The 55,197-nt window shown below is 67.3% G+C and carries 57 protein-coding genes (2 of these 57 cut by a window edge); 27 read left to right on the top strand and 30 right to left on the bottom strand.

Annotated elements, in window-relative coordinates; genetic code table 11:
- Positions 1–523, bottom strand: the 5' portion of a protein-coding gene (locus AC1HIL_RS35535; protein WP_479668901.1) for an ATP-binding protein. Its footprint begins 1,715 nt before the window's first position; only the first 523 of its 2,238 coding nucleotides appear in the window; it begins with the start codon at positions 521–523; the stop codon falls past the left edge of the window.
- 317 nt (positions 524–840) lie between these two features.
- Here AC1HIL_RS35535 and AC1HIL_RS35530 point away from each other — a divergent pair, with 317 nt between their 5' ends.
- From AC1HIL_RS35530 to AC1HIL_RS35510, 5 genes are all read left to right on the top strand, one after another.
- Positions 841–2,427: an acyl-CoA carboxylase subunit beta gene (locus tag AC1HIL_RS35530; protein WP_479669648.1), complete on the top strand. Its 1,587-nt coding sequence runs from the start codon at positions 841–843 to the stop codon at positions 2,425–2,427.
- Between the two features lie 90 nt (positions 2,428–2,517).
- On the top strand, positions 2,518–3,684 hold the full coding sequence (locus AC1HIL_RS35525; protein WP_208508208.1) for an acyl-CoA dehydrogenase family protein: 1,167 nt from the start codon (positions 2,518–2,520) through the stop codon (positions 3,682–3,684).
- A gap of 15 nt (positions 3,685–3,699) precedes the next feature.
- Positions 3,700–5,778 carry an acetyl/propionyl/methylcrotonyl-CoA carboxylase subunit alpha gene (locus AC1HIL_RS35520; RefSeq protein WP_479668902.1) on the top strand — a complete coding sequence of 693 codons (2,079 nt, stop codon included), beginning with the start codon at positions 3,700–3,702 and terminating at the stop codon, positions 5,776–5,778.
- Complete coding sequence (locus AC1HIL_RS35515; RefSeq protein WP_479668903.1) at positions 5,771–7,612, top strand: acyclic terpene utilization AtuA family protein; 1,842 nt, start codon at positions 5,771–5,773, stop codon at positions 7,610–7,612. The genes AC1HIL_RS35520 and AC1HIL_RS35515 overlap by 8 nt, the downstream gene beginning before the upstream one ends.
- A gap of 56 nt (positions 7,613–7,668) precedes the next feature.
- The gene (locus tag AC1HIL_RS35510) at positions 7,669–8,712 is read left to right on the top strand and encodes a Bug family tripartite tricarboxylate transporter substrate binding protein (protein WP_208508211.1); all 1,044 of its coding nucleotides are present in this window, start codon (positions 7,669–7,671) and stop codon (positions 8,710–8,712) included.
- A gap of 11 nt (positions 8,713–8,723) precedes the next feature.
- Here the strand turns inward: AC1HIL_RS35510 and AC1HIL_RS35505 are convergent, their stop codons facing one another.
- Positions 8,724–9,578 (bottom strand): LysR substrate-binding domain-containing protein, encoded by an 855-nt coding sequence (locus AC1HIL_RS35505; protein WP_479668904.1) that lies wholly within the window; start codon positions 9,576–9,578, stop codon positions 8,724–8,726.
- A 71-nt stretch (positions 9,579–9,649) separates the two neighbouring features.
- On the opposite strand from AC1HIL_RS35505, the gene AC1HIL_RS35500 reads away from it, so the two are divergent.
- From AC1HIL_RS35500 to AC1HIL_RS35480, 5 genes are all read left to right on the top strand, one after another.
- A complete protein-coding gene (locus tag AC1HIL_RS35500) occupies positions 9,650–10,549 on the top strand; it encodes an enoyl-CoA hydratase/isomerase family protein (protein ID WP_444813538.1) in 900 nt (299 codons plus the stop codon).
- Between the two features lie 40 nt (positions 10,550–10,589).
- A complete protein-coding gene (locus AC1HIL_RS35495) occupies positions 10,590–11,774 on the top strand; it encodes a CaiB/BaiF CoA transferase family protein (protein WP_479668905.1) in 1,185 nt (394 codons plus the stop codon).
- Positions 11,771–13,018, top strand: a complete 1,248-nt coding sequence (locus AC1HIL_RS35490) for a CaiB/BaiF CoA transferase family protein (protein WP_479668906.1) — start codon at positions 11,771–11,773, stop codon at positions 13,016–13,018. The genes AC1HIL_RS35495 and AC1HIL_RS35490 overlap by 4 nt, the downstream gene beginning before the upstream one ends.
- Positions 13,019–13,079: 61 nt before the next feature.
- The gene (locus tag AC1HIL_RS35485) at positions 13,080–14,249 is read left to right on the top strand and encodes an acyl-CoA dehydrogenase family protein (RefSeq protein ID WP_431513524.1); all 1,170 of its coding nucleotides are present in this window, start codon (positions 13,080–13,082) and stop codon (positions 14,247–14,249) included.
- 121 nt (positions 14,250–14,370) lie between these two features.
- A complete protein-coding gene (locus tag AC1HIL_RS35480; RefSeq protein WP_479668907.1) occupies positions 14,371–14,976 on the top strand; it encodes a class I SAM-dependent methyltransferase in 606 nt (201 codons plus the stop codon).
- 16 nt (positions 14,977–14,992) lie between these two features.
- Here the strand turns inward: AC1HIL_RS35480 and AC1HIL_RS35475 are convergent, their stop codons facing one another.
- Positions 14,993–15,787 (bottom strand): AraC family transcriptional regulator, encoded by a 795-nt coding sequence (locus tag AC1HIL_RS35475; RefSeq protein WP_479668908.1) that lies wholly within the window; start codon positions 15,785–15,787, stop codon positions 14,993–14,995.
- Between the two features lie 145 nt (positions 15,788–15,932).
- Here AC1HIL_RS35475 and AC1HIL_RS35470 point away from each other — a divergent pair, with 145 nt between their 5' ends.
- The 3 genes from AC1HIL_RS35470 to AC1HIL_RS35460 all read left to right on the top strand — a co-directional run bounded on the left by AC1HIL_RS35470 (position 15,933) and on the right by AC1HIL_RS35460 (position 20,448).
- Entirely contained in the window at positions 15,933–17,168 is a 1,236-nt protein-coding gene (locus AC1HIL_RS35470; protein ID WP_479668909.1) for an MFS transporter, read from the top strand.
- Between the two features lie 18 nt (positions 17,169–17,186).
- The gene (locus AC1HIL_RS35465) at positions 17,187–18,815 is read left to right on the top strand and encodes a thiamine pyrophosphate-binding protein (protein ID WP_479668910.1); all 1,629 of its coding nucleotides are present in this window, start codon (positions 17,187–17,189) and stop codon (positions 18,813–18,815) included.
- Positions 18,816–18,984: 169 nt separating this feature from the next.
- The gene (locus AC1HIL_RS35460; protein ID WP_479668911.1) at positions 18,985–20,448 is read left to right on the top strand and encodes a tannase/feruloyl esterase family alpha/beta hydrolase; all 1,464 of its coding nucleotides are present in this window, start codon (positions 18,985–18,987) and stop codon (positions 20,446–20,448) included.
- A gap of 1,747 nt (positions 20,449–22,195) precedes the next feature.
- Here the strand turns inward: AC1HIL_RS35460 and AC1HIL_RS35455 are convergent.
- The 23 genes from AC1HIL_RS35455 to AC1HIL_RS35345 form a co-directional block, all read right to left on the bottom strand.
- On the bottom strand, positions 22,196–22,582 hold the full coding sequence (locus AC1HIL_RS35455) for a hypothetical protein (RefSeq protein WP_479668912.1): 387 nt from the start codon (positions 22,580–22,582) through the stop codon (positions 22,196–22,198).
- 418 nt (positions 22,583–23,000) lie between these two features.
- Positions 23,001–23,840: a hypothetical protein gene (locus tag AC1HIL_RS35450; protein WP_479668913.1), complete on the bottom strand. Its 840-nt coding sequence runs from the start codon at positions 23,838–23,840 to the stop codon at positions 23,001–23,003.
- Between the two features lie 146 nt (positions 23,841–23,986).
- Positions 23,987–24,601, bottom strand: a complete 615-nt coding sequence (locus tag AC1HIL_RS35445) for a hypothetical protein (protein ID WP_479668914.1) — start codon at positions 24,599–24,601, stop codon at positions 23,987–23,989.
- Between the two features lie 55 nt (positions 24,602–24,656).
- A complete protein-coding gene (locus tag AC1HIL_RS35440; protein WP_479668915.1) occupies positions 24,657–24,914 on the bottom strand; it encodes a hypothetical protein in 258 nt (85 codons plus the stop codon).
- A gap of 67 nt (positions 24,915–24,981) precedes the next feature.
- Positions 24,982–25,314 carry a peptidyl-tRNA hydrolase gene (locus AC1HIL_RS35435; protein WP_479668916.1) on the bottom strand — a complete coding sequence of 111 codons (333 nt, stop codon included), beginning with the start codon at positions 25,312–25,314 and terminating at the stop codon, positions 24,982–24,984.
- A gap of 631 nt (positions 25,315–25,945) precedes the next feature.
- Positions 25,946–26,377 (bottom strand): hypothetical protein, encoded by a 432-nt coding sequence (locus AC1HIL_RS35430; protein ID WP_479668917.1) that lies wholly within the window; start codon positions 26,375–26,377, stop codon positions 25,946–25,948.
- A gap of 32 nt (positions 26,378–26,409) precedes the next feature.
- Positions 26,410–26,862 (bottom strand): toxin-antitoxin system YwqK family antitoxin, encoded by a 453-nt coding sequence (locus AC1HIL_RS35425; protein WP_479668918.1) that lies wholly within the window; start codon positions 26,860–26,862, stop codon positions 26,410–26,412.
- A gap of 37 nt (positions 26,863–26,899) precedes the next feature.
- Positions 26,900–27,283 (bottom strand): hypothetical protein, encoded by a 384-nt coding sequence (locus AC1HIL_RS35420; RefSeq protein WP_479668919.1) that lies wholly within the window; start codon positions 27,281–27,283, stop codon positions 26,900–26,902.
- 49 nt (positions 27,284–27,332) lie between these two features.
- Positions 27,333–27,665: a hypothetical protein gene (locus AC1HIL_RS35415; protein ID WP_261206124.1), complete on the bottom strand. Its 333-nt coding sequence runs from the start codon at positions 27,663–27,665 to the stop codon at positions 27,333–27,335.
- Between the two features lie 105 nt (positions 27,666–27,770).
- Positions 27,771–28,238, bottom strand: coding sequence for a hypothetical protein (locus AC1HIL_RS35410; protein ID WP_479668920.1), 468 nt, complete (start codon positions 28,236–28,238; stop codon positions 27,771–27,773).
- Between the two features lie 120 nt (positions 28,239–28,358).
- Positions 28,359–28,721: a hypothetical protein gene (locus AC1HIL_RS35405; protein WP_479668921.1), complete on the bottom strand. Its 363-nt coding sequence runs from the start codon at positions 28,719–28,721 to the stop codon at positions 28,359–28,361.
- Positions 28,722–28,737: 16 nt separating this feature from the next.
- Positions 28,738–29,085: a hypothetical protein gene (locus AC1HIL_RS35400; RefSeq protein ID WP_479668922.1), complete on the bottom strand. Its 348-nt coding sequence runs from the start codon at positions 29,083–29,085 to the stop codon at positions 28,738–28,740.
- Between the two features lie 72 nt (positions 29,086–29,157).
- Positions 29,158–29,868, bottom strand: coding sequence for a 4-carboxy-4-hydroxy-2-oxoadipate aldolase/oxaloacetate decarboxylase (locus AC1HIL_RS35395; protein ID WP_209545831.1), 711 nt, complete (start codon positions 29,866–29,868; stop codon positions 29,158–29,160).
- A gap of 13 nt (positions 29,869–29,881) precedes the next feature.
- Complete coding sequence (locus AC1HIL_RS35390; protein WP_479668923.1) at positions 29,882–30,775, bottom strand: TauD/TfdA dioxygenase family protein; 894 nt, start codon at positions 30,773–30,775, stop codon at positions 29,882–29,884.
- Positions 30,776–30,834: 59 nt separating this feature from the next.
- Positions 30,835–31,803 (bottom strand): Bug family tripartite tricarboxylate transporter substrate binding protein, encoded by a 969-nt coding sequence (locus tag AC1HIL_RS35385; RefSeq protein ID WP_479668924.1) that lies wholly within the window; start codon positions 31,801–31,803, stop codon positions 30,835–30,837.
- 11 nt (positions 31,804–31,814) lie between these two features.
- Positions 31,815–33,065: an alpha-hydroxy acid oxidase gene (locus AC1HIL_RS35380; protein ID WP_479668926.1), complete on the bottom strand. Its 1,251-nt coding sequence runs from the start codon at positions 33,063–33,065 to the stop codon at positions 31,815–31,817.
- Between the two features lie 115 nt (positions 33,066–33,180).
- The gene (locus AC1HIL_RS35375) at positions 33,181–34,020 is read right to left on the bottom strand and encodes an IclR family transcriptional regulator (protein ID WP_479668927.1); all 840 of its coding nucleotides are present in this window, start codon (positions 34,018–34,020) and stop codon (positions 33,181–33,183) included.
- Positions 34,021–34,107: 87 nt separating this feature from the next.
- Positions 34,108–35,106, bottom strand: coding sequence for an HpcH/HpaI aldolase/citrate lyase family protein (locus tag AC1HIL_RS35370; protein ID WP_479668928.1), 999 nt, complete (start codon positions 35,104–35,106; stop codon positions 34,108–34,110).
- 31 nt (positions 35,107–35,137) lie between these two features.
- Entirely contained in the window at positions 35,138–36,346 is a 1,209-nt protein-coding gene (locus AC1HIL_RS35365; protein ID WP_479668929.1) for a CaiB/BaiF CoA transferase family protein, read from the bottom strand.
- Position 36,347: 1 nt separating this feature from the next.
- Complete coding sequence (locus AC1HIL_RS35360) at positions 36,348–37,346, bottom strand: HpcH/HpaI aldolase/citrate lyase family protein (RefSeq protein ID WP_479668930.1); 999 nt, start codon at positions 37,344–37,346, stop codon at positions 36,348–36,350.
- 45 nt (positions 37,347–37,391) lie between these two features.
- Positions 37,392–38,378, bottom strand: coding sequence for a Bug family tripartite tricarboxylate transporter substrate binding protein (locus tag AC1HIL_RS35355; protein ID WP_479668931.1), 987 nt, complete (start codon positions 38,376–38,378; stop codon positions 37,392–37,394).
- Positions 38,379–38,452: 74 nt separating this feature from the next.
- Positions 38,453–38,959: a flavin reductase family protein gene (locus AC1HIL_RS35350; protein WP_057589724.1), complete on the bottom strand. Its 507-nt coding sequence runs from the start codon at positions 38,957–38,959 to the stop codon at positions 38,453–38,455.
- 15 nt (positions 38,960–38,974) lie between these two features.
- Positions 38,975–40,339 (bottom strand): LLM class flavin-dependent oxidoreductase, encoded by a 1,365-nt coding sequence (locus AC1HIL_RS35345; RefSeq protein WP_479668933.1) that lies wholly within the window; start codon positions 40,337–40,339, stop codon positions 38,975–38,977.
- 130 nt (positions 40,340–40,469) lie between these two features.
- Between AC1HIL_RS35345 and AC1HIL_RS35340 the strand changes: the two genes are divergently transcribed.
- The 6 genes from AC1HIL_RS35340 (at position 40,470) to AC1HIL_RS35315 (ending at position 46,978) form a co-directional block, all read left to right on the top strand.
- Positions 40,470–41,357: a LysR family transcriptional regulator gene (locus AC1HIL_RS35340; RefSeq protein ID WP_479668934.1), complete on the top strand. Its 888-nt coding sequence runs from the start codon at positions 40,470–40,472 to the stop codon at positions 41,355–41,357.
- Between the two features lie 112 nt (positions 41,358–41,469).
- Complete coding sequence (locus tag AC1HIL_RS35335) at positions 41,470–42,669, top strand: PQQ-dependent sugar dehydrogenase (protein WP_479668935.1); 1,200 nt, start codon at positions 41,470–41,472, stop codon at positions 42,667–42,669.
- Between the two features lie 44 nt (positions 42,670–42,713).
- The gene (locus tag AC1HIL_RS35330; RefSeq protein ID WP_208514190.1) at positions 42,714–43,433 is read left to right on the top strand and encodes a response regulator transcription factor; all 720 of its coding nucleotides are present in this window, start codon (positions 42,714–42,716) and stop codon (positions 43,431–43,433) included.
- Positions 43,430–44,797, top strand: a complete 1,368-nt coding sequence (locus tag AC1HIL_RS35325) for a sensor histidine kinase (RefSeq protein WP_479668936.1) — start codon at positions 43,430–43,432, stop codon at positions 44,795–44,797. Before AC1HIL_RS35330 ends, AC1HIL_RS35325 begins: the two co-directional genes overlap by 4 nt.
- Before the next feature lie 140 nt (positions 44,798–44,937).
- A complete protein-coding gene (locus tag AC1HIL_RS35320; RefSeq protein WP_479668937.1) occupies positions 44,938–45,426 on the top strand; it encodes a tripartite tricarboxylate transporter TctB family protein in 489 nt (162 codons plus the stop codon).
- A 40-nt stretch (positions 45,427–45,466) separates the two neighbouring features.
- Positions 45,467–46,978, top strand: coding sequence for a tripartite tricarboxylate transporter permease (locus AC1HIL_RS35315; protein ID WP_093352978.1), 1,512 nt, complete (start codon positions 45,467–45,469; stop codon positions 46,976–46,978).
- Between the two features lie 42 nt (positions 46,979–47,020).
- Here AC1HIL_RS35315 and AC1HIL_RS35310 read toward each other — a convergent pair whose 3' ends face one another.
- A complete protein-coding gene (locus AC1HIL_RS35310; RefSeq protein WP_479668938.1) occupies positions 47,021–47,440 on the bottom strand; it encodes a hypothetical protein in 420 nt (139 codons plus the stop codon).
- Between the two features lie 109 nt (positions 47,441–47,549).
- Complete coding sequence (locus AC1HIL_RS35305) at positions 47,550–47,888, bottom strand: RidA family protein (RefSeq protein ID WP_479669649.1); 339 nt, start codon at positions 47,886–47,888, stop codon at positions 47,550–47,552.
- A 190-nt stretch (positions 47,889–48,078) separates the two neighbouring features.
- Here AC1HIL_RS35305 and AC1HIL_RS35300 point away from each other — a divergent pair, with 190 nt between their 5' ends.
- Both AC1HIL_RS35300 and AC1HIL_RS35295 read left to right on the top strand, forming a co-directional pair.
- Positions 48,079–48,354 carry a type II toxin-antitoxin system TacA family antitoxin gene (locus AC1HIL_RS35300; protein WP_479668939.1) on the top strand — a complete coding sequence of 92 codons (276 nt, stop codon included), beginning with the start codon at positions 48,079–48,081 and terminating at the stop codon, positions 48,352–48,354.
- Positions 48,351–48,845 (top strand): GNAT family N-acetyltransferase, encoded by a 495-nt coding sequence (locus tag AC1HIL_RS35295; RefSeq protein ID WP_479668940.1) that lies wholly within the window; start codon positions 48,351–48,353, stop codon positions 48,843–48,845. Before AC1HIL_RS35300 ends, AC1HIL_RS35295 begins: the two co-directional genes overlap by 4 nt.
- Before the next feature lie 28 nt (positions 48,846–48,873).
- Here AC1HIL_RS35295 and AC1HIL_RS35290 read toward each other — a convergent pair whose 3' ends face one another.
- On the bottom strand, positions 48,874–49,995 hold the full coding sequence (locus AC1HIL_RS35290) for a branched-chain amino acid ABC transporter substrate-binding protein (protein ID WP_479668941.1): 1,122 nt from the start codon (positions 49,993–49,995) through the stop codon (positions 48,874–48,876).
- A gap of 200 nt (positions 49,996–50,195) precedes the next feature.
- On the opposite strand from AC1HIL_RS35290, the gene AC1HIL_RS35285 reads away from it, so the two are divergent.
- The 3 genes from AC1HIL_RS35285 (at position 50,196) to AC1HIL_RS35275 (ending at position 52,933) form a co-directional block, all read left to right on the top strand.
- A complete protein-coding gene (locus AC1HIL_RS35285) occupies positions 50,196–50,783 on the top strand; it encodes a TetR/AcrR family transcriptional regulator (protein ID WP_057589865.1) in 588 nt (195 codons plus the stop codon).
- Positions 50,784–50,892: 109 nt separating this feature from the next.
- Positions 50,893–51,879 carry an AraC family transcriptional regulator gene (locus AC1HIL_RS35280; RefSeq protein ID WP_479668942.1) on the top strand — a complete coding sequence of 329 codons (987 nt, stop codon included), beginning with the start codon at positions 50,893–50,895 and terminating at the stop codon, positions 51,877–51,879.
- A 19-nt stretch (positions 51,880–51,898) separates the two neighbouring features.
- Positions 51,899–52,933, top strand: a complete 1,035-nt coding sequence (locus AC1HIL_RS35275; RefSeq protein ID WP_479668943.1) for an SDR family oxidoreductase — start codon at positions 51,899–51,901, stop codon at positions 52,931–52,933.
- Between the two features lie 13 nt (positions 52,934–52,946).
- Here AC1HIL_RS35275 and AC1HIL_RS35270 read toward each other — a convergent pair whose 3' ends face one another.
- The gene (locus AC1HIL_RS35270; RefSeq protein WP_261216256.1) at positions 52,947–53,345 is read right to left on the bottom strand and encodes a helix-turn-helix domain-containing protein; all 399 of its coding nucleotides are present in this window, start codon (positions 53,343–53,345) and stop codon (positions 52,947–52,949) included.
- 83 nt (positions 53,346–53,428) lie between these two features.
- On the opposite strand from AC1HIL_RS35270, the gene AC1HIL_RS35265 reads away from it, so the two are divergent.
- From AC1HIL_RS35265 to AC1HIL_RS35255, 3 genes are all read left to right on the top strand, one after another.
- The gene (locus tag AC1HIL_RS35265) at positions 53,429–54,175 is read left to right on the top strand and encodes an alpha/beta fold hydrolase (RefSeq protein WP_479668944.1); all 747 of its coding nucleotides are present in this window, start codon (positions 53,429–53,431) and stop codon (positions 54,173–54,175) included.
- Between the two features lie 111 nt (positions 54,176–54,286).
- Entirely contained in the window at positions 54,287–54,763 is a 477-nt protein-coding gene (locus tag AC1HIL_RS35260) for a MaoC/PaaZ C-terminal domain-containing protein (RefSeq protein WP_479668945.1), read from the top strand.
- Positions 54,760–55,197: the 5' portion of an enoyl-CoA hydratase/isomerase family protein gene (locus tag AC1HIL_RS35255; RefSeq protein ID WP_479668946.1), read on the top strand. It continues 345 nt past the right edge of the window; only the first 438 of its 783 coding nucleotides appear in the window; it begins with the start codon at positions 54,760–54,762; the stop codon falls past the right edge of the window. Before AC1HIL_RS35260 ends, AC1HIL_RS35255 begins: the two co-directional genes overlap by 4 nt.

The following is a 55,197-nucleotide window of genomic DNA, read 5'->3' as shown; positions in this document are numbered from 1 at the left end:
TCACGCGGTCGAAACCCGTGAGCTGCCGCACGGCTTCCACCGAGAGATTGAGCAGTCCGTCGATCGAGCCCTGGCGCTTGAGCCGGTCCATCGCGCGGTGCGCCTTGAGCGCGAAGTCCGACACCGCGTCCGCCGTGGCGTCGCGGGCCTCGAACTCGGCCACCAGCTCGTAGCCGACGCGGTGCAGGATCAGGTCGAAGCGGCGCTCGCCGAGTCTGACCTCGAAGTTGATCGGCGAGCCCTCGCCGGTATCGACCGCGACGCCGTTGGCCTCGTGCAGTGCCTCGTGCACCAGCGCGTCGCCCATGAAGTGGCTGGCCGACAGGCGTTCGCCCAGGGCGGGTGCCGTGTCGCCCAACAGCGCACGGGCATTGGCGCTGACGCGCGTCAGCGTGAGGGTCGAGGCATCGAACGCGAACAGTGCGCCATGGTGCTGCACCAGGCCCGGGATGTGGATGGGCTCGCTGTCGCAGTTCGCCAGGGTGACGGGCTGCGTCGGTGTGGGATGGGGCGGCCGTTCCAAGTGGCGGTGAGCGCTTCGCGCGTTGTGTGAGGGTGAGAAAGTCACGGGTCGCGCCGGGTGCGCGAAGGTGGAACAGGGCATTCTGCCTGACCTGCCGACGGGGCTTCGGCAGGCGGGCGCACAGGGGCCAAACATAAGCTTCTCTTATCGAATCCCGGGCAAGTTCTAACTGGAAATGTCCTGGCAAGGCGCCCATCATCGAGTTCCAGAGAGACATGACTTGCCGCCTCGACGCGAGCGATGCGCCCAGCGCTTCACAGGACAAGATGAACCCAGAGAACAACGACCAAGAGACGAGCCCGCGCACTTCGGCTGCGATGCCTACGGCCGGCGAGCGCAACCGCGAGCACATGCTCGCGATTTTGAACCAGGTGCGGGCGCTCGAACAGCGGGCGGTCGACAAATCCGCGAGATCGGCCGAGGCGTTTCACGCGCGAGGCAAGCTGCTGCCCAGGGAGCGGCTGGCCCACCTGCTGGACGCGGACCGTCCTTTTTTCGAGCTGATGACGCTGTGCGGCTACTGCGGGATCGAGGACCCGGACCCGGCCACCAGCGTGCCGGGGTCCGCCCTCATCGTCGGCATCGGTCACATCGAAGGCGTGCGTTGCATGGTGGCGGTGAACGACGCGGGCATCAGCGCTGGCGCGATGCAGGCGCTGACGGGCCAGAAGCTGATACGGGCGCAGGAGATCGCCCTCGCCCAGAAGCTGCCCTTCGTGCAACTGGTGGAGAGCGCAGGCGGCAACCTGCGCAAGTACCGGGTCGAGCGCTTCGTGGTCGGGGGCGGCATGTTCTACAACCTGGCGCGGCTGTCGGCGGCCGGCGTTCCCGTGGTGTCGCTGATCCACGGTTCCTCCGCCGCCGGCGGTGCCTATCTGCCCGGCCTGTCCGATCACGTGATCATGGTGCGCGGACAGGCCCATGCCTATCTCGCCGGTCCGTCGCTGTTGCGGGCGGCCACCGGCGAGGAAGCCAGCGACGAGGAGCTCGGCGGCGCCGACATGCATGCCGGCGTGTCCGGCCTCGCGGACCATGTGGCCGACAACGACCTGGACGGCATCGCGCGTCTTCGCGACGTGGTCGACACGATCGGCTGGCGAGACGCGCCCGAGAGCCGGCGCTGGGACGAGCCGCTGGACGCCGCCGAAGACCTTTTGGGCCTCATGCCAGCCGACACCCGCACCCCGATCGACATGCGCAGCGTGATCGCGCGCATCGTCGACGGCTCCCGGTTCAAGGAATTCAAGGCGATGTACGGCGCACACACTGTTTGCGGCCACGCCCATATCGAGGGGCACCCGGTCGGCATCCTGACGAACAACGGGCCGCTCGACTGCGACGGTTCCACCAAGGCGGCCCAGTTCATCCAGCTTTGCGTGCAGCTGGGCCGGCCCCTGGTCTTCCTGCAGAACATCACGGGCTTCATGGTCGGCCGCGAGCATGAGCAGGCGGGGATGATCAAGCACGGAGCGAAGCTGATCCAGGCGCTGTCCAATGCGACGGTGCCTCGTCTGACGGTGCTGTGCGGCTCGTCCTTTGGCGCGGGCAACTACGGCATGTGCGGGCGCGCTTTCCGTCCCGACTTTCTCTTTTCGTGGCCGACCGCACGCACCGCGGTCATGGGCGGCGAGCAGGCGGCGATGACGATGCGCCTGGTCGCCGAGAACGCCGCCCGCCGCCATGGGCGCGCCATCGACGAACAGGCCCTCGAGGCGGAAAGCCGGGACATCGTCGCGACCTTCGATCGCCAGTCGAGCGCGATCCATACCAGCAGCCTGCTGCTTGACGACGGAATCATCGATCCGCGGCACACGCGCTCCTGGCTGGGCATGGCCTTGGCCACGTCCGCGCAGGCGAGGCAGCGCGCGGTGCAACCGATGCAGTTCGGCGTCGCCCGCCTCTGACCCCCTTCGGCGTCGACTGCGGGCAGGGCCTCGAGGCCCGGGCCCGGCGGCTCGCCGCCCCCAAGGCTTTTAACTCAAGGAGACACCTTCATGATGACCCCCGAACACGTGGCGCTGCAGGACAGCGTGAAGAAGCTGATCGAGCGCGAGATCGAGCCCTTTGTCGATCAATGGGAGGCCGACGAGATCTTCCCGGCGCACGAGGTGTTCAAGAAGCTCGGCACCGCGGGCTATCTGGGCGTGAACAAGCCGACGGAATTCGGCGGCATGGGGCTCGACTACTCCTACGAGATCGCCTTCTGCGAGGCGATCGGTGGCATCAGCTCGGGCGGCGTGGGCATGGCCATCGCCGTTCAGACTGACATGGCCACGCCGGCGCTGGCGCGCTTCGGTTCCGACGAGTTGCGCGAGACCTTCCTGAAGCCCACTGTCGCGGGTGACTTCGTCGTGTGCCTGGGGGTGTCGGAAGCGGGCGCAGGCTCGGACGTGGCCTCTCTCAAGACCACCGCACGCAAGGACGGCGAGGACTATGTCATCAACGGCTCGAAGATGTGGATCACGAGCGGCCTGCAGGCCGACTGGATGTGCCTGCTGGCCAACACCAGCGACGGCGACGTCCATCGCAACAAGTCGCTGATCTGTCTGCCGTTGCGGGAGAACGGCAAATTGCGCCCCGGCATCACGATGAACAAGATCAAGAAGGTCGGCATGTGGTCGTCCGACACGGCCCAGGTGTTCTTCGACGAGGTCCGGGTGCCGCAGCGCTATCGCATCGGGGAGGAGGGCAAGGGCTTCACCTACCAGATGCGGCAGTTCCAGGAGGAGCGCCTGAGCGGCGCGACCCGCCGCGTGACGGCGCTGACCCACGCGATCAGCGAGACCATCGAGTACACGCGCGAACGCAAGGCCTTCGGGCGCTCGATCCTCGACAACCAGGTGGTGCATTTCCGGCTGGCCGAGCTCAAGACGGAGGTCGAGATGCTGCGTTCGCTGATCTATCGCGCCGCGCAGGTGCACATGTCGGGTGGCGACATGACAGAGCTGGCCTCGATGGCGAAGCTGAAGGCTGGCCGGCTGTGCCGCGAGGTGACCGATTCCTGCCTGCAGTACTGGGGCGGCATGGGATTCACCTGGGAGAACCGCGTGTCGCGCGCCTGGCGTGACCTGCGGCTGATCTCCATCGGCGGTGGCGCGGACGAGATCATGCTGACGATCATTTGCAAGCACATGGGCATCCTGCCGAAGCGGCCGGCCTGATCCGCGGAGAGCAAGATGCGTTTCGACACACTGCTCGTCGCCAACCGCGGCGAGATCGCATTGCGAGTGCTGCGCAGCGCGCGCAAGCTCGGCTTGCGCACCGTCGCGGTCTACTCGGATGCCGACGCCGGCAGCCTGCACGTGCGCGAAGCCGACCTGGCCGTGCGCATCGGGCCGGCCGATGCCGCCCGCAGCTACCGCAACGGGCAGGCGCTGATCGAGGCCTGCCGGCGCAGCGGCGCGCAGGCCATTCACCCGGGCTACGGCTTCCTGTCCGAGAACGCCGAATTCGCTCGAGCGGTCGCGGACGCCGGCCTGACCTTCGTGGGTCCTTCGGCGGAGGTGATCGCACTGATGGGCAACAAGGCCCAGGCGAAGACGGCGATGCAGAAGGCGGGCGTGCCGACCGTGCCGGGGGAGCAGGGTTGCGCGACGGACGAACAGGCGGCGGCGGCGGCCGAGCGCATCGGCTTTCCGGTCATCCTGAAGGCCGCCGCCGGCGGCGGCGGACGTGGCATGCGGGTCGTGCGCGATGCTTCGGGCCTGGCCGTCGCGCTGCGCCAGGCACGCTCGGAGGCGCTGGGCGCGTTCGGCTCCGACGAGATCATCATCGAGCGCGCGATCGTGCGCGGCCGCCACATCGAGATCCAGGTGCTGTGCGACGAGCATGGCCGCTGCCTGCACCTGGGGGAGCGAGACTGCTCGACGCAGCGGCGTTTCCAGAAACTCGTGGAGGAGGCGCCCTCGCCGGCGGTCGATGCCGGGCTGCGCCGCGCGATGGGCGAAGTCGCCGTGCGCGCCTGCGAAGCCATCGGATACCACGGGGCCGGCACGCTCGAGTTCCTGCTCGATGACCAGGGCCGCTTCTATTTCATGGAAATGAACACGCGGCTGCAGGTCGAACACGGCGTGACCGAATTGGTCACGGGCCTTGACCTGGTGGAGCAGCAGTTGCGCATGGCGCGCGGCGAGCGACTCGCTTTCGCGCAGGAGGATGTCCGCATGCGCGGCCATGCCATCGAGGTGCGCCTGTGCGCGGAGGATCCCGCCGCGGGCTTCCTGCCGCAGGTCGGCCGCGTCGATCTCTGGCGGCCCTCGCCCGACATCCGGGTCGACAGCGCCTTGCACGATGGCATGGAGATCGGCTCGAACTACGACTCGATGGTCGCCAAGCTCATGGCCTGGGGCGAGACACGCGAGGAGAGCACCAGCCGCCTGGCACGGGCCTGCGAGCGCACGGCGCTGCTGGGCGTGCGGACCAATCTCGGCCTTCTTTCGCGCTGCCTGCGCCACCCCCGCTTTGCCGCGGGTGAGGTCACGACGGACTTCCTGGCCGGCGAAGAGATGGGAGGGCCCGGCTGGCAGGCCCGGCCATCGGTGCATGCGCGCGCGGCCGCGGCCCTGCTGCTGGCCGGTGCCGTGGGGCGGGATGCGCACGGACTGCGGGTGCTGCCCGCCGGGCCGGGCCAGGCGCGTGCGCTGTGGCTCGCGGACGTGACGCACACGCCGGCCGCGGAAAGCGCGGAGTCGGCAGCCGCCTGCGCCGTCGAGCTGCGGCCATCGGCGGACGGCCGCGCGGTGGGCATCGTCTTGCGCCCGGGTGAACCCGTGCCTCTGCGCGATGCAAAGCCCGGCGGGAAGCACGACGCCGAACTGGTCGTCGAGGTGGGCAACGTGCGCTGGGAACCCGTCCCCGGTCCCTGCCCGGGCGGCACGCTCGGGCTCGCGGTCGATGGCGTGTATCGACAGCTCATGTGCACGTCGCCTCGCGCGGACGAATGGTGGCTGCAGGATGCGGCTGATTCGTTCGTGTTCCGGCGGCTGTCGCGCTTCGAGGCAGGCGACGCGCAATCCCGGGATGGCAGCCTGCGCGCGCCGATGAGCGGACGCGTGATCGCCGTGATGGTGGCGCAGGGCGACCTCGTCGAACGCGGCCAGACGCTGGCGGTCCTGGAGTCCATGAAGATGGAAATGCCGCTGTCGGCGCCGCGCAGCGGGCGCGTCTCGAGCCTGTCGGTTCGAGAGGGCATGCAGCTCAACGCCGGTCAGGTGCTGGTCGAGATCCTCGGATCGCAGGAGCGCGCGAATGGGTGAGAACGCAAAGTCCGAGCGCGCGATCGTGATCGGTGGCGCATCGGGATTCTGGGGCGACTCGGAGATCGCCGTTCCGCAGCTGCTGCAGGAGCAGGACCTCGGCTACCTGGTCTTCGACTACCTGGCCGAGACGACCATGGCGATCCTGCAGCGCGCGCGTCTGCGCACGCCCGAGCTGGGTTACGCCACGGATTTCGTGAGCGCTGCGCTCAAGCCCAACCTGCGCGAGTTGAAGCGGCGCGGCGTGCGACTGGTGTCCAACGCCGGCGGCCTCAATCCCGCGGCATGCCGCGATGCCATCCTGGCGCTGGCCCGCGAGCAAGGGGTGGATCTGACGGTCGCGACCGTGTCCGGCGATGACGTGCTCGCGCTGCAAGAGCGCTTCCTGCCCTGGCCCGGCAGCGATGCGCCGGCGACGCCGCCGCGGTTAATGTCGGCGAACGCATACCTCGGCGCCTTGCCGATCGCCCGCGCGCTGGCCGGTGGCGCCGACATCGTCGTCACGGGACGCTGCGTAGACAGTGCCGCGCTGCTGGGCATCGCTATCCACGAGTTCGGCTGGTCGATGCAGGACTACGACCGCCTCGCGCAGGCGAGCCTGGCCGGCCACCTGGTGGAGTGCGGCGCCCAGGCCACGGGCGGACTGGCCACGGACTGGGAGCGTGTGCCCGATTGGAGCGACATCGGATACCCGCTGGTGCGCATGACGGGCGATGGCCTGTTCGAGCTCTACCAGCCGGCCGGCGCGGGCGGGCTGGTGACGCGACAGACCGTGGGCGAGCAGTTGCTCTACGAGATCGGCGATCCGAAGGCCTATGCGTTGCCCGACGTGATCTGCGACTTCTCCGAGGTTCGCATCGAGGAACTCGCCGGCTTCGAGGCCAGCGGCGGCCGCGTGCGCGTGACCGGTGCGCGCGGCGCGGCGCCCAGCGACTTCTACAAGGTGACCGCGACCTATCAGCAGGGCTACCAGATCGCGCTGATGATGGCTATCCGTGGGCAGCGAGCGCTGCCCAAGGCCGAGCGCACTGCGCAGGCCCTGCTGTCGCGCAGCCGTGCGTTGATGGCCGGTGCCGGTCACGCCGACTACAGCGACACCCTGGTGGAGCTGCTGGGCGCCGAATCGATGTACGGGCCGCATCGACGCGTACGGGATAGCCGCGAGGTGGTGCTGCGCATCGCCGCCCAGCACGACGAAAAGCATGCGCTGGCCTTTCTGCAGAAGGAGGCCGCGTCGGCCGGTACCTCGATGGGACCGGGAACGCGCAGCCATTTCGGCGGCCGCTCGGACATCCAGAGCGTGATCCGCACGGCGTCCTTCCTGTTGCCCAAGCAGGAGGTCTCGGTGCAGTGGCAGATGGGCGGCGCGACGGCGCGGGTGGCCTCGGAGCCGGGAATGCCCGGCGCGGAGCGCGCGAGCGACGCTGCGCCACCGACCCGGCGGACGGAGCAGACCGATGGGAAGACCGCGGCGCGGCAACTCGTGCGCGTGCCGCTCGGCACGCTGGCGGTGGGCCGCAGCGGCGACAAGGGCGACGACGCCAACATCGGGCTCATGGCACGCGATGCGGCGTGGCTGCCCGTCATCGGCGCGCAAGCCACCGCCGAGCGGGTGCACGCGTACTTTGCGCATCTGGTCGACGGGCCGGTTACGCGCTATGCGCTGCCGGGCATCGGCGCATTCAACTTCGTGCTCGAAAAGGCGCTCGGCGGCGGGGCCTCCTGCAGCCTGCGCTCGGATCCGCTGGGCAAGTGCTACGCGCAGATGCTGCTGGACATGGAGATCGAATGCCCCGCCGATCTTCTGCCCGAAGGGCCGGGCGCAGCGCCCTGAGGGCGCACACACCGCCATTCGATCCCACCCAACCAGAAAACCAGGAGACAGACACCATGCCCATCACACATCCGTCCGTTCGCCACTCTGCGTCCAGTCGCCCGTGGCGCCATGACCGACTGCGTCGTGCAGCCGTGGCCGGGCTGGCGATCGCCTTGTGCGCGACGGCCGCCCTGGCCCAATCCGGCCCGGCACCGGTGGCCGAGCGACTGGACAAGCCCGTGCGCATCATTGTCGCCTATGGCGCGGGCAGCGCCTCCGACAGCATCGCCCGGCTCGTGGGAGAGGGCTTGTCCAGGCGCTCGGGCAAGCCGGTGATCGTCGAGAACAAGGCGGGTGCCGACGGCAACATTGCCGCCGAAGCAGCGGTGCGTGCGCCGACGGACTCGCACACGCTGCTGGTGTCCGGCTCGTCAACGCATGCGGCCAATGCCACGGTCTACAAGAAGCTGGCCTACGACCCCGAGGCCGATTTCACGCCGCTGGCCACGATGGCGAGCACGCCCTTCGCGCTGCTGGTCAATCCCAAGCGCGTGCAGGCGGCGACATTCAAGGACTTTCTCGCCTGGGCCAGGAGCGAGAACGCGTTGTCCTTCGCGAGTGCCAACGTGGGCGGGCGCATCACCGGCGAACTGTTCAAGCAGAGGGCCGGCCTGAAGGCGGTGAACGTGACCTACAGAAACAGCAGCCAGGCCATGACCGACCTGATAGGGGGGCAGTTCGACTACTACCTGTGCGACATGGTCACGGCGCTGCCGCAGATTCAGGGCGGGACGGTTCGCGCCCTGGCCATTTCCAGCCCCGAGCGCGTGAGCTCGTTGCCTGACGTGCCGACGCTCGCGGAGAGCGGCTTCGCGGACTTCGACGTCAGCTCGTGGATCGCCATCTGGAGTGCCAACGCTTCCACGCCGCAGCCCACGTCGAGGCTGTTGTCGCGTTGGGTCGGCGAGATTCTCGATTCGCCGGAAGGGCGTCGCTTCCTCGTCGGCAAGGGCCTGGTGCCCGCCAGGGTCGAGGCATCGCACCTGCTGGAACTGCAGCGTCGCGACACCAGGCTCTGGGGCAAGATCATCATCGACGCGGGCATGCAGCAGCCATGAAGGTGGCTCCTTCAGCGCGGAGAGACGAGGCGACTGACGTCCAGCGCGCTTTCGCTCAACTTGCCCGGTCGGGCGTACAGCCGGTAGCCGATGGTCGGCAGCGCGGGCAGTCCCGCGTGGGGGTCCAGGACCTTGAGGTCGGGCGCGAGCATCTCCACGGTGCGCGGCGTGATCCCCATGCCGGCGCGCAGCGCCGCGCGTATGCCCGCGAGCGTCGACGTCTGGAATGCGGTGCGCCATGGAATACCTGCCTCGGACAGCGCCTTGATCGCCATGTTGCGGAACGGGCAGCTGCCCTCGATCAGGATCAACGGCACCGGTGCGTCGGCCTGGTGGTGGTAGCGCGCGCCGGCGATCCAGGTCACGGGGGAGGTGCGCAACACCACCTGGTCGAACTCCGGGTTCGGTACCGGATCGAGCATGACCACGAGATCGACCTCCCCGCGGCGCAGGGACGAGGTCAGCCAGCGGCTGCGCCCGACCTGGATGTCCACACGCAGGCCCGGAAACGCCTCCGCGCACATCTCCAGGTAGCCGGGGATCAGCGAGTCGACGGAGTCCGCGCAGGCGCCGACCTTCACGGGTTCGTCGAACGCCCGTTGCGCCATCGCGCGATAGGCCTCGTCGTTCAGGCCCACGATGCGGCGTGCGTACTCGAGAAAGCGGCTGCCCTCGGTGGTCAGGCGCTTGTTGCGCCCGACGCGCTCGAACAGCGCGCAGCCCAGCACCGTTTCGAGCTTCTGCATCTGCTGGGACACCGCAGCCTGGGTGCGGAAGACCTTCTCCGCCGCGATCGCGAAGTTCTCTTTCTCCGCCACCGCGACGAAGGTACGCAGCAGGCCGATGTCGAGGTTGCGGAAGCTCATGGAGTCGGCATCGACGCGCGCGCAGCAGAAGAGACGAACGCCTTGATTTTCAACATGCAGGATCGAACAGCGTGAATTCCAACTCCACCCCCACCCCTGGTGCTTCCGCAGGAATGCCTGTGACCGAAAGCGCGCCGTTCGTGCTGACGGCGGTGCACGGCGCCATTTTCCGAATCGAGCTTAACAGAGGCGATGCGAGGAATCCGCTGGGCGCGGACATGGTCAAGGCCCTGTCGCTGGCACTCGACCATGCCGAGCGATCGGACGCGGTGCGGGTCATTCTCTTCACCGCCTCGGGCAAGGCATTCAGCGCGGGCGGCGACCTCGGCAACATCGCGGACCGCCTCGCGGTGAAGCCTGGCGCCGACGGGCAGGACCCGATCGCGGCGGGCAATCGCCGCTACGGCGACTTTCTGACGCGGCTGGTCCGCACGCCCAAGATCACGGTTGCCTGTGTTCACGGTGCTGCGATGGGCGGCGGTGCCGGCCTCGCCTGCGCGGTGGACATCGCCATCGGCTCGCCCGCGGCCCGCTTCGGCTTTCCCGAAGCAGGCATCGGCCTCGTGCCGGGGCAGATCCTGCCCTTCGTCAGCGCTCGGCTGGGCGCACAGGCGGCGCGCCGGCTCATGCTGACGGGCGAGCGGATCGACGGGGTCGAGGCCCACCGCATCGGCTTGCTGGACTACCTCGCAGAATCGGATGAGGCACTGCCCGCACGCACGCGCGACGTGCTGCAGCTGCTCGTTGCCACCGCACCCGCGGCGAGCGCGGCGACCAAGCGCATGACCGCGCAGGTACGCACGCTCGATGCACAGCCGCCAGAGGCACTCATGTGCTACCTCGACGCCGCGTCACTCACCTTTGCGCAGCAGATGCGCTCGGAGGCCGTGGAAGGCGTCACCGCCGCGCGTGAGCGTCGGCGTGCGCGATGGAACACGGGGGCCGAACTGCCCTTGCTTGCAACGCACTGAACGGCGAACAGCGCCTCACACACACTGGAGAACGAAAGACATGGCATCGCTCGATGGTTTGAAGGTCGTGGACCTGTCCCGGGTCCTGGGTGGCCCGCTGTGCGCCCAGATCCTGGGCGACCACGGCGCCGACGTGATCAAGGTCGAAGGTCCGATGGGCGACGAAACGAGGACCTGGGGGCCGCCTTTCGACGAGGCCGGCATGGCCTCCTATTTCGCGGGCATCAATCGCAACAAGCGGACCGTGTGCCTGGACCTGGGCATGCAGCAAGGGCGCGAGGTGCTGTTGCAGTTGCTCGGCGATGCCGACGTGCTGATCGAGAACTTCAAGATCGGCACGCTGGAGCGCTGGGGCATGGGCTTCGATGACGTGTTCTCGAAGCGCTTTCCGCGGCTGATCCATTGCCGGGTCACCGGCTTCGGGGGCACCGGCCCGCTGGGTGGGCTGCCTGGCTACGATGCCGCGGTGCAGGCGCTGGGCGGCATCATGAGCATCAACGGCGACCCCGAGGGAGAGGCCACCAGGGTCGGCGTGCCGATCGTCGACGTGACGACGGGCCTGAGCGCCGTCATCGGCGTGCTGCTTGCGCTGCACGAGAGAGAGCGAAGCGGCAGGGGGCAGTCGATCGAGTCCGCGCTTTACGACAACGCGCTGTTCTCGCTTTATCCGCATTCGATCAACACGCTGTTCACGGGGCGGGCACCCGTGCGATCGGGCAACGGCCATCCCAACATCGCGCCCTACGACACCTATGCGACGGCCACGGAACCGATCTATCTCGCGGTGGGCAACAACGGTCAGTTCGGGCGGCTGTGCGAGGCCGTGCAGCGAAGCGATCTCGCCGCCGATCCGCGCTATGCCACCAACGCGCAGCGGGCCGTTCATCGTTTCGAGCTCAAGCGGGACCTGGAGGCGGCGTTCAGCGCGTTCGAGGCGCAGCCGCTGTTCGAGCGACTGGTGGCGGTGGGTGTGCCGTGCGGCGTGATCCACAACGTCGTGGAAGCGCTGAACCATCCGCACACTGCGCATCGCGGCATGGTGGCCCGGATCGGTACCTTCAAGTCGGTGGCATCGCCGGTCAAGCTCAGCCGTACGCCGGCGAGCTACCGGGCGGCGCCGCAGGAAATCGGCGCCAGCACGGTGCAGGTGCTGCGGGAGGCGGGTCTGACCGAATCGCAGATCGAGCAACTGCTGGCGCAGGGCGTGGCGCTGCAACGCAAGTGAAGCCGTCGTCCGCCAGCCGCTCGGCGGCCGATGTGGCATCCGATGGCGGAAAGACCGGGCCGCTGCGAGGGCTGCGGGTCCTGGACATCTCCACCATCGTGGCCGCGCCCACCGCGGCCGCGCTGCTCGGTGACTATGGCGCGCAGGTGACAAAGATCGAGTTGCCCGGCAGCGGTGACGGGCTGCGCAATTTCGCGCCCTTCAAGGAGGGCAGGTCGCTGTGGTGGAAGGCGACCAATCGCGACAAGAGGCTGTTGACGCTGGACCTGCGCCATCCGCGTGCCAGGCCGATCTTTGGCGCGCTGCTGGCGGAGACGGACGTCCTGATCGAGAACTTCCGCCCTGGAACCCTCGACGGCTGGGGGTGGTCGCGCGACGCGTTGTGGCAGGCCCAGCCTCGCCTGGTCATCCTGCGCGCGACCGCGTTCGGCCAGGATGGCCCCTATGCCGCGCGCCCGGGTTTCGCACGGGTGTTCGAGGCGATGGGTGGCCTGGCCTACATCACGGGGTCGCCCGAAGGGCCGCCGATGCATGCGGGCTATCCGATCGGGGATGCCATCGGCGGATTGTTCGGCGCGCTGGGCGTCATGGCCGCGCTGTGGAAGCGTGCGCGTGCACCCGATCTCCCGGGCGAGGACATCGATTTGTCCCTGACCGAGGGCGTTCTGAAGCTGCTGGATTTCTTGACGCTCAAGCAGGAACTGCTGGGCGAATCGCACGAGCGATCGGGCAACCTGAGCCAGTACGCCGCGCCCGGCGGCGTGTACCGCAGTCGCGACGGGCAATGGGTGTCCCTGTCCGGCAGCACCGATGCGATCTTCGCCGCCAATTGCAAGGCGATCGGCCGTGAGGACTTGGCCGCGAACGCGCGCTACGCCACGAACCGGCATCGATGCGAATCGGCCGCGGTGCTCAACGCCGTTTTCGGGGATTGGTTCGCGCTGCACGACCTCGACGAGATCGTCCGTCTGTTCGAGCGAGCCGGCGGCACCCTGGCGCCCGTGTATTCGGCGCGCCAGATCGCCGAGGATCCGCAGATGCGGGCGCGGGGATTTCTCCAGGCCGTGGAAGACCCGGATCACGGCCGGGTGCATCTGCCGGGCGTCGTGCCTCGATTTGCGCTCGATCCGTGTGCGATTCGGCGCACGGCAGGTGGCCTGGGCGTCGACAACGCCGAGGTCTACGGGGGCCTGGGCCTCGCCCCGGCGGAACTCGAATCCCTTGCGCGCCAGCGCGTGATCTGAACACCTCGGGGCACCCTTGGGGCGCCCCGCGACACCGAATTCTCATTGCAGGAGACCGACCATGGATTTCACGTTGACCGGGGAACAGCGCGCGCTGGTGCATGCCATCGAGCGGCTGTGCGAGGACTTCCCGATCGAGTACTGGCGCGAGCAGGACGAGAAGGCGGTGTTCCCGCATGCCTTTCACCAGGCCGTAGCCGCCAGCGGGTTTCTTGGCATCGCGATGCCCGAGGCCCAGGGCGGTGCAGGGCTGGGCATCACCGAGGCGGCGCTGATGATGCGCACGATCAGCGCGAGCGGCGCCGGCATGACGGGCGCCTCGGCGATCCACATGAACATCTTCGGCCTCAACCCGGTGGTGGTGTTCGGCAGCCCGGCGCAGAAGGCGCGCTTCCTGCCGCCGCTGATCGAGGGCACGGAGAAAGCCTGCTTCGCGGTGACCGAGCCCGATGCGGGGCTGGACACCGCGCGCCTGAAGACACAGGCGCTGCGACAGCCGGATGGCAATTACCTGCTCCATGGCCGAAAGATCTGGATCTCCACCGCCCAGGTGGCCGACCGGATGCTGATCCTCACGCGCACGACGCCGCTGGAGGACGTGGCCAAGCCCACCCAGGGTTTGACGCTCTTCTACACCGCGCTCGACCGCAGTCGCGTCGAAGTGCGCGAGATCCACAAGCTCGGCCGTGCCGCGGTGGATTCCAACATGCTGTTCATCGATGGCCTGGCGGTGCCGCACGACGATCGTATCGGCGAGGAGGGCCGCGGCTTCGAGTACATCCTGCACGGCATGAACCCGGAGCGCATCCTGATCGCCGCCGAGGCGGTGGGCCTGGGGCGCGCGGCACTGCGCATCGCGGCGCAGTACGCGAGCGAGCGCGTCGTTTTCGGTCGGCCCATCGGGCAGAACCAGGGCGTGTCGCATCCGCTGGCGCGCGCCTGGATGAACCTGGAGGCGGCCGACCTGACGGTGATGAAGGCCGCCGCGCTCTACGACGCGGGCGAGCCCTGCGGCGCCGAGGCCAACACGGCCAAGTACCTCGCGGCAGAGGCCGCGCACGATGCCTGTCAGAACGCCATCCTCACGCTCGGCGGCATGGGCTACGCCAAGGAGTACCACGTCGAGCGCCTGCTGCGCGAGAGCTATATCCCGCGCATCGCACCGGTGAGCCCCCAGATGATCATGAACTTCATCGCGGAGCGGGTGTTGGGCCTGCCGAAGTCCTATTGATGGCTTCCCCCAGGCCCGACCGAGGAGCGTCAGGCCGTCTGCGATCATGCGGTACTTTCCGCCGCCGGCAGCTTCCCGGTCCTGCCGGCCTTCGCGAACCACTCCCTGAAAGACAACCTGCATGCAATCTGCCGATGCGGCGACCTTCGACGAGGCCTACTACCGGCGTTACTACTTCGACAAGAAAACGAAGGTGGTCGACCCGCAGCACGCCGAGCGCCTCGCGGCCTTCGTCTGTTCGTACCTCAAGTACCTGCGCGTGCCCGTGCGGCGCGTGCTCGACATGGGCTGCGGCATCGGCCACTGGCGCGATGCCATCGCGTTGCATTTTCCGAAGGCCAGCTACCACGGCGTGGAGTTCAGCGAGTACCTGTGCGAGCGCTACGGCTGGGAGCGGGGCTCGGTGGTCGACTACCGGGCCAGGGAGCGCTTCGACCTCGTGATCTGCCAGGGCGTGCTGGCCTACCTCGAACCTTCCGACCTCAAGAGCGCGCTGCGCAACCTGGGGTCGCTCAGCGCGGGCGCGCTCTACCTCGAGGCCGTGACGCAGGAGGACTTCGAGCAGGACGTGGTCGACGAGGACCTCAGCGACCCGCGGCTGTTCCGCCACCGCGCCCAGGTGTACCGGCGCGGGCTGACGCGCGGCTTCAAGGAAATGGGCGGCGGCGTGTGGTTGAGCCGCCAGGCGGAGGTGCCGACCTTCGCGCTGGAGTGCGCCGACGCCTGACCCGCGGCGCGCCGGCTCAGGGCTCCGCGAAGAACTGGCTCGGCGTCTGCCCGAAGTGCTTGCGGAACATGGTGGCGAAGGCGCCGGGGCTGTCGTAGCCCAGGCGCAGCGCGATGTCGATGATCTTCTCGCCATCGGCCAGCAGTTCCAGCGCGCGCAGCAGCCGGGCCTGCTGGCGCCACTGGCCGAAGGTCATGCCGGTCTCCTTCGCGAACAGGCGCTGGATGGTCTTCACGTCGAGCGACAGCCTCTCGGCCCAGTCGGCCAGCGTGGAGGCATCGTCCAGGCGCTGCTGCAGCCGTTCGCAGATGCGCAACAGCCGCGGGTCGGCGGGCATCTGCAGGTGCAGCGGCAGCACCGGCAGGCCGCGCAGCTCGTCGAGGATGAAGCGCATCAGCCGGCCGTCGCGGGTGCCGGGCGCATAGGGCTGCTTCACCTCCATCGCCGCGCGGATCAGCTCGCGCAGCAGCGGCGGAATGCCCACGGCCTGCGTGGTCGTCAGGGTGCGGGGCGCGACCTCGGGCTTCACCAGCAGGCTGCGCATGTGGACCTCGCCGACGCAGCGGATCTCGTGCGCCATGCCCGCGGCCATCCAGATGGCGCGCGTGGGCGGCACCACCCAGCGGCCGGCCTCGGCCTGCACCACCATCACGCCGCGCAGGGCATAGATGAGCTGGTGCTTGGTGTGCCGGTGCGATTTGATGTGCCAGCCGGCCGGATAGTCGGTGGCGCGGCCCGCGATCGGCGAGGACTCGCCCTCGATCTCGCGCAGCACCTCGGGCAATGACTTGGGACGGCGCGGGAGGTTCATGTCCTTTTCGCGAAAGGTGGTGGTCGGTTGGCGCAAGACAGGCGAGGCGCATCCTCCCATAATTCCGGGGCGCCGGCGGCCCGTTCCTCCCGAACTCGCGCTCCTCGTGCCGGCCGGTCCCGTCTCCCCCGTGTGAAAGTCCCCCATGCCGCCCTCCGCGACCGCTTCCCTCGAATCCCAGGCCACGCCCGCGAGCGCCGCCGCCAGTCCCGCCAAGGCCAAGCCTGCCTTCGGCATCCTGGGCGCCATCAGCAGCGCGCACATGGTCAACGACATGATGCAGTCGCTGATCCTCGCGATGTATCCGATCCTCAAGGGCGCGTTCTCGCTGAGCTTCGCGCAGATCGGCCTGATCACGCTGACCTACCAGCTGACGGCCTCGCTGCTGCAGCCGCTGATCGGCCTGTTCACCGACCGGCGCCCGCAGCCCTATTCGCTGCCCATCGGCATGACGGCCACGCTCATCGGCCTGCTGCTGCTGGCCTTCGCGCCCAGCTTCGGCATCGTGCTGCTGGCCGCGGCCTTCGTGGGGCTCGGCTCGTCGATCTTCCATCCCGAGTCCTCGCGCATCGCGCGGCTCGCCTCGGGCGGCCAGCACGGGCTCGCGCAGTCGGTGTTTCAGGTCGGCGGCAACCTCGGCACGGCCATCGGGCCGCTGCTCGCGGCCGCGGTCATCGTGCCCTTCGGCCAGCACAGCGTGGCCTGGTTCGGCCTGGCCGCGCTGCTGGGCATCGGCCTGCTGCTGCAGGTGAGCCGCTGGTATGCCTTCCACCACGTCGCGGCCGGCGTGCGCAAGAAGGCGGCGGCCGAGTCGCCCTATTCGCGCCGCGTGGTGCTGGGCGCCATCACGGTGCTGCTGGTGCTGATCTTCTCCAAGTACTTCTACGTGGCGGGCATCAGCAGCTTCTACACCTTCTACCTGATGGACCGCTTCGGCCTCACGGTGCAGAGCGCGCAGCTGCACCTGTTCTTCTTCCTGTTCGCCTCGGCCGTGGGCACGGTGCTCGGCGGGCCGGTCGGCGACCGCATCGGCCGCAAGCCGGTGATCTGGGTGTCGATCCTGGGCGTGGCGCCGTTCGCGCTGCTGCTGCCGCACGCGGACCTGTTCTGGACCACCACGCTGACCATCGTCATCGGGCTGGTGCTGTCCTCGGCCTTCTCGGCCATCCTCGTCTATGCGCAGGAGTTGATGCCAGGCAAGGTCGGCATGGTCTCGGGCCTGTTCTTCGGCTTCGCCTTCGGCATGGGTGGCCTGGGCGCCGCGGTGCTGGGCCTGCTGGCCGACCACACCAGCATCGCCTTCGTCTACCAGGCGATCGCCTACCTGCCGCTGCTCGGCGTGGTCGCGGCGCTGTTGCCCGGAAAATCGCGCAAGTCGTAGCTCCCCCTTGTCCGCCGCATGCCCTCCACCCGAATCTTTCGCGGCGCCGATGCGCTGATCGAATGCCTGCGCGCGGCCCGCGTCGCGCGCATCTTCACGCTCTCGGGCAACCACGTCATGCCGGTGTTCGACGCGGCCTTCGGCTCGGGCATCGAACTCGTGCACGTGCGCCACGAGGCCAGCACCGTGCACATGGCCGATGCCTGGTCGCGGGTGTCGGGCGAGGTCGGCATCGCGCTCGTCACCGGCGGTCCCGGCCATGCGAATGCCGTGGCCGCGCTGTACACCGCGCAGATGGCCGAGGCGCCGGTGGTGCTGCTGTCGGGCCATGCGCCGAACGACCAGCTGGGCCAGGGTGCGTTCCAGGAGATGCGCCAGGCCGACATGGCCGAGCCGGTCTGCAAGGCGTCGTGGCGCTGCGCCAGTGCCGACGCGGTGGCGGGCGATGTCGCGAAGGCCATCCGTATCGCGAGGTCGGGGCGGCCCGGGCCGGTGCACCTGAGCCTGCCGAGCGATGTGCTCGAGGGCGCGACCACCGTGCCCGCTTTCGGCCCTGAAGCCTTCGCGCCCGAGCAGCGGTTGCTCGACCCCGCGCTCGCGACCGCGCTGGCCCGGCAGCTCGCCGAGGCCGAGCGCCCGCTGATCCTCGCGGGCCCGTCCTGCCTCACGCGCGATGGGCGCGCGCTGATCGCCGCGCTGGAGCAGGCCACGGGCGTGCCGGTCGCCGGCATGGAGAGCCCGCGCGGCATCGGCGATGCGAGCCTCGGCGCCTTCGCGCAACTGCTGGCGCGCGCGGACTGCGTGCTGCTGCTGGGTAAGCGCCTCGACTTCACGCTGAAGTTCGGCACCGCGCTGGCCGCCGATGCACGGGTCCATCAGATCGATCCCGATGCGGATGAGCTCGCGCGCAGCCGCCGTGCCCTCCGCGAGCGCCTGCGCACCGAAGCGCAGGCCGATGCCTGGCCCGCGATGCAGGCGCTGACAGCGGCCGCGGCTCGCGCCCGGGATCCGTCGTGGCTGCGGGAAGCGCATGCATGGCTGGCCTACCGCCCAGCGGCCTGGGACGAAGCGCGCGCCTCGCTGCCGCAGCGCCTGCATCCGGCGCAGATGCTGCGGCCGCTGCAGGCCCTGCTCGACAGTCATCCCGAGTCGGTGCTGGTCTGCGATGGCGGCGAGATCGGCCAGTGGGCCATGGCCTGCCTGAGCGCGCCGCACCGCGTCAACAACGGCGTGGCGGGCGCGATCGGCGCCGGACTCGCCTATGCGCTCGGCGCGCGCTGCGCGCAGCCCGAGGCACCGGTAATCGCCGTCATGGGCGACGGCACCGTGGGCTTCCACATCGCCGAGTTCGACACCGCCATCCGGCACCGCCTGCCCTTCGTGGCTGTGGTGGGCAACGATGCGCGCTGGAACGCCGAGTACCAGATCCAGCTGCGCGACTACGGGCCCGAGCGCCTGATCGGTTGCGAGCTGCGGCCCACGCGCTACGACGCGGTGGCGCAGGCCTTCGGCGCGCACGGCGAACTCGTCACCGAAGCCGATGCGCTGCCCGACGCGGCACGGCGCGCGCTCGCCAGCGGCAAGCCCGCCTGCCTCAACGTGATGATCGAGGGATTGCCCGCGCCGCAGATCCGGCGCGAGGGTTGAGGGGGCGCCGGCCACGGGCGCCCGAAGTCAGTCGATTGGCGCCGCAGGGATAGTGCGGCCGATTCCAGCGCGATCAAGAATTTCACGGCCTCTGGAAGAAGGCGTGGTCCCCGCTCCGGCTCAGGCGTGGGGTCTTGTGAATTCGAACCGAACACGTTGGAGACACATCTTGACCAAGACAGAGAATCTCGCGCGGTGGATCCGCGCGCTGCTCGTGGCGCTGGCCTGCGGCGCACTCGCCTCGTGGGCCCAGGCGGCCACCGACATTGCCAACACCCTCGTGCGCACCTGCTCGAACCAGCTCGATGGTTCGCAGTACGCCGACGCCGTGCTCGACGACTTTCGCGGCAGCCGCTTTCCCTCGCCGAAGACCGGTGGCTTCAAGGTCACATCCGTCCAGCAGGTCTGGCTCGCGCTGCCGGCCTACTGCCTGGTCAAGGGCACGATCCAGCCCACCTCGCCCGGCGGCGTCGACCCGGCCGTGAAGGACCCGAGCTACCGCGTGCGCGACATCAACTACCAGATCTACATCCCGGCACAGTGGAACGGCAAGTTTGTGCAGCTCGGCGGCGGAGGCTTCGCCTGGAAGTCCGACGTGGTCGCCGCCGGCACGCAGACCAGCCAGCAGTTCGCGCTCCCGCTGCAGGGCGTGGCGCTGGCCAACTACGCCGTGGTGCTCAGCGACGCGGGCGCCGACGGCTCGAACGGCGCCTTCGATCCCGATTTCGTGCGCCCGGGCCGCAATCTCGCCGATGTCGCCAAGCAGGAGATGGTGAAGAACTTCGGGCAGGACTCGATCAAGAAATCGCTCGACGTCGGCCTGTACCTGCTGAAGAAGCTCACCGGCGCGGCACCCACCGACACCTACTTCGTCGGCATCTCAACCGGCGGCCGGCAGGCGCTCAAGGCCATCGCCAACTGGCCCGACGCGTATGACGGTGTCGTCGCGGGCGCGCCGCCGGTCGACGAGACCAACCTGCTGAAGACCTTGCAGGTGCCCGACACCGTCAACGACTGGACGACCAACTGGGCCAGCGCCTCCGCCATGCTCACCAGCCTGTTCGGCCAGGACGTGTCGCCCCAGACCCTGAGCGACGGCATGGGCGCGACCTCGCGCTACCTGGCGGATGTCGCGATCGAATCGGGCGCCGACTACGACGGTTACCACCGTCTGCTCGACCAGCTGGCTCCGGTGTGGAACGTGCGGCCCGACGAGCTCGTGCCCTTCCTGCGGATGTCGGCGCGGCAGAAGCGGGAAGGCGGCAAGGGCAAGAAGATCGTGATCTACCAGGGCACCTCCGACTTCCTCGTGCCCTGCACGCAGGCCGGCGAATTCGTCAGGCAGCTGAACGGCCTGCCCGCGGGTGGACAGGTCGCGGCCGCCGACATCCGCAACACCGTGCGCGCCTATTTCGTCGAGGACTACAGCCATGGCTTCTACAACACGAATGCCGTGCTCAAGCGGCTCGGTCTCACGCCCCTGCAGCTGAACTGGAACGCGCTGGCCGATCTCGACCGCTGGGTGCACGACGACCAGGCGCGGGGTGGGGCGCCTTCGCTGGCGCGCAATGCTTCGGGGGAGATTCCGACGGGGCAGGCCTTGAGTGCTTGGAGGTGTGTCGCGGCGCCCTGAGAAAGGTCACCGGCTGGGGTCTGGCGCGGAGATCGGCGGTGCCGGATGTTCCGGAATTTCGTCGAATATCGGAAAAGAACGAAATAACGGAACATGCGTCGGGCGTCATGTGTCGGTGGTCAAAGTTGCTGCAATGGACCGGCTCGCAGCTCAATGGCTTGAGCATTGTTCTTGACCATCGCGCGCAGCGTTGTTCGAATTTCGTGCGCCGAGAGTCAACTTTCCTGGGATGTTGCTGGTCCATTGCCCTCCGCTCAGTCCCTTCGTCACACCACCCTCGAGGATCGCAGTGCGAGCGATTGACGGTGCTGTTGTGATAGCAAAGGCCATTGCGATGGCAGAGTTCGTCATGGCGCAAGTTTGTGGCCTGGCCCACCCGCTGCCGCCGCTGCCTCCTCGTAAGCGCGCGGCCATGTCATCGAAATCGGAAGCATGCGCACGCGGCTAGACTTCCGCTATCGGCCAACAGCGGACGCTCTAATCTAGGCCAGCATTCACCCCGAGGCAGGAACCAAGACGTCGAGGCGCGAGCGATAGCGATGCCATCTTCGACAAGAACAACTCAGAGGCTTGAGGAGAAGGAACTATGGCTGTAACGCTACTCATCATCTACACGGTGCTCTACTTTGTAGGCTACTGCGGAGCCCTGGGCCTCAACCTACTTGCCAAGCGAGACTTTGTGCCTACCCGAACAGCGGGGGTCATCTTGGTTCTTGCCGCTTGTGCGGTGTATTTCTTCTTCACAATTCAAGCGCTACTCGCATTGGAAATGGAACGCCTTTCAAGCCACGACCAAGGACGAATCGTCGGAGAGATGCTTGCAAACGTGCTCCTTCCTTTGACGGTAGTACTAATTCTTGTGTCCTTTGCCGCCCGACGCGAACGTCGCAGGCGGAACACAGAGCAGAGGTCCGCCATGATTGACCCCAACGCATGATGTTTGGTGAGAATGTTTCTGGCGCTCTTGAGCCAAGGCAGGATCAGAGGTTGCCGGCCAATACCGGTCTGTGGTCTCTGTCGCTCAACTGATTCGTACACCCCTATGTGGCCCTTCAAGAAACGCGTGGCTGTCTCGCCAGCGCACTCCATCCCGCCTTCAGAAAAGGTTGTAGAGGCCTCAGTCGATGGAGACGGTCCGACTTATTGCCGCATTGAATTCGAGTCGGATGGCGAGAGACCCTTGCGGCGGTTGACGGATTTTTTTGACCTCTTGAAGGTTGCGAAAGATCGTGATGAGCCCTCAGATGAGTCGCAACTATTGGCGTTTCTGAGCGACGGTGAGCGCTCCTACTTTTCGAACCTGACCCCCGCCGAAGTTGCTGAGTGGAATGCATATTGGTTCTCCACTTCGCTCCCAGAGCGGCATTCCCCTGAGATGCTGACTCCACAGTGGGATTTCGCTTCCATGCTTGATGCCATTTGGAATGGGGACTACGACCTTATTGCAATCCAACCGCGAGCGTCACGGCATGTGTTGGGGTTCAATCCCCATGGCTACCCATACGGTGGTACCGGCAGTCTAGTTGCGCTAGTGGAGTGTTTCGGCCATCAAGTCGTCGGCATCGATGACGGGACTGGATATAAGGAACATGTGCCACGTACGAACATCTGGAAGCCGTCCGCCAGTCCTGGCGCCTGATCTCACATTGCGGCCGCAACGAATGCCTGCTTTCGAGCAAGCTAGATGACGGCTTTGGGCCCGAAGCGGCTGTTCGCCTGTGCCGAAAGCAGTCGTTGCTACGCGAACCTACTCGACTCCCAACGGCAGCCCGGACGCGCCGTCCAATTTGCTAATACGCCAGCGGCCAGGCTCGACATACTCAAAGTCGATCTTGTAGTCGAAGGTCGCACTGACGCTTAGCAACATGACACAGAACTTCCGTCCGTCCGAGCCCATTCGCTCGCGAAGCGTCGAGGCCAAATCGTTCATGTATCTGTAGAAGTCTGAATTTTTCAACGCGGACAGCAGGGTGACGTTGTCTGCAGCCTCGTATGAAGCGTTTGACCCCATCTTCAAATCGCTCGCCTCGAATCTGAAGAACGCTCGGCTCCATCCTGGAACGTCGCGCTGGAGCAAATCCATGAAGGTCTTGGCGAGTTCGATGACGACTTCATCTTTGCTCTGACTTTGCATTTGGGTACTGGGGGGTGCTGAAGTTCAGTGTCTGGTCCTGGCCCCATTTTGCCCATTGCGCTGTCGCCTCAATGAGTCACCGTCGCCGGATAGGAAAAGGGCCCCGACGAGCAGCGGAACCGACACCAGTAGACCAATGACCGCTACGTAGATGCCGCCGACGGTGGCGAACATCAATATGGATGCGATGTTGTAGGAACCGATGAGGCATTCTCCGAGCGCGTACGGATTCGGATTGCAGCCCGGAAGCATCCAGATCAACACTTGGCCAATCAGCGCAATGCCGAGTGGCCCCAAGACGACAGCGGCAGCGCCAAGTATCAAGGTTCTAGGTGAGAGCATCCCGGGGCCTCTGTCGTGCTTCTACTCCCGTTCAGGGGCTGACTTCGTGTGACCGGTCCTGGCCGACTGAGACCAGTCACTCGACAAGCGTGCGCGGCTCCTCGACCAGGCGAATCCTAACGCCGCCGGTGGCGCGTAGCGACAACACTACCTCCTCAAGATTGTCAGGCTGCTCAAGCAAGCCGTCTTCCACTAGAGCGCGTCGGGCCAGGTCGAGGTTGCGGACAGTGAAAGTTAGAGCCCGAATTGCGTCTCGCTCTCCCAGCACCACCGAAAGTTCCATGTCGTCTGCAATCTTGATGGGCACGCAGAACGAACGAGAAAGTCGCTGCCATTTCTCCGTCGCCGCTGGCACGTCTGGCGTGGTCAGTTCGATTCCGCTCAACCGCTCAAACCCGAGCCGACCTCCTGAGACAGCTTCAAGCGCAGCCTGCTGGTCTGCTCGACGCTGGTTCAAGCTCAATCCGTGCTTCCAAGGCGCAATGGGTGCCATGTCACCCCACTCACAAACGAAAACGCAGAACGAATCGCTGGAAAGGTCGAGAACCACCGAATTGGTGAAGTTCGTATGAGCGTCTCCGTTCACATTCCTTGATACGAAGGCTCGCGGCGCCTTGCAACTCAGTCCTGACGCCTGGATGCTCGCCACTGTCTCCTCGAGCCTCACGGGAGCGAGGGCAATCTGGTGGAACAAAGGAAGCGGGCAATCCGCCGGCAAGTCGGCGTTGTCCGCGGCTGCCCAGATTTCGAGATTGGTGTTGCCGACTCCAACCCAACCATAGGTGGCAAACGGCGCATGCTGCAGGGGCCAGGTCACTGGAAGACCAAGCTGCTGATGCAGGAGCTCGAACAGCGGCTCAGCTGCAGCGGTGCGAAGCACGACGTGGTCGACTCCAAGGTATGGGCGCTCTGCCATCTGATCTCCGTCATCAATGCCGCCGAATGGCTGCTTTCAGGCGAATTGTGCCCAGCTATCAGAGGACCGCTCTTGGCCGGATTCTGCCGTAAGGTCATGACGCCGAGGAGCCCAAGCGGAAGCTCGTTGTTTTCGGAAGCGGACCTTCAATCTGACTGTCTCCCCTCATAAGCCGCTGGCGCAACATTCCACAGAGTCGACGCGCGGGCGCGCGTGGTCAGAAGTCCAATCAGTTCTCCTTCACCATCAAAAACGGGAATGTTGGCTGGGCTGTAGACACCTCGACCCGGGCCGTTGTACGAGCCAGGATAGACAAATGCCGCGTCGACCACACCGAAGTCGCATTCCGCATGTTTGAGCAGGGGCAGTTTGACGTCCAAAAGCTGGTAGTCAGTTCCGCCGCAACACAACGCACGTGGCTGATGAAGACGGCTCATCCGCCATCGCAGATAGGTTCGAATTCGAGCTGCTGATTGAGGCAATTCAAAATTCAGCGTCTGCTCTGGATACTCTACAACTTTTCCTGCGCGAACCGCACCGTAGGAAGCTTCAAAAGTATGCAAAGGCTGGATGTCTTCTACCACGCAGAGTTTGGCGCACGTCTTACACCATCCAGGTCTGACCGGAATTGGAAATGTCTCGGCGTCAAGCAATTGAGCACCAAGTGGTGTTTCTCCGAAGTAGTAGACGGGGTCCTGAAATTCGAAGCTGAATTGCGTATTACAGCCAGTGCAAACGTAGTAGCTAGGGAACTCAAACATGCTCGCATTCGTCCTTGATACACCTTGAACGTCGGCTGATACCCGGAAGCAGCGTTTAGACTGCGGGGTCTGCGACGACAAATCCATCGTCGCTGGCAGTCCATCGGATGCCTAGTACCGCCTCCTCTTTGGCAATCTCCAAGTCCGCGTAGAAGGAAGGGCTGGGCGCGTAGGAGGCCCACCCCTCGATGCCAGCGGCTTCGTTGTTGAAGTGGTATTGCTCAACAAAACCAAAACTCCCCTCCTCGCGACGAAATAGCGCGATGCGACGTTGGCGGTCTTGTGAGTAGAAGAAGCAGATGTTTTGATTCATCGAGCTATTACGGATAGGTGGGCGAATTTTGCCTTGACCTCAGAGGTCCGAAATTGGCCGCACCCTGTCATTCAGACACAGCCGGAGACAATGGAGCCTCCTTGTAGAGTCGAAGGAATTTGAACATCTTTGGCCATTCATCCCGAGGCTTGAAGACAATCGCCACCTCCCGATTCTCAAGTGCAGATTCAGTCAGGACCAGATGATCTGCGACCTGTTTGGCGTTTTCAAACTCTTTGGCATTCGCCTTACAGACAGCCTTGAAAAAAGGTCCCGAAAGCCAATTCTGTATTTCCGGCTCGCTCTGAAACTTGAGATAACCTGCCAAGGATGCATGAGCCACGGCGACCATAGCGAAGCCTAGCGGGATGTCGTCTCGGACAAGGATGTACATCTTCATCTGTCTATTCACGCCGCAAGCGTGGTGCTCCTCAGGCTGGGGTTAGAACTCTGTTGCAATCAGCCGCGACACTTGATGACCGGTTATGGCCGACTGTAGCCGGTCGCTCAGCCGTCGCGAAGGGGCCCTAAAAGGCTAGTGCATGCTTCGAAAGCGGTCACTCATGAAAGCCTTCTGTGTGGCTCTGACTCAGTGCCTCGCCCCCTATGGATGTAGTTGTCTTCGCAAACAGGACATCCTCGGTTCCACGTGTATAGGGAATGAACGGCACAGTAGGGTGCTTGCTCGCCTGGAGCAAACGAAGCCACTGTCAGTTTCTCGGATCCGGCTTCGACGAATGCTGGCAGTCTTCCCAGCTCAACGTGCGCGTCTTCCCATCCCAGGGATTGGAAGAGTTCAACCGGCTGGCCGACATCCACTGCTGCTCCTAGCAGTCGGTGAACGTCGATTTCCCTCCATCCGGTTTGGGTGGCCATCCACCTCCGAAACTCTCGCTTAGCGTCCGCGCGAATCTTGGCCCACACCGAGAAAACAGCTATTTCAGTCATGTCTTTGGATCCCCCACGGCTCGATTCAATGGCTCCTCCCGATAGACTGGTTGTGGCCGTGAACGGCGGTAGAAAGCCCGCGCTCATTTTGGGGGAAGAATAGGTGCTAGCCCGTTCAACCAAGGCATATCTGACCAGGTCACGTCGCGCTCAAAGGCGGCGCACTCCTCGGAGGTCAGCCACACGCCATGAGCTTCAACGCCGTAAGAGGTGCCGTCTGTTAGCTTCACGGCGCTTGCTATCGAATGCAAGTCACCTCTCAAAAGCAACTCCCGCGGGACCACCGCTGTGAGGAAGACTCGCCCATCGACCTTGCCGGATTGACCAACTTCACACAGCTTATACATGCGCTTTCCGTCACCCAGTTGCACCAATGCCAACTGATAGTCCCGACCCTCTGCGACATCGGCACGCTTCCACATAGACGCACCCCCAAATTCTGAGCCACTATCGAACGACCGGTTCCGGCCGAATCCTGCTACGAAACCGAGGCGGACATTGCACAAAGCGGCCATCGAAGTCGTCCTAGCAGCGGTGATTCGCAGTCTCACACCACTGGGGCCTTTGGAAAGAGCCGCCTGTACTTCTCGACCCATTCCAGGGTCAGTTTGTCTGCCCGGTTTGTCCCGGTCTCGATCACCGCGCCATCGGGGCCGAAGATGGCCCATTCCAGAGCGCGCCCAAACTCACTCAGACGCTTCTTCACAACGACACCATCTTCGTTCCACGTCGTCCCCCAACCGTGCCCCATACCTGCAAACGCAGTCCATTCTTGGCTGAGTTGCCCGTTGTCATGCCACCATCGGCAGTAACCATGCGGAAAACCGTTTAGGCAAGGACGCAACGATTCAACCTGACCGTTGCCGTAGTAGGAGATCGCGATCCCGCTGAAAGGCTCGCCTCGGTAGACAAACCCGTGGTCGTCATCATCGAGCTCGGCGAGGTCGACGGTGAAGTCCGGTACGTCTTTGCTCCAGTCAAACTCATCTGCGTCAGTCATGCAGGTTCCAGTAATCAATGCCCGCTCTTGGCCGAAATCAGACGCCTGAAAGGGCATTGGCATATTTCAATGGCGTTGCCCTCCCCCAGACAATCGAGCGCAACTGCTGACGATCGAGGCGCTCGCGGACGTCAGCTTCATCCAATCTCGCCGAGAGGTTTCCGACTATGGGAGCGTTCGCGGCCTCGAAGACCCGCACGTCGATCATTGCGACTTCGCCGAGAGCCAGGGGCGGACCCACTTGTTCCATCTGCGGCTCTCGGATGACAGCTTGCGCCAGTGCTCCATAGAAAGTCACCCGATGGCGAGGCACATGGTCAAGAAATACGAGAGGAACAAAACGCCCGTCGGAGCGAGGCAGAAGGGCAAAGTCGCCTCGCTTCAGCTTCGTCGACGTTTTGGGAATGAATGCTTGCTGCATTGACGTGCTGGATGTGTGGTGGGAAAGACCGCTCTTGGCCGGGAGCTGACTAGTGGACATCGCGCGACGGGGGCGCGATGTCTGGAAAGTTTGCGCCGATGAACTCTGCGACGAATTCGTTCGGGTCAACAGGGTTCTGGGCGGCGCGTGCCGCGTCCAGATAGGCGCCCCATATTCGACGGATGGATTCGGGCATCGATTCAGGAAACTCCATCGCGGCGCTTACGATTTCCTGCCAAGTGCCATCGAGGCCAAGTGACTTCGCCAGCATCGGCCGAAGCTCCTCGAGCCCTCGACGCTGGTCGTCACTGAGTTGGTCAATTGCGTCGAGAACGTAGCTGTCCAAGAATCGCAGGAACGGCTTGTCTTGATAGCGGCTCATCAGGTCTCAATGAGTATTCGGTCTACGCGCATAGAAAGTCGCCTTTGTCGCGAATTCCGAGGGTCCGGTGAGTGTCCGGTCCTGGCCGCTACCGGATTCCACCGATTAGCTGCCAGGGACTGGCGGCAACGGCTCGTACGGAAACCGCGATGTCCATTTTTTGGCCTCTCCGTAAGGGTGACCGTCGCCGCGAAAAAGCCATGCGTGCTCCCTCCCCGGTCGTTGCTCCCACAAATAGTAGAACTTCCCAAAAATGTGCCGCGAGTCAAAGTAGCTTGTCGTGACACATATGAAGAGCTCCCGACCCGGCAAGTCGCAAATGAACGACTCCCAGAAATCAAGAAACCCGCCAATCTCTCCCGGATCACCGAAGTCTTTATAGCTAATGCCAAACGTGATGATGTTGCCAGCCCGATTGGGGGCCGACGGCGCGTGGAAGATGCCTTGCCATACCCCATGATTGGTGGGATAGGGTTCACTTGGAAGCATCCCAATCTTCTTGAAAGCAGCTTCCAAGGACTCGGCTCGGTCATCAAGTAATAAATGTCCCGATGCATGGTTTTCGCTCGCCATCGGGTCTCCTTAGATCATGGTCGGCAAATGTTTAGAGTTGGCCGAATTCTGCCTGACAGCGCGACTGACCGGTTGTGGCCGACTGCAACCGAAGGCTTGATGACGGCGTGAGGTCTGTTGTCAGACGTTGCGCTGACGTTCGGCGTTCCAGAGTGGAATTTTTCCTGCGGCTTGTCGAAAAGCGTTGTGCGCTTCCATTAAAGCGTTGCTACCGCGGGAGTTATTTCCTTGGGCGTAGGATGTCCGCGCGATCTCAAGATGCTCTAGAGTTTCAATGTACAGCGCAGCTTTTACGCCATCCTTCGCTCGTTGAGACACATTTCTAACTCCTTGAGACAGTGAGTTGAAAGCCATATCCAGAGTGATTTCATAAGTTACGCATGAATTCAAAAATTCAAAGCGGGGAGCCCCAGCGATCACTCCGACAAATTGATCGTCGACCTCTCTGTGCTTGGACCAGATTGGCAGAGAAAACGAAGTCATGAGACGTGCTCAGAAGTCAACGATAGGTCGGATTCTGACTCAGCAGCGAGTGACCGGTCTTGGCTCGGTTCCGGACATTGGTCTCATTTTGCCGTGCTCGGCCCCAGCGATGCGGCAGCAGTTCGTCAGCCGGTGTCAGGTATGAGAGTGAATGCGCGCCAGCACGCTGCGCAGGCATGCCCACGGGTCCCGGCCGTTGAGCTTGGCAGCCCGCACCAGGCTCATCATCGCCGCCGCGCGCCGCAAGCGACTTGTTGTCCACGAACAGCCAGTTCTTCGTGCCGAGTTTCCAGGGCTCGATCTCTCGGTCGATCAGGTTGTCGTCGATGAATACCGCGCCGTCCTGCGAGTGCAGGACTTCCACGGGCCGGCTGACACGACAAGGCCTCAAAAAGATCCGCCCTGGATCGTCTCGGAAGCCGCACCGCCCACGCCCTCAGCGCACATCATCGAACGCCGCATCGATCTCCTCGACGTTCATCGCCGCATAGCTCGCCGCCGAGCCACCCAGGTCCCACACCGCCTCGCCGCGCTCGACCGCGCGCGCCATCTCTTCTTCCTTGCGCATGCGCGCAAGCGCGGCCTCGACGACCTCGCCGGCCTCGCGGCGCGGCACGCAGACCACGCCGTCGCCATCGGCCATGACCAGGTCGCCCGGCTGCACCAGCACGCCGTCGCAGACCACCGGCGTGTTGACGAAGCCATGGCCGCACTTGTCGGGATGGATCGAAAGGACGTGCGTGGACCAGACCGGCAGGCCCAGCGCCTCGACCGTGTCGGTGTCGCGCACGCAGCCCTGCACCACCACGCCCGCGAGGCCCTTGCGCAGCGCATAGCGTGCCGCCATGTCGCCCCATTGGGCGCCCGAGGTCTCGGCGTCGCAGACCACCACCAGCACGTCGCCGGGCTGCGCGAGGTAGAGCGCGCGGTGCATCATCAGGTTGTCGCCGGGCGCGCAAAAGGCCGTGACGGCCGGGCCCGCGATGCGCGCGCCCTTCTGGATCGGCCGCATGCGGCTGGACATCAGGCCGCCGATGCCGCGCGGCGCGGCCGCTTCGTGCAGGTCGGACACGGTGGCCTCGCGCGCCTTCGCGCACAGGGCCGCTTCCACGCGGTTGACGCGCAGGAACACTCTGGAGCTGTTCACGGTCGCTCTCCGTTCAGTGCGGCACGCAGTAGGCGTCGGCCGCGAGGCGGAAGGTGGTGCGCTTCATCAGCCGCGGCTGGTTGAGCTGCATCTCGTCGCGGCGGTGCATGGTGCAGCCGTTGTCCCACATCATCAGGTCGCCGTTGCGCACCTTGTGGCGGTACACGAGCTCGGCACTGCCGCCGACCTCGAACAGCAGCGGCAGCACGCGCGCGTTCTCGGCCTCGCTCAGGCCCTCGATCGCCACCAGCGTGGTCGGGTCGGCATAGAGCGCCTTGCGGCCGGTCAGCGGATGCGTGAGCACCACGAGGTGGAAGGCATCGGGCAGCTTGGCCATCTCCCTGGCCTGCGCGCTTTCCTTGTCCTTGAGCTCGAGCGTGTTCATGATCGCCATGCGCTTGGCATAGCGGTAGGTGCCGGTGCGGCCGTCGATCAGCGCGCGCACGTCGGCCGGCAGCCGCTCCCACGCGCCGTACTGGTCGGCCCAGTAGATGTCGCCGCCGCCCTTGGGCACCTCGAGGCCGTAGAGCATGGCGCCGGTGGCGGGCTTGACGCGGAAGGTCTGGTCCGAATGCCAGTCGACGTCGTCGCCGCCCGCGAAGCCGCCGACGAAGCGGCCGTCGGCATAGCGCAGGGTGCTGAAGTAGATGATCTCGTCGTGGTAAGGCGACTGGATGTCCTTGCGGTTGGCGCTCTCGCAACGGCCGAACTGCTCGGTGAAGCGCACCTGGTCGGCCTCCTCGAGCGACTGGCGCGGGAACACGATCACCGGCGCGTCCTGCCACAGGCGGCGCACCTGCTCGATGGCGTCGGGGTTGGCGAGGATGTCTTCGATGCGTTCGTCGATCTCGATCACGAAATCGGAATGCAGCGGGCGGACCTTCAGTTCTTGCGCGAGCACGGTCATGGGATGTCTCCTTGGGTGTGTATGAAAGAAGAAAAAAAGGGGAAAGAGGGGGCGGCGCGTCAGTCGGCCTTCATGCCGGCGCTGCGGATGATCTCGGCGTCGGTCAGCCGCTCCGAGCGCAGCCAGGCGACGAGCTGGGCGTAGTCCATCGGCGGCGCGGGCTCGAAGCCGAGTTCGTGCAGGGCCTTGGCGGTCTCCGGAAGCGCGAGGATCTTGCGCATCTCGGCGGCCAGCCGCTCGCGCACCTCCACCGGTGTGCCGCGCGGCGCCATCAGCGCGTTCCAGGCCACCACGCTGAAGCCCTCGAGGCCCTGCTCGGCCACCGGCCGGATCTCGGGCAGCGCGGTCATGGCCTTGGCCGAGGTCACGGCCAGCGGCTTGATCCGGCCGAACTGCGCGCGCGAGGCCGCCACCGTGTCGATCAGCACCGGCACCTGGTTGCCCAGCAGCGCGGTCATCGCCTCGCCCGAACCCTTGTACTTGATCGAGAACAGCGGCACGTTCTGGCGCCGGATCATCTCGAGCACCAGCTGCGCCGTGACGCTGGGCAGCGCCACGTCGACCTTGTCGGGCCGGCTGCGCGCGAGCTTGATGAGTTCGGGCAGCGTCTGCACGCCGAGCGAGGGATGCACCGAGATCACCATTGGGATGAAGGCGGTCGCGACGATCGGGTCGAAGTCCTTCTCGGCGTCGAAGCCGATGTTGTCGTAGAGCGCCGGGTTCATCGCATGCGTGCCCGAGGCGCCCATGATCAGCGTGTAGCCGTCGGGCGTGGCGCGCGCCGCATAGGCGGTGCCGATGTTGCCGAAGGCGCCGGGCCGGTTCTCCACCACCACGCCTTCGTGCAGCGCGGCCGAGAGCTTGGCCGCGAAGTAGCGGGTGGCGATGTCGGTGCTCTGCCCGGGCGGGTAGGCCACCACGATCTTGATCGGCCGGTTCGGATAGCCCTGGGCCAGTGCCCCGGCGGTCAGCGCGAAGGCCAGCGGCAGCGCGGCGAGCCGCCGCGCGAGGCGCAAGAGTGAGGTCATCGTTGTCTCCTTCATGGTTGTGAGGTCGCCGCCCGCGGTGGATCGAAGGCGGTGCCGTTGGCCGCCGGCATGGCGGGCAGGGGAGGGGATGGGTTCGCGAAGGCCTCGGCGTCCGCATTGCGCAGATGGCGCGCGTCGAGCGCGTCGAACGAGGCGCAGCCGATCTGCGCGAGCACCATGTCGATCTCGTTGCGAACGATCTGCAGCGCACGCGCGATGCCGCGCGCACCGCCCGCGGCCGCACCGAACAGCGTGGGCCGTCCGAACAGCGCGAAGCGCGCGCCGAGGCAGCGTGCGATCACGATGTCGGAGCCGCGGCGAACGCCGCTGTCGAGCAGCAACTCCACGCGCTCGCCGACCGCCGCGCGGATCGCGGGCAGCATCTCGAGCGGCGTGGGTGCCACGTCGAGCTGGCGCCCGCCATGGTTCGAGACCACGATCGCATCGACGCCGAGCGCCGCGGCCTGGCGGGCATCGTCGGGATGCAGCAGGCCCTTCACGGCGAGCGGGCCGTTCCAGTCCACGCGGATGCGCTCGAGCGTGCGCCAGGTGATCATCGGCGCCGGTGTCAGCGTGCCGTAGAGGTCGGCGACCTCGGACGCCGAGGCACCCGCGCGGCCATAGGGTGCCCAGTTGCTCATCATCGGGATGCCGCCGCTGCGCAGGTAGCGCAGCACCCAGGCCGGATGGCCGAGCGCTTCGAGCACCACGCCGGGCGTCATCCGGAAGGGGCGCGAGAAGCCGTTGCGGCGGTTGCGCTCGCGGTTCGAGTTCACCGGCACGTCGACCGACACCACCAGCGTGCGCACGCCGGCGTCGCGTGCGCGCTCGACGAGATCGGCGTTGATGCGTTCCTCGCGCGTGCCGTAGATCTGGAACCAGACATGCTCAGGCGCGAGCTTCGCGACCGTCTCGACCGAGGCATTGCTCGCGCTCGACAGCAGGAAGGGCACATCGGCCGCGCGCGCGGCCTGCGCGAGCAGTTCGTCGGCACCCGGATGGAACAGCCCGGCCAAACCCGTGGGCGAGATGCCGAAGGGGCTCGCATGACGCCGGCCCAGCAGTTCGGTGGACTGGTCGCGCCGCGACACATCGACGAGGTAGCGCGGCACCAGCTGGAAGCGGCGGAAGGCCTCGCGGTTGCGCCGCATGCAGTCCTCGTCGTCCACGCCGCCATCGATGAAATCGAAGGCGATCCGCGGCAGCTTGCGCCGTGCCATCGAGCGCAGGTCCTCGAGGTTGACCGCAGTGTCCACGTTCATCGTTTCTCGTCGTGAGTTGTCTCTGCGATCGAGAATATCGAGCGGTCTTTTCGCTGCCCATAGGGCCGGGCAGCGGAGTTTCACAGTTTGAACTTGTAGCGTCGCGCGCCGGTGCTCAAGGCTCGGCGCTCGCGCCCGCGTGTCCCATGTGCATGACGCCACCGAGGCATTCGCGCGCATCCTGCTCCACCGCCGCGGCCACTTCATCGAGCGCCGCACGCACTTCGGCCAGCTTCGGCTCGCCGAACTGCTCGGCCAGCCCGGTGAGGCACACCGCCGCCATCGCGCGCCCGTTGTCGGCGCACACCGGCACCGCGAAGGCATGCACGCCGGTCACCACGTCGCCGAGGTTGACGCCGAAGCCATGGCGGCGCGAGCGGTCGCGCATCTTCTCGAGCGCGTCGAGGCGGCCGCTGCCGCGCTGCGCGATCTCCTGCTGCATGTTGTCGGCGAGGATGTTCTCGGTCTCGAGCGAGGGCAGGGTCTGCAGGATCGCGACGCCGCCGACCGAGGTGAACAGCGGCCGCCGCGTGCCCGCGTGCACCATCAGGCCGCGCAACTCGAGCGAGCCCTGGCGCACCGCGCAGACGTACTCGTTGCCGCTGCGCAGGATCAGCCAGGCGATGGCCTCGGTCTGCGCCGCCAGCTTCGCCATGCGGCGCTCGCAGGCCTGCTGGAAGGCCGCGTAGCCGGGCAGCGAGAGACCGAGCTCGTAGAGCATCGGGCCGGGGAAGTAGTGCTTGTCGGTGCTGCGCTGTTGTACGAAGCGTTCGCGCACCAGGCACGAGAGCACGCGGTGCACGGTACCCTTGTCGACCTCGCAGCGCGCCGCGAGGTCCGACAGCCGCCAGCCGAACTCGCCGCGCGCGGCCAGCTCGCGCAGGATGCGCAGGGCGCGCTCGATGCTCTGCGTGCCGTGGGAGAGGGAAGGCTGGGGGCTGCGCGAACTTCTCACCGCTCGTGTTCCTTCGATGCGCCTGCGCGGCGTTCCGGGCTGGACATCGATCGCGGCGAAGCAGCGGATGATTCTCCGCGTGCCGCGTCAGCCGGTGAAGAATCGCTCGCGCACCTGCGCGGGCAACGCGACACCCGCTGCCTCGGCCGCGCGCAGCACGCTCCAGAAGTAGCGATAGCTCGCGCGGTCGTGCAGCTCGCCCTCGTGGCGTATCGGCCCCCACTGCGCCTCGCTCGCCGCCAGCAGGATCGCGCCGGCGCGATCGGCCTGGCTCGCATCGGGTGCCATGGCCTCGACGATGGGCCGGATCTGATCGGGATGCACGCTCCACATGCGCAGGAAACCGAACTCGTGCCGCGCGCGGTACGCGTCGTTGCGCGTGGCCAGCGGATCGCGCAGCGCCAGCGACACGTTGTGCGCGGGCACGAGGCCGTTGGCCAGCGCCGCGGCCACGATGCGCGTCTTGGCGCGCACCAGCAGCGGATGCTCGAACTGGCCCGGGCTGCGCATGGCCTCGAAGCCGATCGCGCCCTGGTGGTCGCTGACGAAATCCATCAGCCCGAAGTCGAGCACCTCCAGGCCCGGCAGCGCCGCGATCTCGAACACGTCGCGCAGCGCGCCATGGGTCTCGACCAGCACGTGGACCGGGATGGCGCGCGCGAGGCCCGCAGCCGCGCGGCGCCGCTCGATGTGCTCGAGCATGGCGATGACGTCGCCGGTGCGCTGCGCCTTGGGCAGCGTGAGGTAGGCCAGGCGGTCGCCGGCCTCGCCGACCAGCGTGTCGACGTCGGCGCGCCAGAAGGCCGACGAGGCATCGTGCACGCGCGCGCCGACCCGGCCGTGGCGATTGGCCTCCGAGGCGATGGCGCGCGCGGCCATCTCGGCGTGCGCCTTTTCCTCGCCCGCGGCGGCGCCGTCCTCGCAGTCGCAGGTCAGGTCGAAGACCGGGCCGAGTTCGGCCTGCAGCTGGAGTGCCTTGTGGATCAGCTTGTCGCTGCCCGCGTAGTGCTCGCAGGGCGCGAGCGCGGGAACGAGCTTCTCGCCGGAGAACAGCGCGGCCGACGGATGAACGGGCGTGGGATGCATGAACGGTGGTCGTGAATGAACGGAGATCGGGTCACAGCGCATGGGCGGCACGCAGCCGGGCCAGCGCCTCGGCATCGAGGCCCAGCAGCTCGCCGAGCACTTCCTGCGTATGGGCGCCGAGCGCGCCGCCCAGGTGGCGCAGCAGCGGCGGCGTCTTCGACAGCCGCGGCACGGCGGCCGGCACCACGAGCTCGCCCACGCGCGGGTCCTGCACCCGCTGCAGGTTGTCGCGCGCCGCGTACTGCGGGTCGGCGAAGATGTCGTCGATCGCCATGATCGGCCCGCAGGGCACGCCGGCCGCGTCGCAGCGCGCCACCGCCTCGGCCAGCTCGAGCCGGCCGATCCAGCAGGCGATGGCGGCATTGATCTCGGCGCGGCCCGCGAGCCGCTGCGCATTGGTCGCGAAGCGGTCGGGCGCGACCAGGTCGGGCCGCTCCATCAGGTGGGCCAGGCGCTCGAAGATCTTGTCGCTCGAGCAGGCCAGCGCCACCCACTTGCCCTCGGCCGTCTGCCAGTGGCCATGCGGCACCACGTGCGGCACGTCGGCGCCGAGCCGCTGCCGCACCTCGCCGAACTTGCCGTAGGCCGGCACCAGCTCGTCGAGCAGCCGGAAGATCGATTCGTAGAGCGAGACGTCGATGACCTGGCCCTCGCCGGTCCGTTCCGCGACGCGCAGCGCCAGCAGCACGCCGAGCGCGCCCCACAGGCCCGAGATGTAGTCGGCCAGCGAGGTCGAGCCCGGCACCACGGGCGGCCCGTCGCTCATGCCCGCGAGGTGCGAGAGCCCGCCGAAGCCGTGCGCCACGCGCGCGAAGCCGGGCTTCTCGCGATAGGGGCCGGTCTGGCCGTAGGCGCTCACGCGCAGCAGCACGATGCGCGGATTGGCTTGGCGCAAGGTCTCGAAGTCCAGGCCCCAGCGCTCCAGGGTGCCGGGACGGAAGTTCTCGAGCACGGCGTCGGACTGCGCCACCAGCCGGAGGAACAGTTCGCGGCCCTCGGGCACGCGCAGGTCCAGCGTCACGAAGCGCTTGTTGCGCGCCTCGCTGAGCCACACCAGGGTGTCGCCGCAATCGGTGGGCGTGCCGAACTTGCGCAGCGGATCGCCGCCCTCGGGCTGCTCGATCTTGATCACGTCGGCGCCGAAGTCCGCGAGGATGGTGCCGCTGAAGGGCGCGGCCACGAAAGTCGCGATGTCGAGCACGCGCACGCCGGCCAGCGGAGCGGTGGAGGTCTCTGTCATCTCAGCGCCGATCGGCGTTGCCGCCCGTGTGCCGGTCGATCGTGGCCTGCCGCTGCTGCAGCGAGCGCGCGAGCTTGGCATGGGCCAGGTCGATCAGCACGCCCTTCTCGCCGATGGCCCCGTTGCCCCGCGCCGCTGCCGCCTCGAGCGTGCCGAGTACCTTGTCGGCCCAGGCCAGTTGTTCGGCCGAGGGCGAATAGACCTCGTTGGCGATCGCCACCTGCGAGGGATGGATGGCCCACTTGCCCTCGAAGCCCAGCGCCGCCGAGCGCGTGGCCGAAGCGCGGTAGCCCTCGGCATCGCCGAAGTCGGTGAAGGGGCCGTCGATGGCGCGCACGCCATAGGCGCGGCAGGCATTGGCGATGCGCGCGAGCGCGAAGTGCCACTGGTCGTTCCAGTGCCGGTGGCGCACGCCCTGCGCGTCGGGGGCGGTGAGCACCGCATAGCGCTCGCTCGGCGTGCCGAACACGAAGTCGTTGGTGCGCATATCGACCGTGTAGTCGCCGACGCCGAAGATCATCGCCTCCAGCCGATCGGACGAAGCAGCGATCTCCTCGGCATGCGCGACGCCCTGCGAGGTCTCGATCAGCACCTCGATGCCCACGCGCTTGTCGCGCCCCTTCTCGCGCTCGATGGCCGTCAGCACCTGCGCCACGAACTGCACGTCGAAGGCGGTGCCGGCCTTGGGCAGCAGCACCATGTCCAGCCGCGGGCACTCGCTCACGACGTCGACCAGGTCGCGCAGCGCCCAGGGCGTGTCGAGGCCGTTGATGCGCACGGCCATGCTCTTGCGGCCCCAGTCGAGCGCGTTGAGGGCCTCGACGGCCTGGCGCCGGGCCTGGTCCTTGAAGGCGTCGGCCACCGCGTCCTCGAGGTCGAGGAAGACGACGTCGGCATCGCTCGCGCAGGCCTTGGCGAAGAAGCGTTCCGAGGTGGCGGGCACCGCGAGCTCGGAACGTTGGAGGCGCTGGCGGCGCGGCGGGGTGAGGGTGGCGGACACGAAGGCTCCTGTGGCGGATGAAAGGGTGCGGGGGATGCGGTCGGCCTACTGGTCGACCTTGATGCCGTTGGCGACGATCAGCTCGGTCCACTTCGGGACCTCGGCCTTGACGAAGGCGCCGAAGGCACCGCCGCCGCGCAGGTCGGGCAGCGCGCCGCGCTGCGTCATGGCCTCCTGGATCGCGGGATCGGACATCACGCGGTGGATGCCCTGCTCGGCGGCCGCGACCACGGCCGGCGGCGTGTGCAGCGGCAGCAGGAAGCCAGCCCAGCCCACGGCCTCGACGCCCGGGAGACCGCTCTCGGCCACGGTTGGCACGTCGGGCAGCTGCGGCACGCGTTGGGCCGAGGTGACGGCGAGCGCCTTGAGCTGCCCGCTGCGCACATAGGAGATGGCGGCCGAGACCGTGTCCACGCCCAGCGTGACCTGTCCGCCCAGCAGGTCGCTGAGCATCACGCCGCTGCCGCGGTAGGGCACGGCCACCACGTCGATCCGGGCCTTGGCCTTGATCAGTTCGCCCGCGAGGTGCGGCGAGGTGCCCAGGCCGGCCACGCCCCATTTCTCGGCGCCGGGCTTGCGCTTCGCGGACTCGACCAACTGCCTGAACGAATCGATGCCGGCCGAGGGATTGGCGAGCACCACCAGCGGCGACAGGAACAGGCCGTGCACCGGGATGAAATCGGCCAGCGGGTCGTAGGGCAGCTTCTTGCCGTAGAGCCCGGGGTTGATCGCCATCGGCCCGCTGCCGCCGACCGTCAGCGTGTAGCCGTCGGGCGCGGCATTGCGGCCCGCGAGCATGCCGGGGATGCTGGCGCCGCCGCCCTTGTTGTCGATGAACACCTGCTGCGGCCACAGCTTGCCGAGTTCGATCGCCACCATGCGGCCGAACAGGTCGGCCGACTGGCCCGTGGTGTAGGGCACGAGGATGCGCACCGGCTTGCTCGGGTAGCCGGCCTCGGCGCGCGCGGCGCCCGCGTTTACCAGCGGCCAGGCGGCCGCGGCGCCTGCCTGCAGCAGGGTTCTTCTCTTCATGGCTGTCTCCAGTTCTTGTCGTTGGAATCCCGGTGCGGCGCCGGGCGGATTTCCGGGCGAGTTTGCGGGCGCGGTCAGGCCGCGCAGGCCGCAGGCGCGCGCTCGCGCAGCGCGCTGAAGCTGCCGCGGAAATAGATCAGCGGGTCGGCGCCGCCATCGCTGTGCACCTCGCGCACCAGGCCGATGAAGACCGAGTGCGTGCCGTGGTCGTGCGCCTGCAGCAGCTCGCAGTCGAGGCTCGCGAGCGCATCGGCCATCACCGGCGCGCCGGTCTGCTGCACGGTCCAGTCGCCGCCCTCGAAGCGCTGCTCGCCCTTCAGCCCGGTCATGCCCGCGAAGCGCGCGGCGATGTCGGCCTGGCCGTCGCGCAGCAGGTTCACCGAGAAGGCGCGCGTGCGCTCGATCACCGGGTGCGCGCTCGCGCCGCGATTGACGCAGATCAGCACGGTGGGCGGCGAATCCGACAGAGAGCAGAAGGCCGTGGCGGTGAGCCCGGTGCGTTCGCCGGGCCGGCCGGTGGCGATGACCACCGGCGCACCCGCGTGATGCTTCATGAGTTGCTTGTAGGCGCTGGCTTCCATGGGGTGCTCCTCGTGTCAGCGGTAGAGATGTTTCCAGTCGCCCGCCGCCGGACGCGCCAGGCCGAGGTTGTCGCGCAGGGTCGGGCCCTCGTAGTCGTGATGGAAGACGCCACGGCGCTGCAGCTCGGGCACCACCAGCTGCACGAAGTCCTCGTAGCTGCCGGGCATGCTGGTGGCCGCGAGCACGAAGCCGTCGCAGGCGCCGGTGCGGAACCACTGCTCCATCTGGTCGGCGACGTCGGTCTTGCTGCCGACGAAGGTGGCAAGCTCGTCGGTGGTGCCGCGGCCGCTGAAGCGCAGGAAGTCCGCGAGCGTCGGCCGTGCCAGGCCGCTCTGCGCGATCACGCGATCGAGGATGGCGCGCAGGCCGGTGATCGAGCCCAGCTCCTCGTCGGTGAAGGGCTCGTCGGGCCGCTTGGTCGCGAAGTCGAAATTCAGCACTTCCGACAGCAGCGCGAGGCCGTCGACCGGCTTCACGAGCGCGTCGATCGCGGCCTTCTTGTCCTCGGCTTCGGCGCGGCTCTCGGCCGCGATCACGTAGACCGCGGGCGCCACCTTGACCTGGGCCGGATCGCGGCCGTGCGCCGCGACCTTGCGCTTGAAGTCGGCGTACGACCTTCGCGCCACGTCGATGTTCGGATAGATCACGAACACCAGCTCGCCCCAGCGCGCCGCGAACTCGCTGCCGCGCCCGCTCTGGCCGGCCTGGATCAGCACCGGATGGCCCTGCGCCGAGCGCGGCACGGTGAAGGGTCCGCGCGACTTGAACCACTTGCCGCTGTGGTCGAGGCGGCGCACCCTGGATGCGTCGGCGAAGCGGCCGTTCGCCTTGTCGTGCAGCACGGCGCCTTCCTGCCAGGTGTCCCAGTGGCCGAGCACCACCTCGAGGAACTCGTCGGCGCGTTCGTAGCGCAGGTCGTGCGCGAGGTGCTCCTGCGCGCCGAAGTTCGCGGCCTCCGAGTTGTTGAGCGAGGTCACCACGTTCCAGGCCACGCGGCCCTGCGTCAGCAAGTCGAGCGTGGCGAACACGCGCGCCACGTGGAAGGGCTCGTAGTAGGTGGTGGAGTAGGTCGCGCCCAGGCCCAGGCGCTCGGTGGCCAGGCCCATGGCCGTGACCACAGAGATCGGATCGAGCTTGACCGCGCGCACGCCGTGCTCGACCGTGTCGCGGTGGTCGTCGCCATAGCGGTCGGGCATCGCGAGCCGGTCGTCGAAGAAGGCCATCTGGAACTTGCCGCGCTCCAGCGTGCGGGCGATGTTCTGGTAGTAGGCCGGCGTGCCATAGCCGAGCTCGGTGTCGGGGTGGCGCCACGAGGCGACCAGGTTCGAGCAGTTCTGCGCCTGCAGGAAGGCCACGAGCGTCATCTGGGGTGCGGTCATCGGATCTTGCCTCTCTCGCGACTCGTCGGAGTCATTGGGATGGCTCGAATGCTAGGTTTGACCCCGCGTGGCAACAACTCAAATAATCTTAGGCATTGTTCAGACTTTTGGAATGACGCAGGATCACCCCATGAACATCAACTTCAAGCTGATCGGCACCTTCCTCTCGGTGGCGCAGAACGAGAGCTTCCGCAAGGCGGCCGAGGAGACGAACCGCTCGCTGCCCGCGGTCAGCATGCAGGTCAAGCAGCTCGAGGAGCAGCTCGGCGTGGCGCTGTTCCAGCGCACCACGCGCAAGGTGGCGCTGACGCAGGAGGGCGAGCAGCTGCTGATCAGCGCGCGCAAGGCGCTGGCCGAGCTCGAGGTCGGGCTGTCGCACATCCAGCATGCGGCCGACGTGCAGCAGGGCCACCTGTCCTTCGCTTGCGTGCCGACCATCGCGAGCACGCGGCTGCCGGCGATCCTCACGGCCTTCGCGAAGAAGTACCCGGGCATCAGCGTGCACGTGCGCGAGCTCGCCAACCAGGACCTGCTGGAGGCGGTGCGCCGGCGTGAGGTCGACTTCGCGATCGGCCCGGTGCCCGAGAAGAAGGGCGAGCTCGAGTTCGCGCCGATCTTCGTCGACGACTACTGCGCGATGCTGCCGCGCGGCTACCAGGACAACGGCCGTGCCAGCATCTCGCTGCGCGAGCTGTCGAAGCTGCCGCTGCTCAAGCTGTCGAGCTCGACCGCCTTTCGCGACCATGTCGACAACGCGCTCAAGGCCAACGGCCTCTCGCACGAGAGCAACTACGAATTCATGCAGGTCACGACGCTGGTCGCGATGGCCGAGGCGGGGCTCGGCATCGCGCTGCTGCCGCGCGTGGCGCTGCCGCGGCGCACGCCGCTCAAGGTGGTGCGCATCATCGGGCCGGCGCTGAGCCGCACCATTGCCATCGTGACGATCCGCGGCCATTCGCTCTCACCCGCGGCGGCGCGGCTGGTGGAGATGTGCAACCAATTGATCGCCCCCGAGTAGCGAACGGCCGAACATGGACAAACGGTAATGTTCGCGGCGGTCGTGCGCGCCCGATCGTTCCTATGATCCGAAGCGAGGGCGGCCCTGTCACGGGGTCGCCGTTCCGCTCGACATGAACACCGCACCCCGCTCCTCCCTGTCGACCTGCTTGCGTGCCGGTCTGCTGTGCGCGGGCCTGTTGCTCGGGCACACCGCCGACGCGGCACGCGGGCCCGCGCCCACCGCCTTCCAGACCAGCACCTATGCGGCCGGGCTCGAACTGCCCTGGGGCATGGAGTTCATGCCCGACGGCCGCCTGCTGGTGACCGAGCGCGCGGGCCGCCTGCGCATCGTCGACGCGCAGGGCGACAAGGTCTCGACGCCGGTGCGCGGTATGCCGGCCGTCGACCGGCGCAGCCATGGCGGGCTGCTCGACGTCACCATCGATCCGGCCTTCGAGGCCAACCGCCTCATCTACCTGAGCTACACCGAAGTCGATCGCCGCCGCAACCGCGCCGGGCGCAACGGCATCGCTGTCGCGCGGGCGCGGCTCAGCGACGACGGCGCGCGTGTCGAGCAGCTCAAGGTGCTGTTCCGCCAGACGCCGAAGATCGGGGTCGGCGAGAACCTCGGCGGGCGGCTCGCGATCGCGGGCGACGGCCACCTGTTCCTCACGCTCGGCGACCGCTATGCGCCCGAGGACCGCATGCGCGCGCAGTCGCTGGGCTACTACCAGGGCAAGACGGTGCGCATCCGCACCGACGGCGCCATTCCGGCCGACAACCCCTTCGCGCAGCGCGCGGGCGCGCGGCCCGAGATCTGGAGCCTCGGCCATCGCAATCCGCAGGGCGCCTTCGTGCATCCGCGCACCGGCCAGCTGTGGGTGGCGGAGCACGGACCGCAGGGCGGCGACGAGATCAACGTGGTGCGCAAGGGCCGCAACTATGGCTGGCCCCTCGTGACTTTCGGCTGCGAGTACAACACCTGCGCGCCGATCGGCGAGGGCACCGCCAGGGCCGGCCTCGCGCCGCCGCTCGTGCACTGGGGCCTGCCGGCAATCGCGCCGAGCAACCTGATCCTCTACACCGGCGACCAGTTTCCCGAGTGGAAGGGCAGCGTGCTCGTGGGCGCGCTGGCCGGCAAGGCCGTGTGGCGCATTGAGCTCGCGGGCGAGGACGCCGCGCCGCGCGTGGTGCGGCGCGAGCCGCTGTTCGCCGAGCTCGGCGAGCGCATCCGCGACATCCGCCAGGGGCCCGATGGCGGGCTGTACCTGCTGGTGGATGGGGTGCAGGGCCGCGTGGTGCGCGTCGCGCGCGCCGACGCGAGCCTGTAGCGCCGGCGGGCGGCACAATCGAAGGCGTGATCCATCCCACTCCCCTGTGGCGTTGCCTCATCGTCGAGGACGACGCCGACAACGCCCGCTACATCGCCGAAGGCTTCCGCGCACTCGGCCACGTGGCCGTGATCAGCCGCGACGGCACCGATGCGCTGGCGCGCGCCACCAGCGAAGCCTGGGACCTCGTGATCCTCGACCGCATGCTGCCGAACGAGGTCGACGGCCTGTCGATCCTCGCCACCCTGCGCGCGCTCGGCAAGAAGACGCCGGTGCTGGTGCTCAGCGCGCTGAGCGCGCTCGACGAACGCGTGCGCGGCCTCAAGGCCGGCGGCGACGACTACCTGGCCAAGCCCTTCGCGTTCTCGGAACTGGCCGCGCGTGCCGAGGCGCTGGTGCGGCGCTCGCGTACCGGGCCCGAGATCCGCACGCTCGAGGTGGCGGACCTGTCCATCGACCTCGCGAGCCGGCAGGTGAAGCGTGCGGGCCGTCCCATCGCGCTGCAGCCGCGCGAGTTCCGCCTGCTGGCCTACCTGATGATGCATCCGGGCCAGGTGGTCACGCGCACCATGCTGCTCGAGGCGGTGTGGGACTACCAGTTCGATCCACAGACCAACGTCATCGACGTGCAGGTGAGCCGGCTGCGCGGCAAGCTCGACGCGGGCGGCGCGCCGACCCTGATCCAGACGGTGCGCGGCGCGGGCTACCGGCTGGCGCCGCCCGAACCCGAAGCCGCGCCGGCCGCCGCGCCCGCGCGCCGATGATCCCGGCGCTGCGCCAGCTCTGGCGCTCGGTCGGCTTCCGGCTGGCCTTCTACTACGGGCTGCTGGTCGCGATCACTATGCTGGCTTCGCTGGCGATCGTCTACATGCAGACCGTGGGCGTGCTGCAGCAGCGCATGGTGCGCCAGGTGGCGGCCAGCGTGCAGCAGTTGGTGGTGCGCCACGAGGCGCGCGGTGCCGAGGGCGTGGCGGGCGAGATCGGGCACTTGCTGGCCGACGACCGCCATTCCGACAACGAGGTCTACCTGCTGGTGGACCGCGAGGGCCGCAAGCTCGCGGGCAACCTCGACCAGATGCCCTCGAGCGCGCCCGACGCGGGTGACGGCGTGCACCGGCGCGTGCTGCGCAACGGCCAGGGCGTCATCGCCTACCTCGTGATGCGGCCGCTGCCCGACGGCAGCATGCTGGTGGTGGGACACGACCTGCGCGACCAGGAGTCGATCGAATCGCTGGTGGCGAGCGCGAGCGCGGCGGCCGGCATCGTCGCGGTGCTGCTGCTGATCGGCGGCACCTTCGTGTTCCGGCAGGAGCTCGAGCGCAGCGTGGGCGCGGTGCGGCGCACGGCCGCGCGCATCGCCGCGGGCGAGCTGCAGGAGCGCGTATCGCCGTCGGGCGAGGAGGACGAGTTCGCGCTGCTCGAGCACGACATCAACGCCATGCTCGACCGCATCGAGTCGCTGATGGACGGTGTGCGCCATGTCTCCAACACCATCGCCCACAACCTGCGCACGCCGCTCACGCGCGTGCTGGTGCGGCTGCGCGCGGTGGAGGCGGGCCTGCTGGCCGACGACGCGCAGCGCGGCGCGGTCGCCACGGCGATCCGCGAGCTCGAGGAGCTCGCGGTGGTGTTCGAGAAGCTGCTGCAGATCGCCGAGGTGGAGGCGGGCGCGCGGCGCCAGCAGTTCGCGCCGGTGGCGCTGCACGTGATAGCCGACGACGTGGCCGAGCTCTACGAGGCCGTGGCAGAGGTGCAGGGCATCGCGCTGCGACGCGAACCCAGCGATGCAGCCACGGCGCTCGGCGACCGCGACCTGCTCGCGGGCGCGGTCGCGAACCTGGTCGACAACGCGCTCAAGTACTGCGGTGCCGGTGCGGTGGTTCGCATCGGCACGCGGACCGTGAACGGCCGCGCGCAGCTCTTCGTGCAGGACGACGGACCGGGCATCCCGGCCGCAGAGCGCGAGCGCATCGGCGTGCGCTTCCACCGGCTCGACCGCAGCACGCCGGGCCATGGCCTGGGCCTAGCCAGCGTGCGCGCTGTGATCGCGCTGCATGGCGGCCAGCTCGCCTTCGAGGATGCCGCGCCCGGGCTGTGTGCGCGCATCGACCTGCCCGGCGAGGACTGAGGCGCGCCACATTGCCGAACGGCAATGTTGTGTTCACGCACGGCAAGGCCGCGAATTCCTAGGATCGGCGGCTCGCACTTTCTCGTGCCAGTCGCACGGGCCGCGCCGCGGTCCCAGCCATTTCCCAGGAGACATCAACGGTGAGAATCAAGAGTCAGAGAGACTTCTGCTCGGGCGTGCTCTTCAGCGCCTTCGGCGTGGCCTTCGCATGGGGCGCCACGACCTACAACGTCGGTACCGGCGCCCGCATGGGCCCGGGCTACTTCCCCCTGATCGTGGGCATCCTCATCGCGCTGATGGGCGTGCTGATCACGCTCAAGGCGCTGTCGGTGGAGACCGACGACGGCGAGCCCGTAGGGCGCATCGCCTGGAAGCCGCTGATGTTCATCATCGGCGCCAACCTGGTCTTCGGCGTGCTGCTCGGCGGCCTGCCGAGCATCGGCCTGCCGTCGATGGGGCTGATCGTCGCGATCTATGCGCTGACCTTCATCGCCAGCCTCGCGGGCGACAACTTCGGCTGGAAGGGCGTGACGGTGCTGGCCACCGTGCTCGCGCTCGGCAGCTACCTGGCCTTCGTGGTCGCGCTCAAGCTGCAGTTCCAGGTCTGGCCGACCTTCATCGCCGGCTGATCTCGCTACAAGAAGAACGAAAAGACAAGACAAGAGAACCATGGACCTGATCACCAACCTCTCGATCGGCTTCGGCGTCGCCTTCACGGCGCAGAACCTGGTCTACGCCTTCGTCGGCTGCCTGCTGGGCACCCTGATCGGCGTGCTGCCCGGCATCGGCCCGGTCGCGACCATCGCGATGCTGCTGCCCGCGACCTATGCGCTGCCGCCGGTGTCGGCGCTCATCATGCTGGCCGGCATCTATTACGGCGCGCAGTACGGCGGCTCCACCACCGCGATTCTCGTGAACCTGCCAGGGGAATCCTCCTCGGTGGTGACGGTGATCGACGGCTACCAGATGGCGCGCAAGGGCAGGGCCGGGCCCGCGCTCGCGGCCGCGGGGCTCGGTTCCTTCTTCGCCGGTTGCGTGGGCACGCTGATCCTGGCCGCCTTTGCGCCGCCGCTGACCGAGCTGGCCTTCAAGTTCGGCCCGGCCGAATACTTCTCGCTGATGATCCTGGGCCTGATCGGCGCCGTGGTGCTGGCCTCCGGCTCGCTGCTCAAGGCTATCACCATGATCCTGCTCGGCCTCGCGCTGGGGCTGGTGGGGACCGATGTGAACTCGGGCGTGGCGCGCTACAGCTTCGACATCCCCGAGCTCACCGACGGCATCGGCTTCATCGCCATCGCCATGGGCGTGTTCGGCTACGGCGAGATCATCGCCAACCTCGCGGTGCCCGAGCACGAGCGCGAGGTCTTCACCGCCAAGGTCAAGGGCCTGTGGCCCACCAAGGAAGACTTCCGCCGCATGACGCCCGCGGTGCTGCGCGGCACCGCGCTGGGCTCGGCGCTGGGCATCCTGCCCGGCGGCGGCGCGCTGCTGTCGGCCTTCGCGGCCTACACCATCGAGAAGAAGATCAAGCTCAAGAATGGCGAAGTGCCGTTCGGCAAGGGCAACATCCGTGGCGTGGCGGGCCCTGAGTCGGCCAACAACGCCGGTGCGCAGACCTCCTTCATCCCGCTGCTGACGCTGGGCATCCCGCCCAATGCCGTGATGGCGCTGATGGTCGGTGCGATGACGATCCACAACATCCAGCCCGGCCCGCAGGTGATGACCAGCAACCCGGAACTGTTCTGGGGCCTGATCGCCTCGATGTGGATCGGCAACCTGATGCTGATCGTGCTGAACCTGCCGATGATCGGCATCTGGATCAAGCTGCTGACCATTCCCTACAAGTGGCTGTTCCCCTCGATCGTGCTGTTCTGCGCGGTGGGCGTGTACTCGGAGAACAACAACACCTTCGACGTCTGGATGGTCGCGATCTTCGGCATCGTGGGCTACCTGTTCCTCAAGCTCAAGTGCGAGCCCGCGCCGCTGCTGCTGGGCTTCATCCTCGGGCCGATGATGGAAGAGAACCTGCGGCGCGCGCTGCTGCTGTCGCGCGGCGACTGGAGCGTGTTCGTCACGCGGCCGCTGTCGGCCGGTCTGCTCGCGGCGGCGCTGCTGCTGCTGGTGGTGGTGCTGCTGCCTTCGGTGAAGGCGAAGCGGGAAGAGGCGTTCGTCGAGGATTGAACGGGGCGCTATCCTCGGCGGATGCTGGGCAATAGCGGGTGCTTATCGCCCGCTGCCCGAGCCTTTCATCCAAGGATTCCCCTTCTTCGTAAGCTTGGTGGCCAAGTGAGGAGCGGCAAGGCCACGCGTTTCGCCCGGGAGTCGTAGTGCATCATCCGCTGCTTGCTTCATGACACGCGCGTCCTCGGCGGAGGCCGACCGATGCTCTATGGCATGAAGATTCATTCGCTGCAGAAGATCGCCATACCAGTCCAGACCAAGCAGCTGCATCGCGACAGCGCGCGGCAGCACGCCGTGGGCATAGGCCCCCAAAATGGCCTTCTCGGCCACTGGAGCGCTCAGGAGCATCGCCGCAGGGCGGCGATCCCTTTCGATCAACACGCTGACACCTTCGTCCTTTTCGACAGCCTCAAGAAACTCGCCGAGTAGGCTCTCGAAATTGGAGGCGGTCACAATTCGCATGGCAGGGTCCCCGGAATGGAAGTGCGCATTTTCTTGATGATGCGCACTTCTACAAATATCCGGATACCCCAACAGTGGGATCGCTGCCTTGGCGTTGAAGGCAAATGAGCTACTTCGCCGCGATGCACTCCACCTCGATCCGCGCATTGAAAGCCAGCGCGGTCGCACCGAAGGCGCTGCGCGCCGGATACCTGCCTTCGGCGAAGTAGGTCTTGTAGACCTCGTTGAAGGCTCCCCACTCGCTCATGTCGGCCAGCATGGCGGTGCACTTCACCAGGTCGGCCATCGTGTGCCCATGCGCCTCGAGCGTGGTCTTGATGTTCTCCATCACCTGCTTCGACTCGGGGCCGATGCCGCCCGGCGGCAGCTTGAGGCTGCCGGGGAGGTTGCCGATCTGGCCCGACAGGTAGAGCGTACGGCCGACCTGCACGGCCTCGGAGAAGGGCAGGGTGGTGCGGCGGCGCTCGACATATCGCGCTTCTCGATCTACAACTACCTTGACGAGATCCGCAAGCGCGAGGGGTTCACGAAGTAGGAGCCTGCCCAAGGGCTCGCAGGGGGCCGACCTCTTTGTGTTGACAACAGCTACACGCATGGCTATGATCTGTATATCAATCGTGTAGACAAGGAGGCCTACCGTGCGCGACGCAGCCATCAATCTCAGGGCCTTGCCCGAGCAGCGTGACCTGATCGACCACGCGGCCGAGCTGCTGGGGAAGAACCGGTCCGACTTCATGCTCGAAGCCGCTTGCGATCGTGCGCAGGCGGTGATCCTCGATCAGGTGTTCTTCAATCTGGATGCCACGCGCTTCCAGGCATTCAACGCGATGCTGGATGCGCCCTTGGCGCCCAACCCAGGCCTCGAACGGCTCATGGCCGTGAAGGCTCCGTGGAAGAAGGCCGCCAAGGCATGAGCCTGACGCTGGGTGCGCCGGAGCCGCTGGAACTTGCCCACCTCCTGAGCGAGTTCGCTTGCGGGGAGGCCAGCCTCGACGACTGGCTTCGCAAGCGGGCGCTGGCCAATCAGGCCACGGGTGCCAGCCGCACTTTCGTGGTGTGCGATACGGCCAGGCAGGTCCATGGCTACTACGCGATGGCTGCTGGCGCCGTGTCGCATCAGGACGCCACGAGCGGTGTCCGTCGAAACATGCCGGACCCGATTCCCGTGCTGGTCCTGGCCAGGTTGGCGGTCGACTTGCGTGCCCAGGGCATTCAGCTCGGCGCAGCCCTGTTGCAGGACGCGGTGCTGCGGGCCATTGCGGTTTCGCAGAACACCGGCGTGCGCGCCTTGCTCGTCCACGCGCTGCACGAGCGCGCGAAGCAGTTCTATGCGCACCACGGGTTCATCGAGTCGCCACTGCATCCGATGACCTTGATGCTGCGTTTGAGCACCGTCAAGGCCTGAGCCTTTGCTGTGAAGTCAGTGGGGCGCACTACGGCGCCACCACCAGCTTCCCCTCACGCACCTGATAGATCGTCACCGTTCCGCGCAGGTTGTCCCCGCGCGCATCGAAGGCGATCGGGCCGATCAGCCCGGTGAGCGTCACGCCCGCGAGCTTCGGTCCGTACACCGCGGGATCGGTGGAACCGGCCTTCTTCATGGCTTCCACCAGCACCATCACCGCGTCGTAGGCATAGGGTGCGAACACGATCACGTCGGTGCCGAAGCGCGCCTTGTAGCGCTGGTTGAAGGCCGCGAAGGCGGCCATGGCCTCGCGTGGCGCGCCGGCCTGCGAGCAGTAGGCGCCCTCGTTGGCGCCGGCCGCGAGCTTGCTCCATTCGCCGGTGCACACGCCGTCGCCCGCGATGAAGGTCGCGTTCACGCCGAGCTGCTTCATCTGCCGGTTGACCAGCGCGGCCTGCGCGTCGGCGCCCGCGTAGACGATCACGTCGGGCTTGAGGCCGCGCAGGGTGGTGAGGATGGCCGAGAAGTCGGTCGCGCGGTCGGTGCCGAACTCGCGCTTGAGCACCTTCACTTGCGCCTTGCCGAGATCGGCCACCACCTGGTCGGCCAAGCCCTGGCCGTAGGCGGTGCGGTCGTCGATCACGGCGGCGGTCTTCGCCTTCAGCGTGCGCGCGACGTAGCCCGCGATGCCGTCGGCCTGCTGTACGTCGGTGGCCATGAGCCGCGCGGCGAATTTGTAGCCGGCGCGCGTGTACTGCGGGTTGGTCGCGGCCGGCGCCACCTGCGGGATGCCGGCGTCGTTGTAGACACGGGCCGCGGGAATGGTGGTGCCCGAGTTGAGATGACCGACGACGCCGTTGACCTGCAGGTCGGCCAGCTTCTGCGCCACGGTGGTGGCGCTGGCGGGATCGGCCCGGTCGTCCTCGACCACCGCCTCGAAGCGCAGTCGGCGGCCGCCGATCGCGAGGCCCTGCGCATTGAGGTCCTCGATGGCGAGCCGCGCGCCGTTCTCCATGTCCTTGCCGAGATGGGCGATGGCGCCGGTCAGCGGGGCGGCGATGCCGATGCGCACGGGCGCGTCCTGTGCCTGCGCGGTGGTGGCGATGGCGACGACGAGGGCGGCGAGGGCGTGGCGTAGCGAGGGATTCATGCGCGGCTCCGTGGGGCGGGTGGATCGGAAAGATCGGAAAGGGGCCCCGCCACGAGGTCGCGAGGCCTCGGTTAGAGTAGGCCGTCCGGACGGAATAAATTTCGCTGTTTCGCCCGGGTGCGTACAGGGCGGGCGGACGAAACATGCGCGCGGCGCGGGTGTTTCGAACGAACCATTTTTCTTTTGCGGGCGATGCCGACATGGCCAGAACCAAATCCGAGAACTTCGACGACATCCGGGCCACGATCCTCGACGTGGCCGCGTCCCTCTTCGCCAAGAACGGCTTTCGCAACACCAACATCATCGACATCGGCGCGGCCTGCAACGCGTCGAAGTCGCGCATGTATCACTACTTCCCCTCGAAGGAAGCGATGCTCGCGGAGATGCTCGCCGAGCACGTGAGCGCGCTGGTGGCGATCGCCTCGGACCTGGTGTCAGCGCCGATCGATCCGCGCGCGCGGCTGCGCAACTACTTCCTCGCGCACCTCAAGTACTACTACGAGCAGCGCGACCGCCACACCGTGCTGATCGAGGACGTCTACCACCTGCCCGAGGAGGTGCGCGCGCAGGTGAATGCCAACGAGCAGAAGCTGGTCGGCTTCCTGTGCGCGCTGCTGCGCGAGATCAACGCGCAGAAGTTCAAGGACCGCCAGGCCGCGACCACGCACGCGATGCTGATGTACGGCATGCTGAACTGGACCTACACCTGGTACCAGCCCACCGGGCGCCTGAGCCTCGAGACGCTGGCCGACCAGGCGAGCGACATGTGCCTGCACGGGATCGTGTAGGGCGCGCCGTAGTTCTCCGCGTGTCTTGATCGAGGGGCCGCATCGCCCGCGGCCCCTTTTTGGCGCGATCGGATTTGCGGGGCTTGCCCCGCCCTCCTATTCTTTGCGCATGACCCGCCACGACACCTTCTCGGTGTCCCCCCTCGTCCTCGCAAAGTCCGGCCTCCCCATCGAGCGGCTGTGCGAGCGTGCCGGCGTGAAGCCGTCGAACGCGTGGAGCACGAGCGAGTTCTTTCGCATCTGGGCCGCGGCGGACGAGGCGTTCGACGACCCGTCCGCGGGACTTCGCTTCGGTGCCGAGGGAATCGCCCGCGGCTACGGCGTCGCGTCGATCGTGGCGCTGCACGCGCCCGACTTTCGCCGCGCGCTGGCGGCCCTCTCGCGCTACAAGCGCCTGACCTGCCCCGAGCTCGTCGAAGTCGAGACCGTGGGCGAGCAGGCGACGGTGCGCTATCGCTGGCTCCTGGCCACGAGCGAGGTGCCGCGCCTGCTCGTCGACATGACCATGGCCTCGTTGCGGGAGCTGGCGCGGCATGGCAGCGCCGGGCGGATCGCGCCCATTCGACTCGAACTGGCGCGTCGGCCCCAGCATCAAGCGCTGCTGCGCCGCCACTTCGGATGCCCCATCGTCTTCGGGGCGACGCACGACGCGATGGTGTTCGACCGCGCGGCGCTCGACGTGCCGTTCGTCACGGCCGACGGCGGAGCCTTTGCGCGCGTGCTGGAAGGCCTCGAGCAGAGGGCGTCCCGCGGCGAAGGCCTGTCCCCGCTCGTGGCCGAGGCGCGCGTGGCCATCGCACGCCAGCTGAGCGAAGGCCGCTCACCGAGCATCGCGGCGGTGGCGGGCCGGCTCCACCTCAGCAGCCGCACGCTCCAGCGCCGCCTCGACGAATGCGAGACGAGCTTCCAGCAGCAGCTCGCCGCGGTGAGGCACACGACGGCGACGCGATTGCTCGCCAACACCGCGCTCGATCCGGTGGCCATCGCCATGCTGCTCGGCTTCGTCGAGCCCAATTCGTTCGCCCGTGCGTTTCGCAGCTGGGAGCGGACCACCCCTTCTCGCTGGCGTGAACGCCAGACCGCCGACCAGGAATGAACAACGAAAGCACGTTCCCATGACCTCTTCGCATGTCCTCGTCACAGGTGGCTCCGGCTTCATCGCCGGTCACTGCATCCTCCAGCTCCTCGAGCAGGATCATCGCGTGCGGACCACCGTCCGATCGCTCGACAAGGAGGTCGAGGCGCGGGCCGTGCTCGCCGATGCGGGCATGGTGCACGGCGACAGGCTGAGCTTCGTCGCCGCCGACCTCCTGCGCGACGAAGGCTGGGCGCAGGCCATGACCGATGTGGACATCGTGTTGCATGTCGCATCCCCGGTGCAGCCCGGGCATGTGGCGAACGAGGACGACCTGATCGTCCCCGCGCGCGAAGGCACGCTGCGCGTGCTGCGGGCAGCGCGCGACGCGGGCGTGAAGCGCGTCGTCCTCACCTCCGCGTTCCATGCCGTGAGCTGGGGACATCCCCACGACGGCCACACTTTCACCGAGAACGATTGGACCGTGCTCGACGGCCCCGGCGTCGATGCCTACGGCAGAAGCAAGACCCTCGCCGAGCGCGCGGCATGGTCCTTCATCGCCGCCGAGGGCGGTGGGCTGGAACTGGCCACCATGCTTCCCGTCGCGGTGATGGGCCCGGTGCTGGGCAGGAACATTTCCGGGGCCAACCATCTGGTCCAGCGCATGCTCGATGGGGGCATGCCGGGTTTCCCGAACCTGTTCATCCCGGTCGTCGACGTGCGCGACGTGGCGTGCGCGCACATCCTGGCGATGGACCGTCCAGGGGCCGCGGGCGAACGCTTCCTGCTCTCGAATGGCCAGGCGCTGGCGATGCGGGAGATCGGAGCCGTCGTCAAGGCCGCACTCGGCGAATCGGCCAGGCGCGTTCCGACCCGCACGATCCCGGACTTCGTGTTGCGCGTGGTCGCGCTCTTCAATGCCGGGCTTCGCCCCTTCATTCCCGATCTCGGCTACGCCAAGAAGACCTCCAACGAGAAGGCCAGGCAGGTGCTCGGCTGGACCCCACGCGACGCCCGCGAAGCCATCGCCGCGGCGGCGAAGAGCATGCTGGCCAGGGGATTGCTCAAGGCCTGAGCCCGCGGCCCGCTCAGGGCGAACGCGTGCCGATCTTCGGCGGCTCGGGCGGCACCCCGGGTGCGCCGGCCTGCAGCCAGGCGATCTTCGCGTCGACGAAGCGCAGCATCGCGGCCAACTCTTTCTGCTGCTGGCGCAGCCTGTCGCGCCGCGCGACCATGGCCTGCAGCATGCGGCCGCGGCCGCCGGCTCGGCGCTCGTTCATCAGCAACTGGATCTCGGCGAGCGACATGCCCATGGCCTGGCCCGCGCGGATCGCGGCCACCAGCCGCAGGTCGCGTGGCGAGAACTCGAGATAGGGCCGCGTGCCGCCGGCCAGGCCCGTCTTCGGCTGCAGCAGGCCGCTGCGCACATAGAAGCGGACGGTGGCGACGCTGAGGCCGGCCTGCTGCGAGAACTCTGCGATCCACATGAAGCGGCTCCGGTGACTTGACTATGAAATCGACTTCATAGTTATAACAAGCCCATCGACGCGCCACCAACCGAGGACTCGCCATGATGAACACCGTACCGCTGCTGCTGCTTCCCGGCCTCATGAACGACGCGCGCGTCTGGGATCCTTTGCGGCGGGCGCTGCCCGCCGGGCGCGATGTCGTCGTGTCGCCGACCGATGGGGCCGACACCATCGAGGCCCTGGCCGCCACGGCGCTGGCCGCGATGCCCGACGGACGCTTCGCGGTGGCGGGTTTCTCGCTGGGCGGCTACGTCGCGCTCGAGGTGTGCCGGCAGGCCGGCTCCAGGATCGCGGGACTCGCCTTGCTCGACACCGGTGCGCGCGCCGATTCCGAAGAGGCCACGCAGAACCGGCGGCGGATGGTGGCGGCGCTGAGCTCGGGCGGCGCGAGCTTCGCCCAGGTGGTCGAGAGCTTCACGCCTCGCGTGATCCATCCGTCGCATGCGCAGGACCGCACGCTGCTCGAGCTGCTCGCCGACATGGCGAGGCAGGTCGGCGGCGAGGGCTTCACGCGGCAGCAGAAGGCCGCGATGCAGCGCCGCGACGCGCGCGAGCTGCTACCTGCGTTGACGGCGCCGGCCCTGGTGCTGTGCGGCCGCGAGGACCTGATCACGCCCCCCGCCCTGAGCGAGGAGATGGCGGGCCTGCTGCCCGGCGATGCCGAGCTCGTCGTGGTGCCGCAGTGCGGCCACATGTCGACGCTGGAACAGCCCGCGGCCGTCGCCGAAGCCTTCTTGCGATGGCTCGCGCGCGTCGACGCCGTTGCCTCGCCGGCGCGCGGCGGCTGACGACCACGCCCCTTTCGATCGCGCCTTTTCCCGCGGCTTCGGGTAAGCCCTAGCTGCCGCCAGGTCTTCGTCTTCATTTATATTCCGTCCGGAAGGTTAAATAAAGACGCGATGACCGACATCACCAGCACCTGCGGATTTCTCGAGCAGCACTTCGACCGGATCGAGGAGGGCGCGCGCTTCCGCTCGCGCGGCCGCACCCTCACGGAAGCCGACATCGTTCAGTGGTGCGCGCTGACCGGCGACTGGTACGTGCTGCACACCGACGCGCACCATGCGGCGCGCACGCGCTTCGGCCAGCGCATCGCGCCGGGGCTGATGCTGCTGGCCTATGCGGCCGGCCTCGGCATCCCGCCCGCGGCGCCGGCGATCGTCGCGAACTACGGCAGCGACGCGCTGCGCTTCACCGCGCCGGCCTTCATCGGCGACACCATCCATCTGGAGGCCGCCGTGCTCGAGAAGACCGTGAAGCGCCCCGGCACCGATGGCGTGGTGCGGCTGCAGTGGAACGTCCACAACCAGAACGGGCTGCTGCTGATGGCCAGCGAGCTGCGCATCCTGATGGCCTTCGAGGGAGCTTCGCAATGAGCGGCGCCATCTCCACCGACGCGGTGCGCCTGACGCTGGAGTCCTCGCTCGCGGTCATCGCGATCGACCGGCCCGCCGCGAAGAACAGCCTGCGTCTCGACGAGATGACGGCGATCGCCGATGCGCTCGGCGAGGCCGTGTCGGCCGGTGCGCGCGCGGTGCTGGTGCGCGGTACGCGCCATGCCTTCTGCGCCGGCCGCGATCTCAAGGACACGCACCCCGGCACCGACGACACGCTCGCGATCCTGCGCGGGCGGATCAACCCGGTGCTGGCCGCCGTGCGCGACTGCCCGGTGCCGACCATCGCCGCGGTGCAGGGCCCCGCGCTGGGCTTCGGCTTCGGGCTGGCGCTGGCCTGCGACATCGCGCTGGTCGCCGACGACGCGCTGCTCGGCAGCCCGTTCCGCAACATCGGCGCGGTGCTCGATTCGGGC

The organism is Variovorax sp. ISS6, assembly GCF_056523145.1.
The sequence above is the reverse complement of the archived record's forward strand: the minus strand, read 5'-3'. Positions and strand labels throughout refer to the sequence as shown.

Excerpts from the sequence above, each read along its gene's own strand:
- AC1HIL_RS35530 (WP_479669648.1), top strand. The coding sequence starts at position 841 with ATGCCTACGGCCGGCGAGCGCAACCGCGAGCACATGCTCGCGATTTTG.
- AC1HIL_RS35525 (WP_208508208.1), top strand. The coding sequence starts at position 2,518 with ATGATGACCCCCGAACACGTGGCGCTGCAGGACAGCGTGAAGAAGCTG.
- AC1HIL_RS35520 (WP_479668902.1), top strand. The coding sequence starts at position 3,700 with ATGCGTTTCGACACACTGCTCGTCGCCAACCGCGGCGAGATCGCATTG.
- AC1HIL_RS35515 (WP_479668903.1), top strand. The coding sequence starts at position 5,771 with ATGGGTGAGAACGCAAAGTCCGAGCGCGCGATCGTGATCGGTGGCGCA.
- AC1HIL_RS35510 (WP_208508211.1), top strand. The coding sequence starts at position 7,669 with ATGCCCATCACACATCCGTCCGTTCGCCACTCTGCGTCCAGTCGCCCG.
- AC1HIL_RS35505 (WP_479668904.1), bottom strand. The coding sequence starts at position 9,578 with ATGAGCTTCCGCAACCTCGACATCGGCCTGCTGCGTACCTTCGTCGCG.
- AC1HIL_RS35495 (WP_479668905.1), top strand. The coding sequence starts at position 10,590 with ATGGCATCGCTCGATGGTTTGAAGGTCGTGGACCTGTCCCGGGTCCTG.
- AC1HIL_RS35485 (WP_431513524.1), top strand. The coding sequence starts at position 13,080 with ATGGATTTCACGTTGACCGGGGAACAGCGCGCGCTGGTGCATGCCATC.
- AC1HIL_RS35480 (WP_479668907.1), top strand. The coding sequence starts at position 14,371 with ATGCAATCTGCCGATGCGGCGACCTTCGACGAGGCCTACTACCGGCGT.
- AC1HIL_RS35475 (WP_479668908.1), bottom strand. The coding sequence starts at position 15,787 with ATGAACCTCCCGCGCCGTCCCAAGTCATTGCCCGAGGTGCTGCGCGAG.
- AC1HIL_RS35470 (WP_479668909.1), top strand. The coding sequence starts at position 15,933 with ATGCCGCCCTCCGCGACCGCTTCCCTCGAATCCCAGGCCACGCCCGCG.
- AC1HIL_RS35465 (WP_479668910.1), top strand. The coding sequence starts at position 17,187 with ATGCCCTCCACCCGAATCTTTCGCGGCGCCGATGCGCTGATCGAATGC.
- AC1HIL_RS35455 (WP_479668912.1), bottom strand. The coding sequence starts at position 22,582 with ATGCAAAGTCAGAGCAAAGATGAAGTCGTCATCGAACTCGCCAAGACC.
- AC1HIL_RS35450 (WP_479668913.1), bottom strand. The coding sequence starts at position 23,840 with ATGGCAGAGCGCCCATACCTTGGAGTCGACCACGTCGTGCTTCGCACC.
- AC1HIL_RS35445 (WP_479668914.1), bottom strand. The coding sequence starts at position 24,601 with ATGTTTGAGTTCCCTAGCTACTACGTTTGCACTGGCTGTAATACGCAA.
- AC1HIL_RS35440 (WP_479668915.1), bottom strand. The coding sequence starts at position 24,914 with ATGAATCAAAACATCTGCTTCTTCTACTCACAAGACCGCCAACGTCGC.
- AC1HIL_RS35435 (WP_479668916.1), bottom strand. The coding sequence starts at position 25,314 with ATGAAGATGTACATCCTTGTCCGAGACGACATCCCGCTAGGCTTCGCT.
- AC1HIL_RS35430 (WP_479668917.1), bottom strand. The coding sequence starts at position 26,377 with ATGGCCGCTTTGTGCAATGTCCGCCTCGGTTTCGTAGCAGGATTCGGC.
- AC1HIL_RS35425 (WP_479668918.1), bottom strand. The coding sequence starts at position 26,862 with ATGACTGACGCAGATGAGTTTGACTGGAGCAAAGACGTACCGGACTTC.
- AC1HIL_RS35420 (WP_479668919.1), bottom strand. The coding sequence starts at position 27,283 with ATGCAGCAAGCATTCATTCCCAAAACGTCGACGAAGCTGAAGCGAGGC.
- AC1HIL_RS35415 (WP_261206124.1), bottom strand. The coding sequence starts at position 27,665 with ATGAGCCGCTATCAAGACAAGCCGTTCCTGCGATTCTTGGACAGCTAC.
- AC1HIL_RS35410 (WP_479668920.1), bottom strand. The coding sequence starts at position 28,238 with ATGGCGAGCGAAAACCATGCATCGGGACATTTATTACTTGATGACCGA.
- AC1HIL_RS35405 (WP_479668921.1), bottom strand. The coding sequence starts at position 28,721 with ATGACTTCGTTTTCTCTGCCAATCTGGTCCAAGCACAGAGAGGTCGAC.
- AC1HIL_RS35390 (WP_479668923.1), bottom strand. The coding sequence starts at position 30,775 with ATGACCGTGCTCGCGCAAGAACTGAAGGTCCGCCCGCTGCATTCCGAT.
- AC1HIL_RS35385 (WP_479668924.1), bottom strand. The coding sequence starts at position 31,803 with ATGACCTCACTCTTGCGCCTCGCGCGGCGGCTCGCCGCGCTGCCGCTG.
- AC1HIL_RS35380 (WP_479668926.1), bottom strand. The coding sequence starts at position 33,065 with ATGAACGTGGACACTGCGGTCAACCTCGAGGACCTGCGCTCGATGGCA.
- AC1HIL_RS35370 (WP_479668928.1), bottom strand. The coding sequence starts at position 35,106 with ATGCATCCCACGCCCGTTCATCCGTCGGCCGCGCTGTTCTCCGGCGAG.
- AC1HIL_RS35365 (WP_479668929.1), bottom strand. The coding sequence starts at position 36,346 with ATGACAGAGACCTCCACCGCTCCGCTGGCCGGCGTGCGCGTGCTCGAC.
- AC1HIL_RS35355 (WP_479668931.1), bottom strand. The coding sequence starts at position 38,378 with ATGAAGAGAAGAACCCTGCTGCAGGCAGGCGCCGCGGCCGCCTGGCCG.
- AC1HIL_RS35350 (WP_057589724.1), bottom strand. The coding sequence starts at position 38,959 with ATGGAAGCCAGCGCCTACAAGCAACTCATGAAGCATCACGCGGGTGCG.
- AC1HIL_RS35345 (WP_479668933.1), bottom strand. The coding sequence starts at position 40,339 with ATGACCGCACCCCAGATGACGCTCGTGGCCTTCCTGCAGGCGCAGAAC.
- AC1HIL_RS35340 (WP_479668934.1), top strand. The coding sequence starts at position 40,470 with ATGAACATCAACTTCAAGCTGATCGGCACCTTCCTCTCGGTGGCGCAG.
- AC1HIL_RS35335 (WP_479668935.1), top strand. The coding sequence starts at position 41,470 with ATGAACACCGCACCCCGCTCCTCCCTGTCGACCTGCTTGCGTGCCGGT.
- AC1HIL_RS35325 (WP_479668936.1), top strand. The coding sequence starts at position 43,430 with ATGATCCCGGCGCTGCGCCAGCTCTGGCGCTCGGTCGGCTTCCGGCTG.
- AC1HIL_RS35315 (WP_093352978.1), top strand. The coding sequence starts at position 45,467 with ATGGACCTGATCACCAACCTCTCGATCGGCTTCGGCGTCGCCTTCACG.
- AC1HIL_RS35310 (WP_479668938.1), bottom strand. The coding sequence starts at position 47,440 with ATGCGAATTGTGACCGCCTCCAATTTCGAGAGCCTACTCGGCGAGTTT.
- AC1HIL_RS35295 (WP_479668940.1), top strand. The coding sequence starts at position 48,351 with ATGAGCCTGACGCTGGGTGCGCCGGAGCCGCTGGAACTTGCCCACCTC.
- AC1HIL_RS35290 (WP_479668941.1), bottom strand. The coding sequence starts at position 49,995 with ATGAATCCCTCGCTACGCCACGCCCTCGCCGCCCTCGTCGTCGCCATC.
- AC1HIL_RS35285 (WP_057589865.1), top strand. The coding sequence starts at position 50,196 with ATGGCCAGAACCAAATCCGAGAACTTCGACGACATCCGGGCCACGATC.
- AC1HIL_RS35280 (WP_479668942.1), top strand. The coding sequence starts at position 50,893 with ATGACCCGCCACGACACCTTCTCGGTGTCCCCCCTCGTCCTCGCAAAG.
- AC1HIL_RS35275 (WP_479668943.1), top strand. The coding sequence starts at position 51,899 with ATGACCTCTTCGCATGTCCTCGTCACAGGTGGCTCCGGCTTCATCGCC.
- AC1HIL_RS35270 (WP_261216256.1), bottom strand. The coding sequence starts at position 53,345 with ATGTGGATCGCAGAGTTCTCGCAGCAGGCCGGCCTCAGCGTCGCCACC.
- AC1HIL_RS35265 (WP_479668944.1), top strand. The coding sequence starts at position 53,429 with ATGATGAACACCGTACCGCTGCTGCTGCTTCCCGGCCTCATGAACGAC.
- AC1HIL_RS35260 (WP_479668945.1), top strand. The coding sequence starts at position 54,287 with ATGACCGACATCACCAGCACCTGCGGATTTCTCGAGCAGCACTTCGAC.